Here is a 57,671-nt window from a genome sequence, read left to right as displayed (position 1 = left end):
TTGACTTGGATCAGCCACGCATGGAGATCATCTTTTTGGCGTTGGGATAAAACATCCCACGTTTTTTCTTTGTTTAATAGTAAAAAAGTACTTAGCGAAGCCATTTCCACGATTCGTTGGTCGAAGTCTTCCACAACACCCCAATAATCGGGACTCTCTGGATCTGTACCCGCAATAATTCCTGAGAGATAGGTTTCCATGAATGAATCTTCTTGCTGGGTTAGATAAGGCGCGAGTCCCCAAAGTGGTCGCAAGAACGCTTCAAGTTCCTGTACCTCTTTCTCATAGACAGTCCCATGGCTGCCTAAAGCCAAGTATCCGGGACGACTGCTTGCAAAAGCGGGTTTGAGTTGATCCATGATCGTTTTGAAGCCGGCTGCTACATCTTCATAACTTTCAAATTTATTCTTTTTCAATTGCTGCAGCTTCTGTGATTGCATCCGCATCCTTCCTTTCAATCAATGTCGCTTTAATAAACCCATAATATTCTCCGTAGATCGTCACCACTTCTTGTAGTTTCAATTGCTGACTTTGTTCATTGAATACTTGGTACTGTCCAGCCGCTGTTTCTAAAATAAATCGATCCCCTTTCTCAATGTCTGCTGTTTTCGCATCACTCTTCACGATGGTGCCAGATAGCTTCACGAATTCATGCAACTGGACGACACCTTGCGAAAAATCTTCGTCAGAATAACAAAGCGCTCGTTCTTTTAATTGCTTTTCGCTGCTTTGGGAAAATGCTTGCGTCTGCGTTGCTTCATTTGGAGAACAAGCAGTCAACCCCATAAGTAGACCCAGGATAAATAACGAATTAATCCACTTCATTCATGCCACCCTCATTTTTTAAAACGCTTTCTTCATTTCAAATCATACTTTTTTTTAGGAAAATAATCAATAGTTTTTCCTAAAAAAAGTAAAATTTTTACTTGAGGGCAATTTCTCTCTTGGTTTTTTTACTAAAAAGAAATATACTGAAGAGGAGAAGCATTGGAGGAGGGATTCTATGGCTACGATTACCGACATAGCGACCATAGCTGAGGTATCAATATCAACCGTATCACGGGTTCTGAACTACGATCCTAGTCTTTCAGTGACCGAAGAAACCAAACGAAAGATTTTCGAGGCAGCTGAAAAACTAAATTATACGAAATACAAAAACAAGCAAAAGCAGCGTGAACTACCAGTGGATGTACCAAAAAAACACAACAAATCGATCGGGATCGTTCAGTGGCGGATGGATGATGAAGAATTGGAAGACATTTACTATATGTCGATTCGTTTAGGTGTGGAAAAACGCGCCGCCGAACTGGGTTGTGATCTGTTAAAAATCTCCAACCTTGATGAGTCAGTGATCCAGTCCGTCGACGGCTTACTGGCGATCGGCAAGTTTACAGAAGAGCGGGTCAAGAAGCTCCATGAGCTACACCCCAACCTCTGTGTGATCGGCAGTAACTTTCCGCTGGATGACTACGATTCTGTCAATACCGATTTTACGCAAGCAACCGAGTTGGCTCTTTCTCACTTGATGGGACTTGGTCATCAAAAAATCGCCTTTATCGGCGCCGAGGAAAGTCAAAATATGTATGGGTATCGGCGGTACAAAACGCCAACGGTCAACACCTATGTCGATATGATGCAGCATTATCAGCTGTTTGATGAGGATTATTTCATCGTGAAAGAAAATAGTCGTTTGGATGTCCAAACGGGGGAAGAATTAACGGAGCAGGCATTGGCTTTGTGGCAGGATCACTTGCCGACTGCGATTTTGGCAGCCAATGATGCCTTTGCGATCGGGGTCATTCATACGCTAACGGCTCATGGAATCAAGATTCCTGAAGACATCAGTGTTATGGGCATCAACGATATTTCGGTGTCACGTTATGTCTCTCCACCCCTTTCTTCGGTCCAAGCATTTACTGAAGAGATGGGTGAAACGGGGTTAGAGCTACTCTATAACCGCATCGAAAATCCTGGGATCGCCAGACGAATCTTTTTAAGTACCCAGCTGGTGATTCGTCAATCTACCGCAAAACCAAAAGAAGGGTGAGAAGCTGCGGTGTCTTCTTGCATTGATCAACGTCATTGCAAGGAAGCACCGCATCCTTCTCACCCTTTTTTTATTTTAATGGTCGTTTTGATTTCCCCTGTCTGCTCAAGCGCGTATTCGGCTTGGATCAAATACACTTGTGCCTGTACACCATGGTGGTCTTGATAAGTGACTGGCTGTATTTGGATCTTATCACTGGTAAAACGAAGAACACAGCGTGCTTTTTTTGTCATTAGTTGAACGGTCTTATTTTGCACCATTGGTGGTATGTTCGTGATGAAGTTTTCTACCACTAGATTCTTTGGTTGGTGCTCGGCAAAGACAAAATGGTCTTCGATCGTTACTTGTTGTTGCGAGACAATGAAGCGCCGCTGGCATTCAGTAACCGCTGCTTTCGGATAGAACGCACTGAGGTCTAAGTCAAATTGCTGGTCATTGACCTGCAGCACCGTTGCTTCCTCGGCTGTTGCGCGTTGGGTATGCTGATTGATGATCGGCAGCGAATGACTGATTGCGGCTGCGGGAAAGTAGTGATAGCGCGTGTTGTCATCAAAATACTCTTTCGTGTATTCCCCTGCACCAAGGTCCGTCAGAAACAACTCCTCCGTCGTTCCTAAGACAAAATGACCGACATCGAGATGATTGTGGCTTTCTTGATTGCTCCCCCCTTTGGCAGCAAAAAAGAGATCCTGCTGCACATCTTTTGCCATGAACCACTGCGCTTGTTCAAAATAGTGATGAAACGAGGCATTCGTTTCTCGTGTGATCGCTTCGTTATGCCAATACAAATTTCGATAGCTATGGGCAAACCGGTAGCAAGGATCAAAATCTAACGGACTGACCCCCGATAATTGGGGAACCGCCACGCCCAAATGCTCGTAGCAATAACTGACCAAACCACTAGGCAGTTCGATCGCCGAATAATCAGAAAAAGGAATGTAATGCCCTGGAGAAATCATCGTGTAATAAGGAAAAGCGGCAATTTTTCTGATTTTAGGCTGCTTTAGGTAGGTGTCTTCTTGCAATACTTCTGCTAACAATTGCGCATAATACAGAAAATAACCAAACCCATACGCCCAGTATCCAACACCTTCTACACAAGCACCATCTTCGCCAAAGCTGTTAAGATAGCTTTGCATTGCGGTATCCAATCGTTTGATCATCCGCAATTGTCGCTCACTTTTTTTCGGCAATACATAGAGCGCCGTCATTCCAAGACAGCCACCAATGACCGCGGACCAATTGTTCTCTTTTGTCTCCCACTCCCAGGTTTGCTCCTCGAAGGGTAAAAAAAGCCGTTGATCGATCTCATACAACACTCGTTCTGTGATGACTGGTGAAAGGTCTCCCCCAATCAGCATCAACAATTCCGCTAAGGATTGCCCAGTTTCAGCTGCAAAAAGATCGACTGTGTGGCGCGCTTGCGAAGAAAACTGGCCATCGACAATCGGCAGATGCGCTGGCAGACACCATGTATATTCATTGCAGATTTCCCAAATCACTTGCTCCAGCAGCACTTTGATCGCTGCCTTACGCTCCATTTCATAAGCAAGTCCTAAAACCACCAACATCCGTCGGCGGGCAAAATAATGGGATTCGAAGACAACACGATTCCCCGATTCGAGATACTCTTGATAGCCTTGATAAGGCAAATAGGGAATCTCACCAGTGTCAAGATAAGCCTGTGCCGCCTGTAAAATTTCTTCTTTTACCTCTGCTGGATTCACGCGTTTTCCTCCTGAATAGAGCGTCCGAAGACTTCGATTTGGGTCAACGCTGGAAATGGTGAGGGATCGTCATTTTGGATCAGTTCATGCAATTTTACCCAAGTGACCGTTCGCGGCTGGAAAGAAAACCGTTGAGGCTGGCTGCTTTTGACCGTATGCAAGATTTCTTGACTCCCATCGGAAAACGCCAACGTGACTTGTTGCCAATAGCTATCATGGGGAAAATCCGCCCGTAACGTAAGCGCACATTGGTCGATGCTGACCTCATGACCAAAGTCGATCGTCAAAGCGGCATCTGCTTGTTGATTGATCCCCCATGAGCCATAGGGATAATTGCCATGAGACGTATTGGCAAAAATGCCATCAATAGCGTTACAAGCGAAAAACGTCGCATCATCTCTTGTTTCAACATTGGCATGGGCATGCGGATAGGCACCCAAGAATTCTTTTTGATCATGAGGGTTTAAGGCGACGTTGCGGTAAGCCGCTAGTTCTTCTTTTGTTGCTACCCGCACACTCAAATAGTGACTTTTCCCAGCAAAACGGCCTTCTGGCGCAGCTTCTTTGGCATTTTTACTAAGATTTACGGGGTAGATCCACTCGTTGCCTTTGATGTACACCAAAGTAGTCGCCAGCGTTTCATCGAGTGTGACCCACACAAATTGTCCGCTGCGTGAGAGCGAAACAACGATTTTATCTCCGTCCTCGTAACAACACTCTTGGGATGCCAACGTGACAAAGTCTTCCGCCGTCGCTTGCAGAAGGGTAGATTCACTTTCAGGTGCTCGTTTGCCTTGTTTTACTTGATGCTTTTGGTCATAAATCGTTAAGGAAATCTGGGTCATTGCATGTAGCTCCTCTCGTATTTTCTCCATTATAGCGATGTCGACAAAAAAATGTAACTGTTTCCAGCGATTTTTTACTATTTTTTTACTTAAAACCGAGAAATGCAACAGTTTCCATTTCTTTATTTTACTAAATAAAGTAAAATAACAACTAAAAGGAGCTGTTTGCATGAGAAACTTCCAAGAAGCATTAAGTAAGAACCCTCTTCGAACCAAAACCGATCTAGAAGAGGCCCTTGTTGATCTGGTCACTCCCATATACGAATGTATGGCACAACAAGGAACTCCCGGGAGGGTCCACCTAGGAAATTCAGGAGCGGTGTACACTCAGGAAAAGAGTGACATCGAAGGCTTTTTACGGACACTCTGGGGATTGGGCCCATTGTTCAGCCAAGAAGAAGCGTGTCTTCGTTTCCCAAAACTTTTTCAACAAGCCAATGCCGGGATCGTTGCAGGCACCACCCCGACCTCTCAGGAGTACTGGGGAAAATTGCATGACTATGACCAATTGTTTGTGGAAATGGGTGCCCTTGCTAGCTATTTGATTTTTACCAAACCGATCTTTTGGGATCGCCTCACACCAAGAGAGCAAACGAATCTCTTTGATTGGCTCAACCAGATCAATCAGCACACGATCCCTAAAACCAATTGGCTCTTCTTTCGGATTTTAGTCAATACCTTCTTTGAAATGGCAGCATTGCCTTTTGTAGAAACCACCCTTTTGGCTGATCAAGAAGAGATCGAGAGGTATTACTTAGCAGACGGCTGGTATTTTGATGGCTATGAAAATCAAATCGACTATTATATTCCTTTTGGGATGCAATACTACGGACTCCTTTACAGTGTTCTTACCTGTCGTTCCCAATGCCCTTATCAGTTTAACTACCGTCAAAGAGCCGCTACGTTTGCTCAATCCTTTAAGCAGTGGTTCACAAAAACCGGTGCGGCATTACCTTTTGGCCGTAGTCTAACGTATCGGTTTGCGCAATCAAGTTTCTTTGCCGTCGGTGCTTTCGCCGATATAGAATATGAAGGCTTCACAAAAAATGAAGGAAAATATTTACTGTTACAAAACATGCGTTACTGGTTTCGCCAACCAATCTTTACGCAAGAAGGCTTTTTAAGTATTGGCTATGCCTACCCCAACCTAAATATGGCTGAAGGCTATAACGCACCAGGATCGCCTTATTGGGCTTTCAAAAATTTCTGTGTATTGGCAATCCCAGCGGATGCTGAATTTTGGACGCTTGAGGAGCAGGTGCCAACCTTTGCCACACAGGTGCGCAATCTTCATAGTCGGATGCTCTTGGTGCATAACCAAGAAGGCACAGAATTGCAAGCTTTCACGGTGGGGCAGCATTCCCACGAACATGCTCACGGCAATGCCAAATACGAAAAGTTTGTCTATTCGACAACGTTTGGGTTTAGCGTACCGAAAGCAACCGTTTTATTGAAACAAGGTGCTTATGATAATACATTGGCGATCTCAGAAGGGCAGACGGATTTTAAAACGGCTTTTGGTTATGAAGCCTTTGCGATTGAAGATGACTACGTCTATAGTCGCTGGCGTCCCTACGAACAGGTCATCATCGAAACCTTTGTGATTCCGATGTATCCTTGGCATCTGCGTTACCATCGGATTCAAACGGATCGAAGGTTGCAACTGGTCAATGGCAGCTTTGCAGCACCGGCTGATGGTACTGCGTTTTCTAGCAAAGAAGGCACCTTTTATCAAAGCTCGGTTGGCTGTGTTGGTATCAAAACCTTCGCGACGCATCAAGAGGGTACCCTCTTGATGCCAGAACCCAACACGAATCTACTTTATAGTCGAACAGTCATCCCTCAAGTAAGCAAAACCGTTCTCGCCGGACAACAGGAATGGCTCGTTGCGTGTTTAGGCAATGCCTTTTCTGATCAGATCCCACCCTTTGATGTCACTATCACAGCGGACAAAATAACAATGAGCAAAGGGAATCAGAGAAAAACTATTCAGCTTAACTACTAGCAAAAAATTATTGGCAAATGCTAGTAGAAAAGCTACCGAAAACACCTTTCTGATTTACGGGATTGAAGAATGCCCCCCCCAGAAGTTCGATTTCAGTCTAAGGTTTCAGCGTCGGTACCTTCTGATCTCTACGTTTCTATTGGCAAAGAGCAAAAAAATACTTGTACCACAAAACGGTTCTTCACGCATTGTGAAGCGCCGTTTTTTTTTTGGTACAAGTGATTCATGTTTTGATTGACGATCAGTGCTTATTTCCCGAAAAGCTTTTGGAGAAACCCTTTTTTCTCAGGGACTTCCTTTGTCTCAGTCACCTGAAGCGGTCCAGTTTCCTTCACGACTTGCTGAAAACCACGATTGTCTTGCAGCAACAGACCGTTTAGTTCCAAAATCCCAGTCAGACTGCCAATCATCCGCCGCACCTCTCCCGCACTTTTGCCAAAAAAGCGCTGGTCGTCGTTTGCTTCGGCTTCTTCCAAAATGACCAGCAGCTGCTGGATGCTTTGATTTTGTTCACCTAAGACGTACGACAACTGGTCAACTTCCACTGTTGTAGTTGCCGCTGACGGTACTAAATCCGTTACGAGCTTTAAGCTATCTAAATAATCCTTTAAGTCAAAAATGAACGTTTGTGCTGCTTCATTATTCATTAATTGGCTTTGACCCAATTCCCTTTGTAGCGCTTCCAATTCGCTTGAACGTTTAGAAAGTTCGCTTACGATCGTTTCTGTATCCATACGCCACCTCCTAATGACATTGTCCCGTTTTCTCTTGCATCCGTCAAGAATTCGTCGGATTTTTTTCAGCGTTTTTACCGATCAGACCTGCCTATTGCTCCTGTTGGTACTTTGTCGGTGCACAGCCATAGCGCTTCGCAAAGAGCCGATTAAAATGGTTGATATTTTGGAACCCAGATTGAAACGCCGCCTCTCGAATCGTTAGTGTTTCGTTGCTGCGTAAATAAAAAAACTTTTGAAACCGAGCTTGCAATAAATCTTCTTTGGGCGTTGTATGAAAAAACTGTTGATAGAGCTTATAGAATTGGCTTTTACCGATGGAAAGCTCTCGGCTAAACTGGGAAAAATCCCATTGCTGCTCACAATTGACTAACATTTTCAACCGCATCGCTTGAAACAGTTGATAGTGTTCGTGTTGTGGTTGCGGGATGCTTTCTTCAAAACTGCGTTCAAGTAAGACCAATAGATTTGTCATATACGCCGCGATCAATTCTTCCGTGTGCCGTTGCGGCAACAAGGATTCATGATTGATCTTTTGGATCAATTTGTTGATTTGTTGAATGTTTTTCGGCTGGAACAGTTGGTTGCAAGGGATCGCATAGGTTTCTTCGATCACCTGATCCGTTTGAAACTCAACAAAGCTATTAAAAAAATCTTCTTTGCCACGATAATCTTGATAGACGGTTGGAGGAAAAAGAATGCAGCTACCTTTTTCACTAGTTTCTTGATGACCATCTTCAAAAGTGAAAACCATTGGAGACAACGTCAACACGAAAAGATAATGCTTTAAGCCAGAGGGTCGATAAATATGATCGGAAACAGCATTGTGCATTTGAAATCCTGAATAGGTTACGTTCAACTTCTCACTCCTTCCTACTTGCCTTTAGTATAAAGAAAACGGACAAAACGTCAATAGAATAAGACAGAATGTAGTGTTTATTTTCATGGACTATCGCTACAATGAAAGAAAAGAGAGGGGTTGCAAAATTGAAGAAAACTACGATGTATTTAGACAAACACTTTATTTTGGCACCAGTCGACGAACGGATCTACGGCTCTTTTGTGGAGCACTTAGGGCGCTGTGTGTACGAAGGGATCTATCAACCAGAAAGTCCTTTTGCCGATGAGCAAGGCTTTCGTCAAGATGTCGTTACCTTGATCAAGCAGTTGAATGTGCCGATCGTCCGTTACCCAGGAGGCAACTTCGTCTCTGGGTATAAATGGGAAGATAGCGTCGGACCTAAAGAGCAACGGCCAGCAAAAATCGATTTGGCCTGGCGGGTGATCGAGAGCAATCAGTTCGGCTTAAACGAATTTATGGATTGGACCAAAGAAGTCAATACGGCACCGATGATGGCGATCAATCTTGGGACACGAGGAATCGAAGCAGCGAAAAACTTGATTGAATACACCAATTTAAAAGGCGGCAGCTATTATAGTGATCTCCGTCGTACCCATGGGGTGGCCGATCCTCATGACATCAAACTTTGGTGTCTAGGCAATGAAATGGACGGCCCTTGGCAAGAAGGACATAAGACAGCCGATGAATACGGCCGTCTCGCAGAAGAAGCTGGCAAAGCGATGCGTCTGGTGGACCCAACGATCGAAACCGTCGCTTGTGGTAGTTCTTCTCTCACGATGCCGACCTTTGGCATGTGGGAAGATACAGTATTAAGTCATTGTTACGACCAAGTCGACTACATCTCCATGCACCAATATTATGGCAACCGTAACGGCGATAGCCAAGATTATCTAGCAAGCAATGTCGCAATGGATCAGTTCATCAGTCAAGTCGCAGCGATCTGTGATGCGGTGAAAGCCAAACGCCGAAGCAAGAAGACGATCAATATTTCCTTCGACGAATGGAACGTCTGGTATCACTCAAATGAACAGGATCAAAAAATTGAACCTTGGAGTCAACACCCACCACAATTAGAAGACGTCTATCACTTTGAAGATGCGTTACTCGTCGCAAGCATGATGATCACGATGCTTCATCACGCAGATCGCGTTAAAATCGCCTGCATGGCACAGCTGGTCAACGTGATCGCACCGATCATGACTTCCGATACTGCCGCTTGGAAACAAACGATTTTTTATCCCTATGAAATGATCAGCAACTATGGTCGCGGTCACGTGTTGCATAGCATCCTTCGAGGAGCTGATTTCGATAGCAGCCACGGAAAAGCTTCTTATGTGGATGCCATTGCGATCGAAAACGAAGATGACTATTTGACCTTTTTCTTGGTAAATAAGGATTTGCAGGATGCCAACGAATTCACTTGCGACTTGCGTCAATATGATTCATTGCAAATCGCTACCCATCAAGTGTTGCACCACCCAGACTTGCATGCCGTCAATACCGAAGCAACCCCGAACAACGTTGTACCCGTCAATGGAAAAACAGCGGAATTGAATGACGGCATTTTGCGTGTCGTCTTGGAAAAACAAAGCTTCCAGATGCTACGCTTGAAGAAAAACGGCAGCAAGTAACGAGCCTATCTGTTTGAGCAAAAAAGCAGCCGCCTTGGCGATACCCTGAAAAAATGAGACTTTTACGGAGTGGAGACATCCACTCCTTTTTTATGATCCCCCCCTGTTCGATTGCTGTTTTTCGCATTCTTAACTGATCTGGGCAAGGAAGCGGCAACTGCCAGCTTGCTTTCTCAAAAAAAATGAAACGACAAAAGAACACCCTGCGGCAGCTAAGATACCGCAGGGTGTTCTTGATTCATTGTTTAGCCGTTATAGGCATCAACGATGATTTGTTTCAATTCAGAGATTAGTGGTTCTTTTGGATTTGCTGTTGTACATTGGTCTTCGTAAGCCAATTCAGCCATGCGATCGACTGTTGTATCTAGTGTTTGTTGAGTGACGCCTTGCGCCTTCAAGCTCATGTCGATACCCACAGATTGTCCTAATTCGTAAACAGCTGTTGCCAATGCTTCAACCAATTCAGCCGTTGTTTTGCCTTTAAGGCCTAAGAATTTCGCAATGTCTGCGTAATCTGTATCGGCACGGAAGAAATCATATTTAGGGAACATTGCATGTTTTTGCGGGTCTTTGGCATTGTAACGGATGATGTGCGGTAAAAGAATCGCATTTGTACGTCCGTGAGGAATACCATATTCACCACCGATTTTGTGGGCTACTGAGTGACAAATACCTAGGAATGCATTGGCGAAGGCCATACCTGCCATTGTTGAAGCATTATGCATTTTTTCGCGAGATTCCATATCAGGTGTTTTCACTGATTTTTCTAAGTAGTCAAAGACTAACTTGATTGCTTGTAAGCTCAATCCACGAGTGTAATCAGATGCCATTACTGACACATAAGATTCGATCGCATGAGTCAAAACGTCCATTCCAGTGTCTGCTGTAACAGAAGCAGGTACTGACATTACGAATTGAGGGTCAACGATTGCAACATCTGGTGTCAATGCGTAATCAGCTAATGGGTACTTCACGTGTGTTTCACTGTCAGTGATAACCGCAAATGGGGTTACTTCAGAACCAGTACCAGACGTTGTTGGGATACAAACGAATTGCGTTTTTTCTGGTTTGTCGATCTTGTAGGTCCGTTTACGGATATCTAAGAATTTTTGTTTCGCGCCGAAGAATGAAGTATCTGGGTGCTCATAGAACATCCACATGCCTTTGGCAGCATCCATTGCTGATCCACCACCAAGAGCGATCACTGTATCTGGTTTGAAATCAACCATCATTTTTGTTCCAGCGTAAACGGTGTTTGTTGATGGGTTTGGTTCTACATCAGAGAAGACTTCGATTTTCACGTCATTTTTACGACGAGCAAGTACTTCACGGACCGTATCGCAATAGCCGAATTGAACCATACCAGGGTCACAAACGATCATGACACGTTCAACGTTTTCCATTTTCTCCAAGTACATTAGAGAGTTCTTTTCAAAGAAGATTTTTGGTGGCAATTTAAACCATTGCATATTATTTCTCCGTTTCGCTACAGTTTTCACGTTGATCAAGTTCACGGCAGAAACATTTCGTGATACAGAGTTTTTCCCGTATGAACCACAACCAAGTGTCAATGATGGAATCATTTCGTTGTAGATATTTCCGATACCACCTTCTGCAGATGGTGTGTTAACTAAGATACGGCAAGCTTTCATGCGTAGGCCGAAGGCTAATTGCAAGTCTTCGTTTTCAGTGTGGATCACCGCTGTATGGCCTAATCCGCCTAAATCAAGCATTGCTTCACATTTTTCGAACGCGTCTTCTGTGTTGTTTGCTTTGATCATTGCTAAAACTGGAGAAAGTTTTTCTCTTGATAGTGGGTAATCAGCACCGACACCGTCAAGTTCAGCGATCAATAATTTTGTTCCTTCTGGTACGTTGATGCCTGCTAATTTCGCGATTTCCATTGCTGAATGTCCAACGATTGCTGGATTTACGGCATATTTTCCTTCGTTCATCACGGCATCTTCAAGTTTTTGTAATTCTTTTGCTTTTACAACATATACTTGATGTGCTTCAAATTCTGCTTTCACAGAGGCATAGACTTCTTTATCAACGATCACTGCTTGTTCAGAGGCACAGATCATTCCGTTATCAAAGGTTTTTGATACGATCAAGTCATTGACTGCTCGTTTCACTTTCGCTGTTTTTTCGATATAGGCAGGTACGTTCCCTGGTCCAACACCTAATGCAGGTTTACCAGTTGAGTATGCTGCTTTGACCATGCCAGCGCCACCAGTTGCTAATACGATCGCAATTCCTGGGTGGTTCATCAATAAGCCAGTCGCTTCGATTGATGGATGTTCGATCCATTGCACACAGTTTTCAGGTGCCCCAGCAGCGATGGCCGCATCACGAACGATACGTGCAGCTTCTGCTGAACATTTTTGTGCAGATGGGTGGAAAGCAAAAACGATCGGGTTACGTGTTTTCAAAGCGATCATTGCTTTAAAGATCGTTGTAGATGTTGGGTTGGTTGTTGGTGTTACCCCACAAACGACACCAACTGGTTCAGCGATTTCGATCAAGCCTTTTTGTTTGTCTTCATTGATCACGCCGACTGTTTTGTCATGTTTGATACTGTTCCAAATATATTCTGAAGCGTACATGTTTTTGATCGCTTTATCTTCATAGATACCACGGCCAGTTTCTTCTACTGCCATTTTAGCTAAAGGCATGTGTTTGTCTAATGCTGCCATTGCCATTTCATGAACAATGTGGTCCACTTTTTCTTGATCAAAGCTTTCCATTTCTTTTAACGCCACATTTGCCTTCGTTGCTAAATCGTCGATCATTGCTTGTACGTCGATTGTCACTTCTTTTTCCAATGTCTTAGCCATTGTATGTCCTCCTAGTTTTTAAACATGTTTTGTTTGTTAACTACTTCACATACAGATCATACAACATCTTTTTTCGTTTGTAAATAGTTTTTGTGATTTTTTTCACAGTTTTATTAAACTCCCTTTAAATTAAGCGTTTTCAAGAGCTTTTAAGGAAAAGAAGTGGACAAAAGTTTCGGTTTTTATTAAGAAAAATGTCATGTGCTAAGTTGAACAATGGAGGGATTTACGAAAACACCTTATCCCTACTAAATATGATCATCTGCTCTTTTCACTTTTTCTGTCAAACGTCATATGATCTGAAAGGATTATTCATAAGAAGGGTCCTCTAATACATCCCATTTCATTAGGCGTTGGCTTCTTGCCGTAAATGCCTTCTGTTTAAACACCTCACAAGCTTTTATTACAAGAGGTGATGCATTTTGTTCATTTAGCTGCTCGATGGGGAAAAAAACTGCTCCCAATGAATCTTGGCCTGTAAATTGAGGAACATTCTTCTCAAGACTTCCAACGGTTGTTTGAATCTCATAAAAGACACAGATGTGATTATTCATAGATGTTCCTTGATAGTGCCAGGGGTAAAGAAAATTAATTGCCCCTAATTGATGATAGCTAGTAACGGTTATGACGGTTTCTTCTTTAAATTCTCGGCACAGTGTGTCTTCCAGCAACTCACCTGCTTCCATGCTGCCGCCCGGCAAATCATAGCGGTTTTGATAAGGTCCCGCCTTCTTTTTGATGACGGCTAAGCAATTACCTTGAAACAAAATTCCATATACTCCAAATGCGGTATGGTACAATCGAATCCCTCCTAACATGTATCTATTCTACGTAAATAAAAAAAAATCATCAACAGGCTTAGTCGATTTATGTCTTACATCGAACATGTTTGGCTTGATTCACACAAAAAAACGACCAGCCAACGCTGATCGTCTTTCTCTTTAAAACAAATCCTCTTGGTCTACTTCTGTTAGAGGCTTCCCGTGGGCAAGCTGGGAAACAACGTGCGCCATCTTTTTGTAGGAATCATTCAATCCAATCCCGCCTTTTTTCGGCATCTTCAAAATATAGATGTCTTTGGCATAGATTGCCACTGCTGGGTTTTCCTCTGACATCGCTGCAGCCCCTGGAATTCCTTGCGCATTGAATACTTTCGTCAATCCTGCTGCCATTTCGCCAAAATTAGGATAATGCATCGCAGGTCCGCAAAGAACGGCATCTGCTTCAAATTTTTTGGCAAACCCCACAAATTTTTTATTCACTTCTTCTTGATGCTCGTGATAATATTGGTCACCACAATAAAGCGTTGCAACGATTTGTGCGTCTTGCTCTTGAAAAAGTGGATTCAAGGTTCGACCTGGACCAAGGGCAGCTTTTTTGCCGCTTGGCGGCAACTGAGCATTTTCATCACTTCCCATCCCTGCAGTGACATGATTGAGAATCAAAATTATTTTTTTCATGAGCGGCGCCTCTTTTCTTATAGATCATCAAAATCGAAATCGTCAAAATTGATTTCCTCTTCTTCTTGTTCAACGGCATCCGCTTCTTCTTTTAGATATTGATTATCTAAGACTTTGATAAACGGATAATAAATAGCCATTCCTAAGAGGATCAACAAGACTTGTAAAACAGACGCTTGCCAACCACTGACTAAGAAACCAGAAATAATCGGCGGCGTGGTCCAGGGCAGTTGAATTCCATTGGTATAGTTGACTAACCCAAGATCCATACAGAAGTAAGAGATAATAATATTGATCGTTGGCACTAAAGCAAAAGGAATCAGCAGAACTGGATTCAAGACGATCGGTAACCCAAAGATGATTGGTTCATTGATCCCAAAGATACCTGGTATCAACGATAACTGTGATAGTTTTTTGACCCTTTGGCTTTTACAGACTAAGATCATGACTAAAATCAAAGACAATGTCGAACCGCCCCCGCCAAAGGTCGCGAACATGTCTTGAAATTGACCGGTGATGATGTTAGGAATTTCTGCGCCATTCTTAAAAGCATCTAAGTTTTCAATAGATAATGCCCGTAAGATAGGGTTGAAGACAGCGCCGACCACACTGGAACCATTGATCCCAAAGAACCAGAAAAAATGCAAAAATAGGTAGGCTATGATCATGGCACCTAAAGTATTTCCTAAACTTAACAACGGTGTCTGTAAGAACTTAAAGAGGATCTCTTGCAGATTGCCATAAGACGTCAAGTTGGCTAACCAGTTGGCGATCATAAAAACCGTCACGATCACAAAGCTGGGAATCAATGCCTCAAAGGATTTCACCACGGTTGGGGGAACACCGTCAGGCATTTTGATCGTCCACCCTTTGCGTAATAACGCAACGAACATTCTGGTGGAAATCAAGGCAACGACCATCCCTAAGAACAAACCGCTAGAACCCATCCATCGTAATGGCAGGCTGCCAACTTCATATACTTCCGTAGAGCCTTCTGGTGTGAAAACGGTCGTAAATGGTGTCACGATAAAAAAAGAAACGAGTGAAATAATGGCTGCTTGCATGGCATCAACTTTAAACTGTTTTGCCAAACTATACCCGATCCCACCAACGGCTAAAATCGTCATAATGTCAAAGCTGGCTGTTGCTGGCATATTCAACATCGTTGCCCAGTTGTCTCCCAGCAAACCGCTCATCATCTCGTTCCAATTTGGAATCGGAAAATTGGTCAAGACTAAAAAGAGTGAACCCACGATCAACAACGGTGTGGATAATAAGAAACCATCGCGAATCGCAATCAAGTATTTGTTTTCACCAATCGTCTTTGCCATCGGTGTTAACACTTTTTCTAACCAGTTTAAAAATTTCTGCATTTTTCTTCCTCCCATCTGCGTGCTATCTGGCAGATAACACGTAGTCCCCTGTTACTCCAACACTTTTATTACTTTGCTTTGGCTTTTTTGATCAAGCTCAAGGCATCTTTCAATGCTCGTTCGCCATCCATCATGCCGTATGCTTCTGTCGCGATCGTGCCGACTGGAATCCCCATTGGCTCGAAAGTTGCTTTCATTTTGCTATCTAAGTGTCGTACTTGTGGACCTAACAAAATAGCGACTGGTTTTTCTTGTTCGACTTTTTCTTCTGCGTGGATCGCAGGGAATGCTTCGATCGTCAAAGGCATGTTGTGCTTTTTGACGACTTCCATCATTTTATTGACCATGATACTCGTTGACATTCCAGCTTCACAAAACAAATAGATTTTTTTCGTTGCCATATCCATTCCTCCAATGTTTGTTTTTCTCAATCGCGGTTGTTAGACCGGCGCTTTGATTCGTTTTTCATAAGCCTCCAACCATTCTTGCGTGATGGGTTCGATCACGGTTGTCTGCTGAGGTCCTGGTGTTGCCATAAAAATAGCAGGCGCTTGATTGGTGGTTGCGACACTAAAGGTAAATTCTACATTGGTTGCCACCCCCCAGCGACCCTGTTTATCTAAGGCGATCAGCGAGAAGGCGCCGGCTTTGCCGTAGCGCTTCTTCAATCGCGCTTCAAAGTCGTAAACGGCTTGATCACATGCTTCTTGCGGTGCTAGCCCTTCTCCCATCAAACGAACGATTTCGTAGGAAAGGCAGCCTTTCATCAAGTCTTCCCCTAACCCTGTGGCAGCGGCACCGCCGATTTCACTATCCACATAAAAACCAGATCCAGACAAAGGTGAATCGCCAACACGACCGCTTTTTTTCATAAATAAACCAGAACTAGAGGTTCCTGCTGCCATGCTTTGGTGTTCATCCAGCGCAACTACTCCCACTGTATCGTGGCCGTCATAGGGATCGAGGTTGTTGGCAGCGATCTCTGCTTTGCGCTTTTCCCAAATGGTTTTGGCTCGCGGTGTCAGCATCTCTTTGGGCTGGAATCCTTCGGCAAGCGCATAAGCGACCGCTCCTTGGCCGATTCGAAAACTATTGAATTTTTCCTCACTTAGGCGGCGTGCCACGGAAATAGGATTTTCCACATCGACGATCCCAGCGACGGCACCAATTTTGAAGGTATCACCATCCATGAAGGCAGCGTCCATTTCCAACACGCCTTCTTCGTTGGGCAGCCCGCCATACCCCACCGATTTATAAAATGGATAATCTTCCACTGCTTTAATGGCTGTTTCTACTGCATCTTGGCAGGAGCCTTGTTGCTCTAATAGTGCTTTAGCAGCGAGCACGCCATCGTGTGCCATCCGCCATGTAGCAATCATTCCCCACATAAATATCCCTCCATTTTTCATAGCGCTTTCAAGTATATTCTATACGGTATATACTACTATGTCTATACTAAAAAAGAGTTTCTCAAAAAAAATGGAAAAACTCTTCTTCGTTCGTGTCTTCGCTTATTTTGTCAGTGCTTGTAAACTGCGCAAATAAATTTCAAGATTCATCCGCAGATCGGCAACCGCCATGTACTCATCTTGGTTATGAGCGATCCCTTTTTGCCCTGGAAAAGACGGACCAAAAGCAAGGATGTTTGGCATTTTGCGGGCGTAGGTTGCTCCTGTAGTCGTCACGGGGGTTGGATCATTGCCCGTTACTTGGTGATAGATCGTCGATAGCGTTTGGATTTCGGGGGCATCTTTTGATCGGCAGAACCCCGGAATGCTGCGAAGGATCGTAAGACTTGCCCCTTTTGGCAATGCCTTTTGCACCCCAGCGAGTACTTGTTCCTCCGTTACCGATACCGGATAGCGAAAGGCCACTTCTAACGCTAGTCCACTGGCGGATTTTTGGAGAACCACAGGGGTCAAGATCAACTTTCCTGAATCAGCATCTTCTAGTACCAAATCAATGCCTTCGCCATAGTGCTGCTGGTGAAAACTTTGGGCGATCCACTGCAAAGCTGCTTGCAAGGATGGTGTCGCTGCTAGTTGCGGTGCTGCTTGCTGGGCAAGCTTTGTAATGGCATTGTCCCCTAGCTCAGGGGCATTGCTAGGGGAACGTTTGCCTAGTGCTTCAAAGGACTGGCTGCCTACGGTTACCGATAGGTGGTCTGGTACATGATCGCGGAATTGATCGCCAGAAAACGCCGCTAACAGCTGCTGTTCTTGGGCGGGCAATGGAAAATCAAGTTGCACATTGACGACACCTCGTTCGCCGTAAACCACTGGATACTTGCAGTCTGGCGTAAAACCAAAACGCGGTGGCTGCTCAACCGCTAGATAATGCGGGATATCCGACATGCCGCTTTCTTCATCTGTACCGAAAATGATCCGCAGCGGTAATTGCGGTTGATGACCAAGGTCTTTCAATAATTTCATGGCAAACAAACAGCTGATGATCGGGCCTTTGTTATCTAAGATCCCTCGGCCATAAAAGTTGCCGTCTTTTTCAGTTAGTGCAAAGGGTGGGTAGCTCCAGCCAGAACCTGCCGAGACGACATCCAAGTGTCCTAACACACCGATATAGTCGGTATCCGTTGGTCCCCAATGGGCATAGCCGATCGCATCATCAATGACCGTTGTTTGAAACCCGTATGCTACGCTTTTTTCCATGATGTATGCTAACACTTCTCGTGGTCCCTTGCCATAAGGCGCATGGGGCCCCGGCTCACCTTTGACGCTTGCGATCTGCATCACTTCGTCCAAAAGTGTGAGAAATTCTGACCAATTGGCTTCAATACTTGCTGTGAGTGGATCCATTGTCTTCACCTCTAAAGGATTGATTTTATTTTTGACGCACTAATGTATTTTTGAAGGTATATTTGTCTGCTCGGTAATAGGATGTATCGTATAAGATCGGTTTGGCTGATGCGGAATAGGTCATCGAATGGACCAAAAGCATCGGTTCCTCTTGAGGCACCTGCAAAAGTTTCGCAATATCGGCAGGACTTTTCACAGCTTCCACCTCTTGATGGGAATAACCAATCTCGATGTTGGCTTCAATGACTTGATACAAAGACGACTCTAATTGAGCTTTCGTGAGTTCTGCGGTGTCTTCTTGCAGATAGCGTTTCAGTACGTAAAGATTTTCCACCGTCATCGGCTCATCATCAAAGTAACGCAAGCGCACCAAATAAACGATCGGTTCCTTGCCATAATCGCCAAACAGCTGCCCAATCTCTATCGGGAGCTCTTTGACGGTTTCGATATGCAAAACTTCCGTACGGGTCTTTTTCCCTTGGATCTTTGCAGTTTCAGTAAAACTTTGGAGCCCGCCAGAGCCGCTTTGGATCTTGGGCTGTTTCATGACATAGGTTCCTTTGCCTTTTTCTTTCACTAACAAATTCTGGCCAATCAATAGATCGATGGCTTTGCGCACCGTTAAACGGCTGCACTGAAATTCCTCTGCTAAATCATAATCGGAAGGAAGCTTTTGGCTCGTCACGTACGTACCTTCATGAACCCGTTGCGCAATCTGCTGGGCAACTTCTTGAAATACTGCTTGTTTTTTCAACGTCTCTCCTACTTTCTTTCACTTTGCTACCATTCATAAAACGATCGATTGGCACTGACGCCAGAAGAAACACTGACAAACGCTTGTTCATCGATTCCTTGGATCATGCCTTCGACGGTCTTGAGTTCTCTATGGGAAATAACCAGTAATAATAGTTTTTTCTGTTGATGATCAAATCCACCTTCGACATCGTTGATGACCGTGATGCCTCGCTGCAAAGCACATTGCAACGTCGTAATGACGGGTTCTGCTTTTTCTGTAACGACCAGCAGCTGCACACGCCGCTGTTTCAGGTTGACGTAGTCGACCATCCGCCCACTGATGAAGAAGGAAATGGCACTATAAAAAGCATAGGGCCAGCCAAAGATCAGCCCGGCTGCTAGCTGCAAACTGACATTGAAGCCGATAAAGAAACTGCCGATACTTCTACCAGTGGCTTTTTTCACTAAAATCCCTAAAATATCAAGCCCACCCGTTGAAAAATCGTCGTTCAATGTCAAGCCCACCGACACCCCGTGCAGCAATCCGCCGAACACGGCACAGATCACCGGATCGGTCGTTAAAGCAATGACCGGTACCACCTTCATCATAACAGAAGACAGGACGACGGTACAAACCGTCATGATGGTAAATTCTCGATCGATTTTGACCCAAGCAACCGCTAACAATGGCGCATTAAAAAAAAGCACCAAAAGCGGGATCGAAAGCTGCAGATTCAACTGCTCGTCTAAAAGCTGCGACAACAATTGCGACAAACCAGTGATCCCACTCGCATAAATATTTCCCGGCAGCCAAAAGAGATTTAAAGCAATCGACGACAACAATGCATAGATCAAAGCAACAAGCATTCGTTTTCTATAACGTGCCATGTTTTTCCTCCTCCACTTCGCTTTTAGTATATATCATTAAGTATATACTGTCACGCGAAAAAAGCAGGAGAAATGAAGGCAGAAATGGAAACAAAGCAATGTAAAAAAACGCCAAAATCAAGGAGTAAAACGTTGGTATAAAAGGTTTTTTAAGATTTTTTTAAAGCGAGTAAATCACTTGAAATTCGCTAAAAAATGAATAAAATAAAAAGTGTAAAAACAAAAGAATAAAGAAAGGATGATTCTTATGACACATGAGATTGTGCCACGCCGCTCAGATTCATACAGTATGACACCTTTTGATTTCTTTGAAGATTTTGGCCGCAGTTTTTTTGATGGGTTTCCATCGAACCTGATCAAAACCGATATTCACGAGAATGACAAGGAATTTCTCGTTGAAGCAGAACTGCCTGGCATCCCTAAGGAAAATATTCAAGTAACCTATGAGAATGGGGTTTTAACGATTACGGGACAACACCAGACGGATCATGCGACCGAAGATGAAAAAGGACGTCTGGTTCGCAGCGAGCGCAGCTTGACAAGCGTTCGGCGACAATACCTGTTAGAAAACGTCAAAGAGGATGAAATCAAAGCCTCTTACGCTGAAGGAATTTTGAAATTGACGTTGCCAAAAGATCAAGGCAAACAAGCGTCAAAGAAACTGATTCCGATCGAGTAGCGAAGGCAATCAAAACACTGCAGCAAAACGAGCGATCTCTGTTTTGCTGCGGTGCTTGTTTTATTTTAGAAACTGTCCGACTACTAAAAAAACGCACCATCGCTTCTGAGAAAGCGACGGTGCGTTTGTGCTTATTCTTTGGTTTCGTCTTGGATGCTCGTTGCGTCTTCGACATCAGCTGGTTCGATTTGTGTCTCAACGGATGCAACAGTTCCAGGTTTCACTGTGCGGATCGCTGAACGATCAAACTCTAAGAAAATTCCTTCACAGTCGATGATCACGGTGCTTTTTTCTGTGTTGACTTCAGAAAGAACGCCGTGGAGTCCGCCGATGGTTACGACTTCATCGCCAGCTTTCATATTTTCTAAAAGATTTTTACGCTCTTGCTGTTGTTTCTTTTGTGAACGACTCATAAAGAACCACATTGCCACTAAAGCAACCAGCATAAAGAGCATTGGTAAAGATTGTGCCATTTTTTTCACCTCGATTTATTTTCTTTCTATAAGATACTTTATCAGAATTCCTCTATTATTCCCACCATTTTAGTAGAGAATGTTAGAAATTCCTCGCATTTTCCTTGTTGAACCCATACTCTTCAATAAAATGCTCACGGAACTCCAACAAGTTGTCGTCCATGATGGCTTGACGGACATTTTTCATCAGATTCAATAAGAAGTAGACATTGTGGTAAGACGTCAAACGCATACCAAAGGTTTCATCACATTTGATCAAGTGGCGGATGTACGCACGAGAATAGTTTTTACATGTATAGCAATCACACTTCTCGTCAATTGGTCGAAAGTCACGGGCATATTGCGCATTTTTCACGACTAAACGACCTTTTGAAGTCATACAGGTACCGTTTCTTGCGATCCGTGTTGGTAAAACGCAGTCGAACATATCGACACCGCGAATCACGCCATCGATCAAGGAGTCGGCTGCCCCAACGCCCATTAGGTAACGTGGTTTATTTTCTGGAATCCAAGGGGTCGTAAATTCCAACACGCGATTCATTTCCGCTTTTGGTTCGCCAACTGACAGGCCGCCGATAGAATACCCTGGGAAGTCCATACTAATCAAGTCTTGGGCACTTTGCTTGCGCAAGTCGTCAAAGCCTGCACCTTGAATGATCCCAAACAAGCCTTGACGATCTGGATTGGCATGAGCTTTCAAGCCACGTTCTGCCCAGCGAGACGTCCGTTCCACCGATTTTTTGACGTAGTCATAGCTTTCATCAAATGGCGGACACTCATCAAAACTCATCATGATATCTGATCCTAATTTGTTTTGGATATCAATCGCTTTTTCAGGAGATAAAAACATTTTCGACCCATTCAAATGGTTTTTGAAATGGACACCTTCTTCGACGATGTTGCGCATTTCGGCTAATGAAAAGACTTGGAAACCACCTGAATCTGTTAAGATCGGTTGATCCCAATTCATAAATTTATGTAAGCCGCCTGCTTCTGCAACAATGTCTTCTCCTGGACGCAACCACAAGTGATAGGTATTGCTTAAAATGACGCCTGCACCCATTTCTTTCAACTCTTCAGGGGCAAGGGTTTTAACCGTTGCTAATGTGCCGACTGGCATGAACATTGGCGTTGGAAAGGTTCCGTGAGGCGTGATCAGTTCGCCTAAACGGGCACCGGTATGCTTTTCTTTCTTTATCAGACGATAACGAATGGCTGGTTCCGTCATTCATTTCCCTACTTTCTCTCTAAACTCAATTAACTGTGCAACGCTATCTATGATAAGGGTTGCCCTTACATTTTGCAAGGAAGTTTAAAGAAACTAAGAGTATTTTCTCCTAGTTATGCGAAACATCTATTACTTTTTTTTGAAGATTTAGCGAAAGTTTGCTATCATGTTATTTATATTGAAGGGAGGTTTTTTGAAATGAAATCAAATAGAGAACTAAAAGCAGAAGCAAAAGCAATCCTGAGAGGCCGCTGGAAAGACAGTGTTTTGATGTGTATTGTACCGACTTTGATCTCGATCGCTATCGCACTCGTCATTATCGTTCTTGCTGTTATTCCATTGTATCAAAGCGGTATGTTTAATGATCTTGGTTCCACTGACGCAGTCAATTCCGCAGGAGGAAGTGGCAGCGGCAGTGGTGGCGGTTTGATCAGCGGTCTATTTTCTGCCTTATTCGGTGCTGGGATCTCTTGGACTTTCCTTGACATTTTACGCGGTAAGAAGCAATCGATCCAGCCTTTTTCTGATGTCTTTCGCGGCTTCAGTGGCGCTTTCGTGTTAGGGATCATCGTCATCTATATTCTGTCGACTATTTTCACGACGTTGTGGACGTTCCTGTTTATCATTCCTGGGATCATTAAAGCTTATTCTTATTCTCAAGCATATTTTGTCTTTTATGATACCTATGAAGAAACGGGCATGCGGCCAGATTTTCTCAGCTGCATCACAGGTAGCCGTCATTTAATGAAAGGCTACAAAGGTCAACTGTTCATCCTTGATCTGAGCTTCATCGGCTGGCACATTTTGGCCATCATGACAGCAGGAATTGGCTACTTATGGTTGACGCCATACATCAGTGCAACCAAAGCAGCATTCTATGACAATCTGCCTAAACGAGCACTTGCTTAAAAGATCGGTTCGCCGGTCTTTTTTTTTGAAGAAAAGAATCGTTTTCTTTTGCAAACGCTTCCGTTTCGTGTTATAGTATAAGTGTAAGGAAGGTAGCAACTCTGTTGGTGGTTTTCGTAAATATCGCAAACTCAATCTACTAAAAGTTGTTGAACGTACAAGTTTCACCTAGTACCAAACGTGTAAAGTAACAAGAAGAAAAACGTAACAAGGATCGAACATTTCCATATCGAAAAATGATACGTCTCATTTTGTATCGGAATACACGAAACATGTGTAAGTTTGTAAATGAAAACAAATTTTCGAGAAACATTGCTTTGCATGGACCACAAAAAGCGACCACCACTTATACCTTCCTCTAGTAGTAAGCTGGGCGACAAAAAAAGCAGTTCTAAAAGTTGAGAAATTGATTCAACTTAAAGAGCCGCTTACGTCGCTCAGTTTTTTTGTTTATTTTAAGAACATCGCATCGCCAAAGCTAAAGAAGCGATATCGCTCATCGATGGCATGCTGGTAGGCAGAAAGTGTTAGGTCGCGTCCTGCAAAGGCACTGACTAACATCACTAAGGTTGATTTTGGTAGGTGGAAGTTGGTAGAAAAAGCTTCCACGATTTTAAACTGATAGCCTGGCGTGATAAAAATACTCGTCCACCCACTATCGGCTTTGATTTGCCCATCAAACTTGGTCCCAATGGTTTCTAATGTACGGATCGAAGTCGTTCCGACTGCAACGATCTTGCCACCATTTGCCCGAACCTCGTTCAATTGTGCGGCAGCTTCTTCTGTCAAACGGTAAAATTCGCTGTGCATCTCATGATCAGCGATATTATCGACACTGACTGGACGAAACGTTCCTAAACCAACGTGCAAAGTCAGATAAACCAGCTTGACGCCTTTCGCTGCAATCTGCTCTAGCAATTCTGGGGTAAAATGCAAGCCGGCAGTTGGTGCGGCCGCTGAGCCGTTTTCTTTGGCATAAACCGTTTGATAGCGGTCTGGGTCTTCTAGCCGTTCTTTGATGTAAGGCGGTAACGGCATTTCGCCAAGCGATTCCAGAATCTCTAAAAAGATTCCTTTGTATTGAAAACGAATGATCCGGCCGCCGTGATCGAGCTCTTCTTCCACCACTGCCTCTAATCGTCCGTCGCCGAAGGTGATCTTCGTGCCGACTTTGGCTCTTTTGGCTGGCTTGATCAAGGTTTCCCACGTATCCCCTTCAATATTGTTCAGTAAAAGGATTTCCAGATGGGCACCTGTTTCTTGTTTTTCGCCATAGATACGAGCTGGTAATACCCGCGTATCATTCATCACCAAGGCATCCCCTGGTTCCAATTCATCAATGATGTTATAGAAGTGCTTGTCCTCAAATTTGCCAGTCTCGCGGTCAACCACTAATAAACGGGAACTTGAGCGATCACTTAATGGCGTTTGAGCGATCAGTTCTTCCGGTAAGTCAAAATCAAAATCTTCAGTTGTAAGCATGTTGTTCCTCTCTTTCCCTAAATTCTTCTCTATTCTAGCATGTTTTTATAAAAATTGAAAAAACAGCTTTTAATTCTGCCCTTTCTTAGAAAAAAATAAAGAGACTGCTGCTAAGGCCTTCAGCAAAAAAGCACCCCTTTTCCCAATGAAAAATAACGACATATTTTCGCTGCTTCTTTTCTCTATGCATCGCTCCTTAATTTGGACTTGCTTATGGCGCTATTTTCGTTTTTGTCTATACAATTATGAAAAAAATGGGCAGATTATTTGAATAACACGTGACTTTTCGGCATACTTAGTACAGATTATAAGCCATTATTCAGATTGCTTAAATAAAAATAGAGGTGACATCATGATTGAGTTTCAGCAGGTATCCAAAATTTACAAAGGTGGTAAAGTCGCTGTTGAAGATGTGAATCTTTCCTTTGAAAAAGGCGAATTCATTTGCTTCATCGGGACAAGTGGTAGCGGAAAGACGACTTGTATGCGGATGATCAACCGTATGACGGATCCTTCTAAAGGAAAAATCTTGATCAATGGAAAAAGCGTTACAGAGATCAACCCAGTGGAGTTACGCCGTCAAATCGGCTATGTGATCCAAAGCATCGGTTTGATGCCTCACATGACGATTCGGGAAAACATCACATTGGTTCAAAAATTGTTAAAAGTCAGCCAAGAAGAACGCAACAAAACTGCCGAGCGCATGATCGACTTAGTGGAATTGCCACGAGAAATGCTCGACCGTTACCCCAACGAATTGTCTGGAGGGCAACAGCAACGGATCGGTGTTGTCCGTGCCTTGGCAGCTGACCAAGATGTCATTTTAATGGATGAGCCTTTTGGCGCACTAGACCCAATCACTCGTGACTCCTTACAAGATTTGGTTAAAGACTTGCAAGAACGGCTTGGAAAAACCGTCGTCTTCGTTACCCATGATATGGACGAAGCATTGAAGCTTGCTAGCCGTATCGTGATCATGAGTGAAGGAAAAGTCATTCAATTTGATACACCAGAAAATATTCTGCAACACCCAGCAACACCGTTTGTGGAAGAATTGATCGGTGAAGACCGCTTGTTACAAGCAAAACCTGACACGACGCCAGTCAAAGACGTAATGTTAAATACCCCGATCGCTATCACACCAGAAAAATCCATACAAGAAGCGATTCACTTGATGCGGGAAAAACGGGTCGATACCTTGCTTGTTACCGACAATAGCAACGTGCTAAAAGGCTACATCGATGTCGAATCCATCGACCGCAACCGTGGCAAAGTTACTAGTGTCGGCGATATCTTGAACAAAGATGTCTTTTTCGTTCGCGAAACCGCCTTGTTGCGGGATACCTTGCAACGCATCTTAAAACGCGGCTTAAAATATGTCCCAGTAGTAGATGCCGACAAACATTTAGTTGGGATTTTGACCCGTGCTTCCTTAGTTGATATCGTTTATGACGTGATTTGGGGCGATGAGCCATCGATCATGGAAGCCATTGAGTCGGCGAAACCTGAAGAAACTGAGGAGGTCTAGCGCATGCAAAGCTTCTTTAATGAATATGGCGGCCAATTGGTCACCAAAAGTCTTGAACATTTGTATATTTCCTTTGCGGCTTTGCTCTTAGGGATTCTTGTTGCCGTACCGATCGGTGTGATCTTGACCCGTTTCCCCAAAGCAGCAACGATCGTGATCGGCATCACCAGTGCGTTGCAAACCGTGCCTTCTTTGGCACTATTGGCATTGATGATCCCGATTTTAGGTGTCGGAAAAGTCCCTGCTATCGTCGCTCTTTTCATTTATTCCTTGTTGCCGATTTTGCGAAATACCTACATTGGAATGAAAAAAGTCGATTGGAATTACCGCGATGTTGCCAAAGGGATGGGGATGACCAACTTGCAGTCGATCATCAGTGTGGAATTACCTCTAGCGATCCCAACGATCATGGCAGGGATCCGCTTATCGGCCGTGTATGTTTTAGCCTGGGCTACCTTGGCTTCTTACATCGGTGCCGGTGGACTTGGTGATTTGATCTTTAGCGGACTAAACAACTACCAACCGCCTTTGATTTTTGCTGGGACGATTCCAGTGACGATCTTTGCTTTATTAGCTGACTGGTTACTGGGTTTGTTAGAAAACAAACTGACACCAGCTGCCTTAAGGGGGGATGCGTAATGAAAAAAACTTCAAAATTAGCGCTGTTGTTTTCCTTAAGTGTCGCTTTACTGTCTGGCTGTTCCTTTCCCGGTTTAGCATCGACTTCTGATGAGAATACCGTGGCGATCACAGGCGGGATCACTTCCGAAGCCCAAATTCTTGGCGCGGTGGTTGCCGGTATGGTCGAACACTATACGGATAAAAACACAACCGTCATTAACAACTTAGCAACAACGACCATCAATCACCAAGCGATGATGAATGGCGATGCGTCGATCTCAGCTGCCCGCTACACAGGAACTGACTTGACCACTACGTTAGGGTTGGAACCAGAATCTGATCCGCAAGCCGCCTTTGACAAAGTCAAATCAGAATTTGAGAAACGATACCAACAGACTTGGTTCCCATCTTACGGCTTTGATAACACATATGTCTTTCTTGTCAGGAAAGACACTGCTGAAAAATACGGATTGGAAAAAGTCAGTGACTTGAAAGATGTCGCAGATCAATTGGTCGCAGGGGTCGATACCGCGTGGATCACACGGGTCGGCGATGGGTACGATGGCTTCCAGGAAGCCTATGGATTCTCTTTCCAAAATATCCTACCGATGCAGATCGGTCTCGTCTATGATGCTGTTGATAACGGAAAAATGGATATCGTTTTAGGGTACTCAACCGACGGCCGGATCGGCAGTTACGATCTCGTGATGCTAGAAGATGATCTAAACTTCTTCCCGCCTTATGATGCCGCACCGATCGTCGATGACAAATTATTGAAAGAAACACCTGAAATCGGCGATGCCCTGAACAAATTAGCAGGCAAAATTGATACCGAAAAAATGCAAGAATTGAATTACCAAGTGGATAATGACCTTCTAGAACCAACGGTAGTTGCCGAACGTTTCTTAGAAGAAAATAATTACTTCGAAGGAGAGTGACGAAATGGCAGACATGAATTTATTCCAACAATTTCTTTTCTATTTTCAAGAAAATGGCGGCTATGTTTTTGCCCAGTTCATTCGTCACTTCTTGATTTCAATCTACGGGGTACTTTTTGCCTCAATCGTCGGGATTCCAATCGGGATCTTGATTTCTAAAAAAATGCGTTTGGCAGATTGGGTGATTCGTTTCGCCAATATCATCCAGACGATTCCATCTTTAGCGATGATCTCGATTTTAATGATCGGCATGGGCTTAGGTGTGAATGTCGTGATTTTAACGATTTTCCTTTATTCTTTGTTACCGATCATCAAAAATACCTATACCGGCATGCGCCAAGTCGACCGCAATACGTTAGATGTCGGCAAAGGGATGGGGATGACTAGCTGGCAACGATTGTATATGATCGAATTGCCATTGTCTGTTTCGGTGATCATGGCAGGGATTCGAAACGCCTTAGTCGTGGCGATCGGTATCACCGCTATTGGGGCTTTCGTTGGTGCTGGTGGACTGGGGGACATCATCATCCGTGGAACCAATGCGACGGATGGTGCATCGATCATCTTAGCCGGTGCTTTACCAACTGCCTTGATGGCGATCATTACGGATCTTGGATTGAGCTTTATTGAACGCCGCTTAGATCCAGCCAGCCGTACGTCACGCTAAACTTATTTGCAAAAAGCAAAAGCCGTTGTGACCATTTATTGGTCGCAACGGCTTTTTGGGTTTGGTCATTTTTCAGAAAAGCATGCTTCAGACGCTTCCCTTCTTAGGTTTAACGCCCTGCTCTTTTTCGCTATTTATCCATTCCGTATACTTCGACTTCATAGATTCGGGCTGCCGAATCTGCTCCTTGTGTTGGTTTATCGATACTGATTTTTACATATTGCACCTTCTGGACGGCAAACGTATTGGTGCTATTGCCGGCTTCATTTTTCAACGTTCGTGAAACTGGCTCATAGTCTTTGCCATCTTCACTGACGAGCACCGTATACGCCCGCGTATTCATGTCTGGACCTTCTCCACCAGCCTCCGCATGAGCGAGGCGTACTTCACTGACCGTTTGTGGCCGACCGAGATCGATCATCAACTCATGAGGCGCATTGCCTGTCGCACACCACTTCGTACTCAAATCACCATCGAGGGCAAAAGCCGGTGCTTCGGCATCATTGACAAACGATGAAGCAGTTGCTTCGGCATCTTTTGAAAGCAGCAGCAACTCTTTCGGCGCATCAGCAGAAATCGTGATCAATCCCGCCATTTCCAGAGGGGTCTCTCCTGCTTCGTTTTTGGCAACAAGCGTGACTTTGTAGGTACCTGGTTCCGAATAGGTCACTTGGGGATTTTCTTCTGTACTGCTCGTGATATCGCCGCCTTCAAACGTCCATTCGAATGCTTCAGCATTCGCAGATGAGGTATTCGTGAAGGTAATCGTTTCCCCCGGTGCTGCCAAGGTTCTAGAGGCTGTAAAGGCCGCTTTTGGCAGCTGATTGTTCGGCCAAGTGATCTCCACCGTATCTGATAGCTTGCCACGATTGCCATAGCGATCCACTGCCACCACCGCGAACTTGGTTTTCGTCCCTTTTGGACGTTCAACGGCATTCAAATAGTGGTTGGTTGCTGGCGTAGCTGCTAAGAAAGAGCGTGAGCCGTCATCGTTCAATTGGTAGATCTCATAAACCGCAGCTGTCTTGTCCTTGGCAGCTTCCCACGTTAAACGGACACCCGCATAGTTGCCCTCTTCCTCATCAAAGAGCACATCCTCAACCGTCAATGCTTCGGCAGCGAATTTCTCCGCTTTCTGATCTCCGATCGTTAATTGCCCTAAATTCAATTCATAGACATCACTGGTTTCTTTCGTGGTTATGTCATAACCGATCGCTGTCACTTCTCCTTTGATGTCTTTCAATGAGTAGGTGATCGTCGTCCAGTCTGTTGCGACCTCTTTGTCTCCTTTGATTGTTTGTGTCGAACCATCGGCTAAGGTCACGACCAAATCAAGAGTTGTCGGTACCGTTGCTTTGACAGTCGTTGTTAGCTTCGTCTTTTTCGTCACAGGAAATGCTGTCTGATACAATGCCATGTGACTGGTACTGCCTTTTGTCATCTGTCCACGTAGTTTCAGTGCATTTCCGCCATTGTAGGCATCCGCATAATTGATTGATACAGCCAAATCATTATCTTTTCCATGATCAAAGACCCAACGATAGGTCGGCAAAACAGCTTGCAAGCTTCGGTTGTTCCAATTGCGGCTGGACACTTTTTCTCCGTCGATAAAATAGTTGTAGCCATTACCCAGACTAAAATTCGTCACAAAAGGCAGCTCTGTGATAGCGGTCTGTTCCAGGGCATACGTGGAGATTCCAGGCCACTCTGTCGCTTCTGGCAGCTGGCTTTCCCGAGGATCGCCCGTGTTATTGACCCAAAAAGCATTCTCTTTGCTTTGGAAATCATCCGGCGTACTAGCAGAAGAATAGGTCCAGCTAGGCACATACAGGCCCAATGAGGTATAAGGAACGCCTTTTTCATCCGTAAACAGATCCCAGCGCACAGGCGTTGCATAGCCATTTTCTTGTACATCGATCCCAGCAAAAAGATCGTAAGGATCGACACCGATTTCACGGGCTTTTTCATTGGAGGCCTTCAACAGCTCTTTGTCCGCCAATTTGTCAGTGGTCCACCAGAAATTCAAGAACATACTATCTGCCAATGGGTTCATCTCTGCATCCACTAAATAGGCTTTGTTCTTATCCGTCAACGCGTTTTGCCAATCCATTTTCCCATCACTCGTCATGGAATCATACCACATGATCTCTAAATGCTCGTCGGCTTGTTCTTTGAATTGGGCGATCAGTTCTTGCATCGCTTTGGCGTGGCTTTCATTTAGTCCTTTACCATCAGCCCCCGATTGTTCGACACCTTCCGCTGCATCATCAAAACTAGTGACCGCCGTATCGGTTTCTTGATTGATGAACCAGCCATCAAAGCCATACGTATTGGCAACTTCGATCATTTTTTCTACGATCGGAAAATTGCCGTCCTCATCCTTAGCTAAAAACGTATCTAGCCATTCCAACTTCCCACCATGGGCAGTTTGTGGAAAGAAGATCGTTCCTAAAACCGGCACGCCATTCCTATGAGCAGCATCCGTTACATCAGGACTTGGTGGTACGATAATCCCTTCGCCAGAAGAGCCGCCCCAATAAACCAATTGATCGATGTATTGCCAATAAGAAAAGACATTGGCATCAAAGGTATTGATCCCTCGTGGTGCATTGCCGCTCGTACTGCTATTCATGATCGAAAGCGCTACGACTTTGGTTTCTGCCGTTTGCGTGTCATTCATCTTCGGCAACGTCTCTTTAGCTGCCCGCTGCGCTAATGGAACAACGCTGGTATTATATTTCGCATCTGGATCTTTTTCAAAAGACCATGCCAACAAATCCTCTGGGAACCAATAAGACGACTCCGGTTGATTGTCCATCGCTTTTTCCAACGTACTTTTGGCTGTTTCTTGGTAAACGACTTTTCCAGTTGTCTTCGCCTCACTTTGGGTGCAGCCACCGATTGCCGTTGCCGCTGCCAATACCAACAAAGATACGCCAACTTTACTGATTTTCCTTGTCACACTTCTTCCTCCTTGTTTTACATAAACCCGCCAACATTCCTACACTAAAACGATAACGCTTTCAAAGATAGGAATATAGGAACAAATTAAAGAAATCATGCAACAAATCCAAGAAGGTTGAGTTTAGAAAAAAAAGAGCCTCCTTTTGGGGAAGCTCTTTGGCCCTGCTTACTTCTTACTCCTTTCCAACGAGCGGCAGCCAAACGCGCATTTCGCCTATGCCCCGATTGCCCCATAAATGGTATGGGATCAGTTGCCACGTACGAGGTATGACCGTTTCCGCTCGTTCTTCGTAAAGGGTTGTTCCCGACCATTCTTCGCTTTGGTAGCCTTTGATCGCCAAACGTAAAGTAGTTGGCAACAACGTATCCTCTTTCGCAAAGGTCGCCTCCAGCGCCTGTGGGTCGATGCGGCAACGCCAGAGTGCTTGACCATTGTCGGCTTCTTCTATGCAATACACGAAGGGGCCACGTTGCAATACGACTTGATTGATGTCTTGAATAACTTGAGGATTCGCACGCAAGATTTGCAATGGTTGTTCAAAACGGATATTGGCCGTCACGTTTTCGACTGCCTCAAAGATGATTGCCTCGTTCGTCTCCTGCCATTCGTGTTCACTATCGATTTGAAACTTACTTAGTCCGTTAGGTTTGTGGATGATGAGCGTCTTTGGAATGCCTTGATAGCGAATCGTGAGGTCCTCTGTAAAAGGAAACCCGCCCGTTTGTTCAAACGTAAATTGATCAGGTTCTTCTAAACGGCTTGCTACAAATAAATTCACGTAAAGCTTCTCTTGATCGCAAGTGTAAACCAAGCGCTGCAGCGATGCGACCATCCGTGCAAAATTGGGCGGACAACACGCACAACCGAGCCAATCGGGTCGTTGGGCTTTGACGTGACCTTTGCCAGGATTTTCTTGATCTCGTTGGGGATTGACCTCCAAAGGATTCACGTAGAAAAAGTGTTTGCCGTCAATTGCCGCACCAGAAAGGACGCTATTATACAACGCTCGTTCCATCGTCGCTAAATATTTTGGTTCATTGGTTAGTTTGAACAGCTCAAAAGAAAATTGGACCAATGCAATGGCTGCACAGGTTTCACAATACATCGTATCATTTGGCAAATCATAGGGACCGACAAAGGCTTCCCCGTGAACGGTTGAGCCGACGCCACCGGTCACATACATTTTCTTACAGGCGATGTCTTCCCAAATCGCTTCACAAGCGTCGATTAATGCTTGATCTTGGGTATGCTGGGCGACTTTTGCCATCCCGCTTGCCATATACAGCATTCGTACCGCATGACCTTTGGCTTCATGCTGCTTTTTAGGTTGATCGTAGGCTTGTAAATAGGTGAGGTCTACCCTTGGCGTTTCATCCGATAAGCCATCCGCTTGGTTTTTCAAGATTTCTTTTTCGTAAAAGGCAGGATCTTCCCCACGTACTTCAAGAAAGAAATCAGCGAATGTCAAATAGGTTTGTTTACCGGTGTATTCATACAAACGCACCAGAGCCAATTCGATCTCTTGATGGCCATCAGCACCTTGAATTTTTCCAGGCTCCCGCCCAAAATACGTGCAAATATTGGCGATATTTTTCTCTGCCACGGTCAGTAATTTATCCTTACCTGTTGCTTGATCATAAGCGATAGCCGCTTCGACTAGATGCCCCGCACAATAAAGTTCATGACTGAAATACAACTGACGGTATTTTAACTTCGGTCGAGTCAATTGAAAGAAGGTATTTAAGTAGCCATCCGCTTCTTGCGCCGCAGCAACTAAGTCAATCACTTCATCTACTGTCTTTTCCAATTGCGGATCGCTGGTATTCAACAAGCTATACCCAGCCGACTCGATCCATTTGTAGACATCGCTATCTTGGAAAAACCAGCCAAAATGTTCTCCTTCCATTTGCCCTGCAGCGATGCGAAAATTCGCCAAGGCATGGCTTTTCCCAGCTGGCAAATTAGGATCTTCCCGTTCTGCTTGAACATCTACATCGATTTCATCATTTAGGACTTGGTATTGGTAAGGAATCGTTTCTTTGCGAACAAGCTCTTGGTACCCTTGCCAAAACTCGTCCGTGAGCTGGATCTTGTTTAATGCGAATTCTTTCATTTCGTTCTCCTATTCTTTTATTTTGAGATTTTATGGTAAATGTACGAGCTTAGACAGTCGTATGCTTTTTTTCAGGTAAAAAGACATACGCATCTTTTTGTTTAAACAAATTAAGTTGAAAATAAACCAGCGGTGTAACACCAAATACGAAGAATAAACCCGGTAGTAGGTAGTAGCAACAGCTGATCCCGACCATAAGGACGAAAATTTGACCGGTCAATCCAGGTTTGCCAAGCATTAGAATCAAACTTTTTTTAAGCATGGGTTTCCAAGCTCGTTCGTGTTGAAAAAACCAAAAGAGATTGGCTAAAAAAAGGAGACTAATCACTATCAGAAGTTGGATCAACAAATAAACGGTTGTATCGGCTTCGGTAAAGACATAGTGTCTCATTAGCATCAAGTCAATCGAAAAAAGGGCTGTTAAAGGAAGTATAAAGAGTCCTAATCGATTCATTCTCCAAAAGTTTTTTCGAAAGCTTTTTGCAAAGGACTGAAACAATTTTATCGCATTTGCTTCTTGATATTTTTCATCATTGCAAAGTTCGTAAACCGCATTGGTTGCTGGCAATAGTCCGAAAAGAACTAAGCCGAATAAGGTAAACAGCAGCCAATAGCAATGCAACAGAAATAACAGTAAGCCTTTTTTCCCAATGCTCACATGTAAATCGACTAGCTTATTCATGTACTCACCCTTTCATTGCACCAATCATGACTCCTTTATCAAAGTATTTCTGTAGGAAAGGATAGATCACCAAAATCGGTAAGGTCGAAACAATGATGGCGCCATATTTGATCTGATCTGCATATTGTTGTCCGTAGCCATCACCCAAAGCGCCCGCACCACCTGCAGATGCTTGATTTGATAGTAAAATATCTCGCAGAACGATCTGTAAAGGTTGTTTTTCGTAGTCGCGAATAAATACGAGTCCTGTAAAGAAATCGTTCCAATGTTGGACCAAATAGTAAAGACCCACCACAGAAATGACTGCTTTGGATAGCGGTAGTGCTACAGTAACAAAAAATTTTGCATAGGAGCAACCATCTAGAGCGGCTGCTTCATAGAGACTATCCGGAATGCTTGTCTCAAAAAAGCTTCTTGCAATGATCAAATTATAGACATTGACTGCCGAGGGAATAATAAAGACCCACATACTATCGATCAACCCCACATCTCGATAAAGTAAATACGTAGGGATCAAGCCACCATTGAAAAACATCGTAAAGGTAAAGAGAAACATCAAAAGTTTTCGAGGTTTAAATTCCTTTCTTGATAAGGCAAAAGCTGCGGGTAAAGTAAAAATTAAATTGACCGCCGTTCCTCCTAACGTATAAATCAAGGTATTGCGATAGCCCGTCCAGATCCTAGCATCTTGTAAAATTTTTTCAAAACCAAAAAAGCTGATATTCCTAGGAAAGAGCGTGACTAATCCTTTAGAAACCATGTTGGAATCACTAATTGAAGCGATGACGACAAAAAAGAGCGGATAGACGACAATCAAAAAGATACTCAAGCAAAGTATGATGATCGCTAGGTTAAAAAGAAGATCTGATTTAGGTTTGTTTGTTAGTGATAGATTCATATAGCCACCCCTTTACCATAAACTACGGTTCGTGTATTTTTTCGAAAGACCATTTGCTAAAACTAAAAAGAGAAAATTAATGATGTTATTGAATAGCCCGATCGCTGTTGAATAACTAAATTGACTGTTTAAGATCCCAATTTTATACACATACGTAGAAATGACTTCTGAGACGCTCAAATTCAAACTATTTTGCATCAGGAAAATCTTCTCAAAGCCAGCATTTAAAACCCCACCCATATTCATAATCAACAAAATAACCATCGTTGGCACTAATGCTGGTATATCAACATGGAGGATTTTTTGAAAACGATTGGCGCCATCGATATCTGCTGATTCATAGAGTTGCGTATCGATACTCGAAAGTGCCGCTAAGTAAATAATGCTGTTCCAGCCACAGTGCTGCCAAACCTCAGAAATGACATAGACGGGCACGAACGTACTGTCGCTCCCCATTAAGTTGACAGAAGAATCCAAGTTCAAGAGGTTGACTAAAACACCTGTTTCTGGTGAAAGAAAGACTTGCAATATCCCTACCATCACGACCGTAGAAATGAAGTGAGGTAAATAAACCGCAGTTTGCATGACTTTTTTTCTTTTAGGGTTTCTGATTTGATTGATGATCAATGCCAATAAAATGGGAGCAATGAACCCAAAAATCAGCGTTGTCACACTGATCCGCAACGTATTGACTATCACGGTTTGGAACATCGGGCTTTCGAAAAATTGTTGGAAATACTTGAAACCGACAAATTCGCCACCAGTGAGTCCCTTCGTAAAATCGAATTCCCGAAATGCTAGTTGGATACCATACATTGGTATGTAATTAAAAACCAAAATGATCGCTAATGCCGGTAAAACCATCAACCATAGCTGCCATTGTCGACTGAAATGAGAAAGTAACCGATTATTTTTTTTCACGAGAACTGTGTCCATGATCTTCACTCCTTTGATAGATTTAGGTAAATGGCTGGTCTTTGTTATTCAAGCATGAACTTGCGATTGCTTTACTCAACTCTGACCAGCCTCACCACTCACTTAATTCCCGTAATATTGATCAAATCCTTTTTGAACGATCTCGATATTTTGATCTAAGCCGCTATTTTGCAAGGTTGTGACATATTGCTCCCACTCATCTTCAATGCCACCTTTTGTCACCCATTTAGCAAATTTTGTCATTGCTTCATTGAGGATCGTTGTATTGTTGTTTGCTAGTGTTGTGGCATCCTCATTACTAAATTTCAAGAGATTGAATGGTACTACTTGTTCTTCAGGAACGATTTTATCCACGTAAGGATGCAACACTTCATCTTGGACCTCATTCGCTTTCATATCTGCGCCAAGTTCGACATCAAGAGCGTCTGAAATATACATTGGACTATTGTCCGCCCAAGTTGTTGTCCACTTCCATGTCCCTGGATCGACATTTTCATCCGCAGGTGGCAAGACGCGGTAAGTGTCCCCCTCTTTTTCGATGTTAGTGCCCAATGACCCAAACAATGCTTGGATTCCGATTTCTGGATCGTATAGCGCATTGACGAATTTTAAGGCTCCGTCCATATTTTTGGTTTGAGAGGAAACAACGGCAAAGTTTACCCCATAATTAAGCGAGGTTTCATAGCTCCATGTCGGTTCCACTCCAGCTTTTTGAATCAATGGTGCCATTGATGTATATTGATCTGCTAACTGATTACCAAATCGGTCTGAAGCTTCCCAGCCCCAAGTAAAACCGACTTTTGCCGTCTCGCCTTCTCCTCTACCAGTGGACTGATAGGCACTATAATCTTGAGAAAAAGCCTTAGGATTAATCAAGCCAGCTTCCCAGCACTTGTTCAAAAATTCCACTGTTTCTTTGTAACGCTCATCAACAAAGAAGTTGCCTACCTGTCCATTTTCAGCAAAGTAGCCGGTATTTCCTCCTTCTGAAACAACGATACCCGTACTTGCTAAAAGCTGCATTGGTTGGAAATAGCCAAAACCGCCGGTTCCAACTGGACTCCAATCCATTGGAATTTCATCGCTAGCATCCCCATCTCCATTCGCATCGTTTTCTTTGAATGCGACCAACACTTCGAATAGTTCATCCCATGTTTCAGGTACGTCTAACCCAAGATTGTCCAGCCACGTTTGATTGATATATTGACGAGAAGCAGATTTAGGCCAAAAACGCTGGTATTTTGGTAAGCCATAGATCTCTCCATTCAGTTGAGTAGCAAGTGCTTTTGTTTCTGGTTTTTCTTCAAACATCTTTTGAACATTTGGCAGGGCATCTAAGTGATCAGATAAATCGGTGAACAAGCCAGGAAACTTCGCAAATTCCGCATCCGTCACAACATTTGGTCCCAGAATCAAATCGGGAATATCTCCAGAAGCCAACATTGGGGCTTTTTTCTGATCCCAATCAGCGGAAACTTCCTCCCACTTTATGGTCAGCTCAAGTTCTTCTTCTAGTTTGTTCAACCACTCAATATCTTTGTTCTTTTGCGTCAAGCCATGCTTTACCACTAACACATTTAACTGGTTGCTTGACGACTCTCCATCTCCCTCACTTGAAGATCCTCCCCCGCATCCAGAGAGCAATCCGATCAATGCTGCGGAACAAAACACCAAACCTAATTTTTTCATTTTCTCATCCCTTTCACTCTTGTTACACTAAGTATAACGTCGAAAATGAAAACGCTTTTATTAACAATTTTTACTTCTACTCTCTTTTTTTTACTCGCCAACCATTTTTACATGATTCGCTTCATTCATAGTCCATAATGTTGCGGTTAAACTGATATGGAGAGATTCCTACACGTTCTTTAAAAACACGGAAAAAATAATTATAGTTCGCAAATCCGCTTTGCCTTGCGACTTCATTGACACTACAAGACGAGATACTCAACAATAATTTTGCATAATCGATCCGCAACTCAGACAAGTATTTTGAAAAAGACTGTCCCCATTGCTGCTTAAACACCCTACTTAAATAGGAATAATTTAAATCAATCGCTTCGGCGCAGGTCTGCAAGCTGATCGGTTCTTTGAAGTGTTGATGAAGATAAAGAATACATTTTTTTACCGGCTCGTCAACAGGCTTAAAGACTTCTTTTTGGAAATTTTTTACACTTAATGAAATGGCTTCAAAAAAATCTGCTTCGATTCTTAGTAACGTATCGAACTGTTGATAATAATTGATTTGAATCATCGTTTCCATCGGCTGTCTAAAGCTATTACTCATCGCTAAACTGATTTGAAAATCAATTTGTGCAATTAGCTCTAAGGCCAGCGAACGTGCGACCCGTTTTTCTCTTATATACTCAAACAGTTTTTTACTATAATATTCGATGTTTTCTGGTTCGATGTATTTGGTATAAAAATAGATTTTTTTCAGATACAAAGCGATCTCATGCTGTTGAAAGACGTTTTTACTGCATTCTTGGCTTGAAAAATGCAGCAACTCATTCGGACGTGAAAAAAAGAGTAAATCTGAGATTCGTTCATCGCTCTTAAATAGTTCTAATACCTCCGACAGTTGATTGCTTACTGGGGATCGCAGGAGAAAAAGTTCAACATCTAGTAAGCGCTTAGCAGCATGGTAGCACTTGGTTTTGATCGTTTCCAAGTAATCATTGATCGCTTTATAGGATTTGATTTTTGCAAACGAGTAAAGCATAAAAAGCTTCCCATCATCAGTCACGAAAGAGAGCATTTCTATGGTTTCTTTCTTTGTGTCTAAAATCAATTGCTCTAAAACAGCGCTCACTTTTCGTTTATACTTTTCTTTGTCCCAAACATTTTTGCTGATAGAGATAGGTATCATAACAAGTCCTACCATTTTTTCAGTTACAAAATGCGGATACTGTTGCATCAAGAAGCTTGTATTTCCATGAAAAAAGTCTCGTAGAGAGGGTGTCTCGTAAGCAGGCGCAGCCATTGGCTCGTCTGTAAAAAAATTGATTTTTTTCAGCGCTTCCGAAATCACTTCCTCGCTCAATTCATGTTTCAAAAGATAGTCAACGACCCCATATTTCATGCTACCACTCGCATAATTAAAGTCGGCGTAGCCACTCATCACGATCACTTTAGTCGTGCGATCGATCAGTTCCAATTGTTCTAAAAAGGCTAAGCCATTCATAATTGGCATATTCATGTCTAAAAAAATGAGATCTACAGAATAAATCTCCAAATAATTTAACAACTCGTAAGGATTTGCCGTACTGAGTACAATTTCAAATTGAGGGAAATTTTGTAAAATAGTACTTATTTTGTTGCGTGAAATCAACTCATCATCTAAGAGGGCTATTTTCTTCATCGTCTTTTTCTCCAATCATAGGAAGCTCAATAATGACTCGGGTGTAAACCCCTAACTCTGTTTCATATGTGATCCCATAGTCTGGACCATAGTAGAGCTTGATTCGTTTATCGATATTATGGATACCAATTTTCGAATAGTGTTTTCCATTGCTTTTTTCTCGCTCGTTTATCTGTTTTATCGCTTCTTCTGTTAGTCCATTGCCATTATCTTCAACCATTAAACAAAGCTTATCTCCCTTTTTTTCTCCACTTATTTTTATTTGCCCTTTTTCGCTATTCGTTCCAACAAAATTGTGCAAAATGCTATTTTCAACAATGGGTTGCAAAATAAATCGAAGGATACGGCAAGATAAAATCGCTGGATCAAGCGCCCAATGAACATCAAAGCTATCAATATAGGCAACTTTTTGGATGGACACATAGCTTTTGACATGGGCTACTTCTTCAGACAAAGGAATCAAGTCTTGTCCCTTATACATCGTGGCATGCAACAATGATACAAGTGATTTCGAAAGATGGGCAATATTGTTAGCCTGTTGTAATTCAGCCATCCAGGTAATCGAGTTTAGCGTATTGGACAGAAAATGGGGGTTGATTTGAGCTTGTAGAAAGTCGATTTCAATTTCTTTTTTCTCTTTTTCTCTGGCTTTATTTTCTTCCATTAAAGTATTGATATTGGCAACCATCGAATTAAAGACTATACTCATTTGTTTTAATTCGTCATTTCCTTGAATCTCAACAGTGGTCGATAAGTCCTTATTCTTGACCCGCTCCATTGCTTGGTTTAATTGATCGATTCGTTTCGACAGTTTTAATATAATCAGCGTAGCCACAAAAATACTCATGCTGACGATCACGATACACAGGAAAATCATCAGTCGCAAATTCTGTGTCAACGGTCCCAAAAATGGTTTTTTGGGGAGATGGAGATGAAACCACGCTTCGACTTCTTCACTATAGAATGATTTCTCATACAAATTGGCTTGGTCTTCATCAATGGTGCCAACTTCAGCAAGCACCGTTTGCTTTTGATCTAACAAGGCGATCTGCGTCCCAGCTGGGAGGTTTTCTAATTGATCATTAAGAAACTCGCTTGTATGAAGAAATCCCACCAAGTGCCCTAGGACTACTTGCCCGACTTTGATTTCATTTTTGATATAAACAGTCGAATCATCAATTTCTCTTGCATAAGCGGCCTCATTGGTGTAACCAATCAACGTTTCTTCAACAACTGGATCAACTAACCCAAACGACATCAACCGATTTTCTTTGGAATAAATCGCCATTCCCAGCAAATAAGGTTGAAATTGATACAATGGTTCCACGATCTCCTTCAATTCCATGGTCAGTTTGATGCTCTCAAAGGTGTCTCTCGTAATCCGTGGTTGTTCACTGGCCTCTTTCAACGTGTCGTAGCCATCCATAATCAATTTATAATTGATATGATTAAGATCCGTACTGATCGTATGGATATTACGTAAAATAGAGACCTCGATCTCTTTCGCTTGGATCTCCATATTTTTATCAATGATCTTATTCGCGGTATTAGAAAAAAAGAGAATGATCAGTGACGAAGTAACGACATTCGCAATAATGATCGTTACCATAAGTTTCATTTTTATCTTCAATCGCTTCACACTTTCTAACTATCTGTCTTTACTTCATTCTTAAAAAAGCTGTATGTTCCCCTAATATATGTTGTCCTGCTTCTTCTTTGATTTGATGGGTGTAGATTTGACGATAAACTTTAGGACTCATGCCTTTTTTCTGTTTAAAGGTATTGGTAAAGTGCTGCCTACTGTTGAATCCTGCTTGAGCGGCAATTTCGACGATTGGCAGCTGACTATTGCTTAGTAAAAATGCTGCCTGCTTCAGACGCTCACTGGTGAGAAAATGGTTGACCGTCACTCCCAGTTGCTCATGAAAGAGTTTATGCAAGTAGGCTTTCGTAATCCCCACAGCCGCTGCGATTTGGGAGACTTGAATATCTTCATCAAAATGCTGTTGAATATAGTTGACCGCAGCGTTCACATAGCAATTGCCCCGTTTGGTTTCTTTCGTACGTAATGAAAAGGCTAATTCCATCAACATCCGCTTAAACAAGAGCTCGATCGTAAATTGCCGTTCAGCAGACGGTTGCTCTTGAGTATCATCGATCATTAGCAGCTGCAGCAATGACTTGATCGCTTGTCCAAATTGGCGGACATCGCGACTTTTCGCGTAAGGCTCATTCAATTGTACATTTCCTTTGATGTATGCAAAAACATCACGAACACAAAGGCCGGACGGTGTCTCACTCAGAAGAAATTCAATATTCAGTAAGGTGCAGGAATCTCCTTCAACGAGTAAGGCGTGTTCCACAAACGCGTTTATGAAAACGAAATCATTTCTTTCCAGAACAATTACTTGATCTTGCACCTTTATCTTACACTTCCCTTTGGTCACAAACATGATCTCACACGCTGGGTGTTGATGTGGATCCATGGAAAAACGCTCAAGGGCAACACTATAGTATGCTGTAATCTTCGCATAGTTTGTTTCTTGTGGAAACACCATTGATCAACTCCTTTTTCATTCGTTGACGATTTCTTTCTTTTTTATTTCTAGTAGACAAAACTTTCCCTCTCTTTTTTATTGCTTACTATACTATAAGAAAAACGTACTAGGAGGAAATCGATGTCTTTTTTACATTTTGCACAAACACCCCCAATGGGATGGAATTCTTGGGACTGCTATGGCGCTTCTGTGACCGAAGCAGAAGTGATCGCCCATGCCGATTTTATGGCAGAGCATTTGAAAGCTTATGGTTGGGAGTATGTCGTCGTGGATATTCAATGGAGCGAACCAGAAGCAAAGTCTACAAGGTACAATGATTTTTATCCGTTGTGTATGGACGACTATTCTCGCTTGATTCCTGCTGAGAACCGTTTCCCTTCAGCAAAAGATGGCGCTGGTTTCAAAAAACTTGGTGACTATCTGCATCAAAAAGGGCTGAAGTTTGGTATCCATATCATGCGCGGCATTCCACGACAAGCAGTTCATCAAAATACGCCGATCAAAGGAACGGATAAACGGGCACGGGACATTGCTATGAATTCAATCTGCCCTTGGAATTCCGATATGTATGGGGTCGATGTTTCATTGCCTGAAGGACAGCTTTATTATGATTCTTTGCTCGAATTATATGCTTCTTGGGGTGTTGACTTTATAAAGGTGGATGATATCGGCGATTCGAAAATTTACGGTGATGCCCATAAAGCAGAAATCAAAGCGATTCGCCGTGCAATCGATCGATCCGGTCGAGAGATCGTCCTTTCTTTGTCTCCCGGACCAGCTGCCCTCAAAAATGGTAGTTTCTTTCAAAATCATGCCAATATGTGGCGCTTGACGGATGACTTTTGGGATCATTGGGACGCCCTTTACGCCATGTTTGACCGAGCAGCAGAGTGGGCACCTTTCGTTCGTCCAGGTAACTGGCCTGACTGTGATATGCTACCGTTGGGTCATATCGGCATTCGAGCAGTTGATGGAGGCGGTGGTGACAGCTGGACACGTTTTACGGAAGACGAGCAATACTTATTGATGAGTTTATGGACGATCTTCCAATCTCCATTGATGTTTGGTGGTACTTTACCAGACATCGATCTCTTTACCTTACGTTTATTGACGAATACTGAAGTCTTAGAAATGTATCGAAGAATTTATACGAAAAAAGAGTTCTATCGTGATCAAGAGTGGATCATTTGGGAGGCGTTGAGCGACACAGCAGTCTACTATGCCATTTTCAATGTTTCTGATCAAACGCAAACCATCCCAAAATCGATCGCTGCTTTACTACCAATTAAAAGCGGCACTGAGTTATGGCAACAAAAAGAACAAACAATTGCCGATGCTGAGGTTCCTACTCATGGTGTCTTGTTACTCAAAAGCCCATTACAATAGTCCTCTCAATGAAAGCAACACAATGTGCCGAGCACATTGTGTTGCTTTTCTATTCATATTGTTCTTACCCTCTCAACAAGGTACCTACCAGTCTTACAAACAACTGACCGTAACCATTTCCAGCCTATACTTCATGAATCAAGTAACTCTGTTTTCCCTCTCGCAAAAAGATTGGTAAGGAATCAATTTGTGCCTGTGCGACAATCCATTGTCCACCTTCATAGATAGTTCCATCTCGAGCATCGGTCCATTTTGCTCCTGTTGGCAAATATACCTCACGCTCAGTAGCATGCGCTACAACGATGGGCGCTACTAGAATATCAGAACCATAGAGATACTGTGTTGTCAGTTCCCATGCCTGGTGATCCTCTGGAAATTCATAAAAAGTTGGGCGAATGACTGGCGTTCCTTTTTCATGAGCTGCGCGCATCAATTCACGCGAGTAGTCCCGCATCAATTCACGAATTCCAATAAATTTTTTCATAATCTCATAGTTCTTTTCCCCAAACGCCCATATTTCGTTAGCTGCTCCGGTTTGCTCTGTTTCTTCACCATCTGCCTTGAAGATTTTTTTATGGGGAGTACGTGAACCATGCAATCGCATGACTGGACAAAAAGTCCCATATTGAAACCAGCGGATCAATAAATCTTGAAAATCTAGACTTGTCACAGAACCACCATGAAATCCGCCGATGTCACTTGTCCACCACGGGATGCCTGCTAACCCCATTTGCATGCCAGCAACGATTTGGTTGCGAAAGTCTTGGTAAGTCGAATGAATATCGCCGGACCAAACCAATGCCCCATATCGTTGGCTGCCCGCCCAAGCACAACGAACCAATTTGATTGAATGTTCTTTTTGTGAGGAGGCTTCTCCCTCATCAAAACCACGAACATACTCACGGGGGTAAATATTGCCTTTTTGCAGCACACTCCCTACATAATAACGATAGGAATCATAGTCATACGTACCAAATTCTGGTTCAGCCTCATCCAACCAAAACAAGCGAATGCCGTTATTGACATAATTTTTTGATACTTTCTCCCAGACATAGTTTCGAGCTTTAGGATTTGTTGGATCATAAAAAATGTTATTCCCATGAAACAACATCTGCACATCAATGCCGCGATCCGTTTTGACTAATAAGCCTTTTTCTTTCATCTCTTGAAAATTCTCACTACGCGTGTCGATTTGGGGCCAGATCGATACCATTAGCTCGATTCCATATTTATCTCGTACTTCTTCTGCCATCGCCTTGGGGTCTGGAAAGAAATTTTCATCAAAGCGAAAATCACCACAGCGCGGCCAATGATAATAATCGATCACTAGTACATCAACAGGAATGTTCCGCTCTTTGTGTTCCCTAGCGATCGCCACTACTTCCGCTTGTGTCGCATAGCGAAGTTTACATTGCCAAAATCCTAGACCATATTCGGGCATCATAGGTGCCCGTCCTGTCACTTGGCTAAATTGTTCTTCGATTTGAGCTGGTGTCTCTCCAGCAGTGATCCAGTAATCCAATTGCTTCGTACTTTCGGCACGCCATTCGGTCGTATTTTTACCAAAAGAGACCGAACCGATTGCTGGATTGTGCCAAAAAAAGCCGTATCCTTTGTTTGATAAATAAAAGGGGATCGAAGCTTGTGAATTTCGATGCGCTAATTCTAAATTACACCCTTTTAGATCAAAAATATCCTGTTGATATTGCCCCATACCATAGATTTTCTCCTCATGATTGGCTTCGAAAGTAGCTTTTAGTTGAAAATCTCCTCCAATAATCGACTTGAAAAACCGCGCCTTTTTCAAGAGCGCACCGCCAGATGCTGCTTCTTTCAAAATCACTCCACCTTTTTGATTGTAAAAAGTGATCTTGCCATAGTTGTTCCAGCCTGACTCTTTGGTGACTACTGCGTGGATTTTTCCATTACCGATAGCTCCTACATCCCCCTCAATCGCAACCTCGGCCTTAGAATCTTGTGTTAATAATGCACAGCAGGATAAATCTAGTTCACCAGACGGTGCACTCACCACCCGCAAACTGTTCGTGCCCCAAGCAATAATGCGCACGACTTCATTTCCATTTTGAAATTCGAGGTAATTCTCACCTATTGAAAAAAACGACATTTTTGAACCCTCCTTTTTTTCAGTATAGCTGGATTACAGAGGGCTATCCTTCAATTTTATGGCGTGTTCTATCGTAATCATGTCATTTTTCCGATATTGTGTAGGGGTCTCACCAAACATCTTTTTGAAGCACACAGAAAAATGATTACTATTACAAAAACCGACAGCTTGAGCGATCGCCACCATGGTCAAATCAGTCTCTCGCAACAATTCTGCCGATCGGATCAAGCGATAATGATTTAGATAAGCCATTGGGGAAGTTCGAAATGATTGTTTAAAAAATCGTGTAAATTGCTCTTTACTTAAGGAAACAGAATCGGCCAAATCTTGTAATTGGATCATTTCATGATAATTACTATGAATATAAGATAAAACTATTTTTTCCCGTTTTTCTTGGAGGCGCTCGCTTGATTTTTTTGCTGGCTGGTCGGTCCCAACTTCTAATAGATATGACAAGAGTTGGATAACAATCCCTTTCAGACGTAATTCACGATAGGACGATTTCCCCATAAAGCATTGATCAAATAGTTGAAACAAGGTGAGACTTTGTTGACTTTTATCTGGAAAATCCACATAAGAAGTAACACATTCTTGTATCAAAAAAGGATCGATTTGTTGGCTTTGAATTCTATCTGATTGCCGACTCGTAATTAATTTTTCAGAAAAAACGATACATGAAAAACGGCAGCTTTGTTGTGCGATTCGATAGGCAGTGTGTAAAGTATTGGGAGGAATCAGTACGATCGTATTTGCTTTAATCTTGCGTGAGACTCCATTAACGACTAATTCTAGCTGTCCTTGATGGACACATAAAATTTCGATTTCTTTATGCCAATGTGGCACAAAAAAGAATTCTCGCCAAACACTCACTAAATTAGGATAATATGCTAATGGGAAATCTTCCGTGCCATGATTCGCAGCTTCATAATAAGTAAGCGCTGCGGGTTGATTTATTTTCATTGAATCACTCGCTCACTTTCCACTTTATTAACATTGTTTTTCGTTTTATCATAGCGTATCTACAACGTTTATGTAAGCGTAATCGAAAAAATATTTTATCTGTTGATCCTTCTGACCAATTGAAACAAACAGGACAGCTACTTGACGAGCTGTCCTGTTTGTTCCCACATTCCTGCAGGACAGTTTTTCTTAGCTAAATTTGCGCGAAACTGATAAAAGCAGCCGCATTTTGTACAGGTATGATTCAATCGCAGTGGACAGATCTCACAAACAGCGATTCTCCTACTGACGATCTCCGGCGAAGCCAAGTCGCTTTCTAAAGAAAGTTGTTCTGCAATCAAGGATTCAATGTCTTCCTGTGCTGCTGCCGCAGCATCTTTCACTTCGCATCCTTTACAAGTCATGGGTTCAGACTGTCAATGAGATCGTGAGAACACTCATTGCTGGCACCCGCAAGCTGACTTTGTTCTCTTCAACATCGTAAGCGGTGAAGTCTTGGATCACCACATCTTCAGGATGATCAAAATCATTGTGTGCGTTCATTTTGTCCCCCACGATATAACGAGCTTCTTTCACTTCATTGACCGCTGTTTCAAGGGAGAAAGATAATTCTTCCGTGCCTTGGGTAGCAAAATTACAAACCGATAGATGGATCGTATCTTCTTTTTTCGAAATCGTATACGTAATGGTATCGCTGCTGGTTCCATGGCTATCAATGGTTTCAGCATCTTGATGGACTTTGTACAAATCAAAGACATGATAGCTTGGGGTTTTCACCATTTGTTCGCCATCTGTCAAAATCATCGCTTGCAGGACATTGACGGTTTGTGCGATATTTGCCATATGCACTCGCTTAGCATGTTTATGGAAAATATTCAAGGTGATCGCTGCGACCATGGCATCACGGATCGTATTTTGTTGGTATAAGAAGCCTGGATTGGTCCCAGGTTCCGCTGAGAACCAAGTGCCCCATTCATCAACAATGATTCCCACACGCTGTTCTGGGTCATACTGGTCCATGATCGCGCTGTGGCGGGTCAATAATTCATCCATGTAGGCTGCTTTTTCACAGGTCACTTGCCACTCTGCCTCATCAAATTCCAAGGCGCTACCTTTTTCTTCCCAGCCCTGCGGATGAACGTAGTAGTGCAAGCTTAGGCCGTCCATCAACCAATGGGCGTTTTTCATCAGCGTTTCTGTCCAATGATAGTCTGCGACATTCGCTCCGCCGGCGACTTTGTAGATTTTTTTGTCGCCGTATTGGCGGACATAGGTTTGATAGCGGCGATACAGATCCGCATAATACTCTGGCCGCATATTGCCGCCGCAGCCCCAGTTTTCGTTTCCTACGCCAAAAAATTTCATTTCCCACGCTTCTTCATGGCCATTTTCTCTGCGAAGATCAGCCATCGGAGAAATGCCATCCATCGTGATGTATTCCACCCATTCCGACATTTCTTGCACCGTTCCGCTGCCGACATTGCCGTTGACATACGCATCACATTCCAGCTGCTTGATCAATTCAAAAAATTCATGGGTCCCGAAATGATTGTTTTCAGTCACGCCGCCCCAGTGGGTGTTGACCATCGTTTTGCGGTTTTCTTTAGGACCAATCCCGTCTTTCCAATGGTATTCATCGGCGAAGCAGCCGCCTGGCCAACGTAGCACAGGGATTTGAATGTTTTTCAGTGCTTCAACCACATCAATCCGCATCCCATTTTTATTTGGGATCGGCGAATCTTCTCCAACGTATAATCCTTCATAGATACAACGGCCTAGATGCTCTGCAAAATGACCGTAGATATATTTACTGATCGTTGTTCCTGATTTTGTGTTTTGAATGTTAATCGTCATTGTTATACTCCTATTCTTTGATTCCCCAAATGGATTCATTATTATCGCCAATCGTTGAAAACGTTAATTTTTGCTGCTCAAATTCTGTTATTTCCTGACTTAATAAGATACCTTTGAAGGTGGCTTCTTCAAAAGTCAATGCCAAGTATCCCGCATCGTACGTCCAAGTTCCGGTCAAGTCACCAGTAATGCTTCCATCTTTTTGAAGCTCGATTGTCTGCGTTTTTAGCATGGTCGTTCCATTATCGGTACCATGGTTAATGATTTCATAGCGCCCGATAATGTCATCTTCTGACAAAGCATCTGCTACTTGTTCATTGCCTCGATACTCGTAGGGTGCTGGAACTGGCCAGCCCTCCTCATTCATATACATTCTGTTGACCCGTACTTCATGGGCTTCGGTTCCATTGTTAAAGCGCGTATGGTACACCAAGGACCACTGACCATTCTCATCGATGATCGCCGAATTGTGTCCCGCTGCTCGATACCCCATTTGTTGAAACGAGAATTGGTAGTTGCCAATCAATTTGATGCCGTAGTTTGAATTTTGGTCCCCTTGTTCGAAGATTGGGCTATTTCCTTGGGCATCAAGGTAAGGTCCTTCTGGTTTTTCAGCGCGAAATAGTCGCATATTGTAACCACCTTTTGCTGCTAAACCACCATAAGTGACGAACAGGTAATAATAATCGGTTTCCTCATCATAAACAATATAGGGACCTTCTCCTGATTGATGATAGCCGCCAAAAAGCTTGATCCCGAAATAGCGATCAATGATACGCCCATCTTCCGTCGTGCTATCTTCCCCAGGATACATTGGTTTTCCAGTGGCTGGATCAACTTCTAATAAAAAGATACCGCCAGACCAAGAACCATAGGTCATCCATAGTTTCCCTTCTTCATCATAAAACAACGCTGGATCAATGGCGTTTGGCGCATAATCGGTGTTATACGTCAGACCATCTTCGATCGCCCAGTTTTCACTGAACCCACTGATTTTCCCCTCTTTGATCAATTTCGCCAAATGGGTATTTTGATAGTTGGTATTGCGTTCACTACCATCTGTCGAATCTTTTTCTGTAAAGCCAGAATAGACCACGGTATCCGCATAGCTATAGGGTCCTTCGATTGTTTTAGCTACGGCCAATCCAATCGCTGAACGCCGCCACGTAGAACTAGCTGAGTAGTAGAGCATATAGGCTCCTTTGTCTCCATTTGTCCATTCATAATCAGCATTCCAAATGACATCTGGTGCCCAAAGGCTGTAACCACCTTTTGAATCGGCATCATCGTAGCCTGCCCATTCAAAAGTCTCAGCTAGATTTTCTTTTGTGTTACCATAGATCATATTGTCTTCCATTGATTCATATTCGTGAGTGAAAGGTACTTCCCAAGTTTGTAAATCTTCTGTTTTCGCTTGGGCGAGATGCGAACCAAATACGTAAAACAGCTCTTGGTCACCAACATGAATAGAAGTAATCGATGGGTCATGAATCGACACTCGATTTTTTGTCGTTGTTTCCCACTCCTTTTGTGAAAGTTGCTCAGCAGCATCTCCTGTTTGACAGCCAGCAAGAAATAAACTAGTAAAAAAAACGGACATGGTTAAACAGAGCATTTTTCTTTTTGTATTCATTTTTTCCCTCTCTTTTATCTATCCTTTGACTACACCGGGTTCGCCAAAATCAGGCAATCCATTTTTCTTCCAAGTAAACGGTTGGACGTACGCATGTCGATTGGGATTTTCTAAAGGATTACTGTAATCATTTTTTTCTGGTCTTGCATGATACACTAAGATATCTTGTTTCCCTTCCTCATCGACTGTAAAGGAGTTATGTCCTGGTCCGTATAGGGAATTTTGTTCAGAACTTGAAAAGACTGGTTCCTTCAACTTATGCCAAGAATACCCATTCAATAGATCACTATCCTCATCTGCCCACAACAGTCCCATCGCGTAGTTTTCATCCGTCGCACTGGCTGAATAAGTAATGATCACTTTTCCATTTCTAATCAAAGCAGCTGGAGCTTCGTTCACTTTGAAGCCGATTTTTTCCCATTCATAATAAGGAATGCTCAGCAGAATCTGCTTTCCTTGCAATGTCCAAGGATTTTCCATCTCTGATAAATAAAGATTGGAATTGCCTGGAATGTTTGGATCTGCTTGTGCCCAGACATAATACAATCGGTTCCTGTGTTCAAATACCGTAGCATCTAAACTGAAACTCTCAAATTGCGTCTCGATCTGTCCTTTTTCTACCCACTCGCCTGCAAAGGGATCTTCATTCGCATTTTCGATCGCAAACATCCGATGATGATGCTGATCATTTCTGACTTCTCCATGATCTGCAGCAGCAAAATAGATGTACCATTTTCCTTGAATAAAATGAATCTCTGGTGCCCAGATCAGCTCACTCATGGGGCCTTCGGCATGAGCCGTCCAGATGACTTTCACTTCATTGTCAGCCAGACCTTTCAAGGTTTTCGCACGCCTTAATTCGATTTCCTGATACCCTGGTTTTGATCCAGTGAAGTAATAATATCCATCGGTATGCTTGTATATCCATGGGTCTGCACGTTCTAATACAATCGGTTCCAAATAATTTTCTGCCATAAATTCTACACCTTCTTAAAAAATTCCATTTTCCGTTTTTAGTATTTTTATTGCTTTGTTTTTAGACATATACATCGTCGTAGCTAGTAAATAGAGGACGACACCGATCACATCATAGATGATCAAATGGATGATGACACAGGCGATCATCCAACGTATCGTTCCTTTGTTTATTTGTTTGTCTCGCATATTCTTCGCGTTGATCCAACTGATAACGCCCATCAAAATCGTCGCTAACGCAACGATCATAACTACCTTCGATATCATTCCTACCAGACTTGACTGCAAGTATTCATACTGATTTTGATTTTGAAATGCTGCGATCCCTTGTTCTTCAAACCAAGGATAATACCCAAACATCGTTACGAGACCAATACAGACATCCCAGACCGCACTGGCACGTAGTAAATTTCTTTCCAATTTTCGATTCATGATCTTCACTATCCTTTTATTCCTGCATTTAAGTTCATAGATTCAATGAAGTATTTTTGAGCAAATAGAAACAGCATGACGGTTGGAATGATCGCAATCAATGCCGAGCCCATCAATTGACCAATCATTCGGTAGTTGCCATAAATGTCTTGTAGTAATAGCAAACCGGCTGTAATCGGCATCTTACTAACATCCGTATACACGATCACTGGCCACAAGAAATCATTCCATGAGCCTGTGAAAGAAAAGAGGCCTGCAACGATCAACACAGGTTTGATCAAAGGAACGATGATCTCTGCAAAAATTGTAAATTCATCTGCACCATCCATTCGTGCTGACTCGTCAAATTCAAGCGGGATACCTTTCATAAACTGTCGCACAAGAAAGATATTTCCCATCCCTGCTAAGCCTGGAATGATCATAGCAAGAGAAGAGTTGACCCAGCCGAAGGTTTCAATGATTTTGTAAGACGGGATCAAATTCACTACACCGGGAAACATCGAGATCCCCATCAAAAGATAAAAGATACGATCACGGTATTTAAACCGCATTCTGCCATAGCCATAAGCGGTCACTGAAACAACGATCACAACTAAAACAGTGTGCGTGACTGCGATAAACATTGAATTCCATAACCACTGCATAATTGGTGCAGTAGACGTATTAGTCAAAATCGCTACATAGTTATCTAATATCCAGTTTACGGGTAATAAACGAAACCCAGTAGAGACGATTTCGGTTTGAGAACGAAAAGAAGTGGCGAAGCTAAAAATCAGTGGAATAACCCAGATGATACATAAAACGATCAGAAACAAATATGCGATGACCATACTAGGTATATGTTTCTTTTGTGTATTCATTTTTTTGCCCCCTTAAGTATTGCTTCTATCTAAAAGAAAATATTGAAATACGGACACACACATAATGATCAATCCTAAGATGACTGCCATTGCCGAAGCCATTCCGGCAATTGATTCTCCTTGACTAAAAGCCAGTGAGCGGATATACATCATCAATACAGTCGTGCTTTGGTTTGGACCTCCACCTGTCATCATCAAAGGCTGTGCAAAGACATTAAATGCTCCAGCAGTTGTCATCACGATCGTATATAACAGTGGAAAGCGAATAGATGGCAAGGTCACATTCAAGAATTTTTGGAATGCTCCAGCTCCGTCGATCTCTGCCGCTTCATAAAGGTCTTCATTGACACCCGCTAAAGCTGAGCGATAAATGATCATGTTACCACCGATCGCTCCCCAAATGCTGACAACAAAAATCAAGATCCATGCATAGGGTTGTCGCGAAGCCCAAGAGAAATCGAACCCAAAAATATTATTGATGGCACCTAATCGAGAGTGGAAAATCAATGACCAGATCAAAGAACCTGCTGAAACAGAGATAAGACCTGGAATATATAGAATTGCTTGAAAAAGTCCTTTCAGCTTCACTTTTTTATGTTGCAATGCAGCTGCAATCATCAGTGGAATGATGATTTGTAACGGCACCATGATCAAAACGAAAATAAAGGTATTTTTCAAACCATTCCAAAATTGGGTATAGAATGTCGAGGAACTATCAAATAATAATGTTTTATAGTTGTTAAAACCGACCCAGACTGGATCAGAGATCAAATTCCATTGCGTAAATGAAGCATAAATACCATAGATCGTTGGAATACATACAAAAATAATAAAGAGTACCATGTGTGGTCCAATGAATGCGATCGATGCCCAGTTAATGCTCTTTTTTTTCATTCCTTTCATTCCCTTCTAAAAATTGGAAAAGGGGATAGAATTATCCCCCCCTTCACTTATCTAGCTACTTCTGCAATCTTATCTTCGACATATTGTTGCATCGTTGCTAATCCTTCATCCATATCTAATTCACCGTAAGCGATATCTGTACTATAAACATCTAATGCTTCTAAGACATAAGAGAAATAAACGTAGTCAAAGATGTAAAGTGTTTCTTCTTCCTCTGGTGTAGAAGTAAAGAATGATTGTGGGTATTGTTGGTAATCATCACTTTCTAAAATATCTTTACTTGCAACGATTTGACCGGCTTTTGCCCATTCGATCGAGTTTGTACGAACGAATTCTAAAAATTGTGCGATTACTTCTTCTTTTTCTTCTGTTCTGCTTTCACTCTTCAACATGCCAAACATATGAGAAGCTGCTCGGTTAGTTGCGATGTCATCTGAAGTCGAATAAATATTTGTTACGCCCCAATTCAAGCCCTCAACCGCATCATGAGCGGTGGAAGTCCAAGTACCATCTGTTGATAAGAGTACGTTTCCGCCTTGGAACATCAAATACCCATCTTCTCCATAAGGTGTCATCAAACCTGCATCTGTTAACGCTTTAATTTTTTCTAACGCTTCTTTCATTTCTGGCGTATTCACCGTCGGGTTCCCAGCATCGTCAGAAATTGCGCCACCTAAGTTACGGATTTGCGCTAAGATAACCCAAGAAAGTAACGCATTATTTACGACATAATCGCCTTCTTCCATCTGCCCTGCTAATGACATCATTTCATCAAACGTCACGATGTTATCGTCTAGCCAAGAAGTGACATTGTATTTTTCTAAAAGATCTTGATTGTAATACATGGCACTGGCATGGATATCTAATGGGATCGTATATTGAGTATCGCCGATTTTTCCTGCATTCCACGCTGTATCTAAATAATTGCTTTCTTCTAACTCAGGTTGATAAGAAACCAGACGATCAACCGGATCAATAATATCGGAATTGACAAATTCCTCTACTTTATAAGAATGCATCAAAGTCAAATCTGGAATCCCACTTTTAGAACTAACAACCGTACTTAATTTAGTATACATATCAGACGTGATCACATGATTGATTGTATAATCGGAACCTGATTGTTCATTGAATTCATTTACGATCTGATCCATATAAGCGCCATCATCACCAGTAAGGGGTGACCAAAAATTAATCGTGTATTTTTCTTTTTCCGCTGCCTGATAACGATTAAAACCAATAAGGGCAACTGCAACGACTGCAACTAAAGCACCAATAATAATAAGTTTCTTCTTCATGTTTTTCCCTCTTTCATAGAAATTGAATTTTGGTCTTTGAAGCCGAACACACGCCTATCCTCCTTCTCTTATTTGCTATCCCAGCATTTATAATTGCATTATTCATTTCTAGCGTTTGCAAACACTTTCAATTTACAAATAAATCATAACTTGATTTGTAATCGCTGTCAACAATATTTTGATTAATTTATCAAGGATAATATCTATATTAATTAATAAATATATTAATAACTAGCGAAATAAACAACGCTATTTACACAAATTAGCAAATATGTTAACATTCAAGTAAATCAAACAGTTTAAGCGGAGGTGACACGATGCAATTAGAAATCAATCAAGAAGCATTGCCTGTCTATGAGGCACTTGCCAGTAACGTGCGAATCAAAATCATTCAATTGCTGGCTAAAAACAAGATGAATGTCAAAGAGTTGGCACAAGAGTTAGGCTTAAGCAGCGCTATCATTACGATGCATATCAAAAAATTAGAAGAAGCCAAAATCATCAAAACAGAGCGTGTAGGGCAAAAAAAGATTTCCAGTTTGAGAGTGGATCATATCGATATCAACTTTCCTGAGAAAATCTTTAATGCCTTTGATACGAAAGAAACGGCGATACCGATCGGTCATTATACAAATTATTCGGTAGAACCAACGTGCGGGCTTGCTACTTCAGCTGATTTTGTGGGAATGGTAGATGAACCGAAGTTTTTCATGGATCCCCGACGAATGGATGCCCGCATCTTGTGGTTTACGAAAGGATTTGTCGAATACCAATCGCCAAACTTCTTAGCAAAAGAAGAAAAACTCGAAATGATGGAGATTTCAATGGAAGTTTCGTCTGAATTTCCTTTTTCCAATAACAACTGGCCTTCAGACATCACCTTCAGCTTAAATGGCGTGGAGCTTGGTACATGGACTAGCCCAGGGGATTTTGCAGACATTCGTGGAAAGTATACACCGGATTGGTATCCAGACAATCTTAATCAGTACGGGTTATTGAAGACGATCCGCATCATGGATCATGGAACCTACATGGAAGGTGTTCCTCTTTCCGACATTACGATCAAGGATATACCTGCCTACGAAGATACGTGGCATTTAAAAGTGGAAGTCAAAGAAGATGCCGAGCATGTCGGCGGTTGTACCCTCTTTGGCAAGGGGTTTGGGAATTACGATCAAGATATCAAACTAAAAATGTTTTATAGCTAAAAAAAACGCTAGTCTTAGCGGCTGACCTAAACATTTCTTTTGGGAATCAGGTCGCTAAACTAGCGTTTTTGTTATTTTTTCAAATGGTAACTGTACGTACTTACAATGATGTTTTCACGCCAAGAGAGTCTGAAACGCAAGCGCAGGCTTGTTTGGTTGTGCAAAATATTTTGCCAGCGACGTCTTGGGACAAACTGTGGAATGATGACGGTCGTTGTGTAATTGTGTTTGGCTGCATTGCGGCTGACTAGATCCACATAACGTAAGATGGGATTTTCAATCGAACGATAAGAAGAATGAACGACGGAGAAACGCACGTCTGGGAATTTTTGCTTAAATTCTTGTTCGATTTCTTTTTCTTTCTTCACATCTTCATCCAACGATACGTGCATCGCTACGACATAATCACCAATCGATTGGGCATAGTTCAATGCGCCGATATTTACTCGGGTAACATTTCCGACTAAAACGATCACAGTATTTCCTTCATAAACATGTAGTGCTTCTTGTTTTTCCAACCGCAGCTGTTCTGCGACTTTCTTATAATGATCATGGATCTTGTAAAAGATATACAAGAGGATCGGCATGATAATAAAGAATGGCCAAATATCGCCTAAGCGATACACGAACAAGATGGCAATGATCGCAAAGGAAATCAAAGCCCCAACGATGTTGGCGATCGATTTAAAGAACCAGCCTTTGCCTTCTTTTCTCCATTTGATCACCATTCCGCTTTGGGACAAGGCAAAAGGAATAAATACCCCAATGGAATACAAAGGAATCAAACGCTCGGTCGATCCTTGGAAGATAAACAATAATACGATGGAACCAGCAGCCAAGGTGATGATTCCGTTCGAATAGCCAAGACGGTCCCCACGGTCTTGATACATATGCGGCATATATTTGTCTTTCGCTAGGTTATACGCCAACACGGGGAAAGCTGAAAATCCGGTATTTGCGGCAACTGCTAAAATCAGTGCCGTAGCAAATTGCAAAACGTAGTACATAAACCCATGACCAAAAACGGCAGAACCGATTTGAGATAGGACGGTCACTTCTGTTTCTGGTACGATACCATACCAATAGTTGATAAAAGTGATGCCGACAAAGAAGAATCCTAAAATCGACGCCATGATTGTCAAGGTCGCAGCTGCATTTTTCGCCCGTGGTTTTTTGAAAAACGGCACCGCGTTACTGATCGCTTCGACCCCTGTCAAAGAAGAGGAACCTGATGAGAAAGCCCGTAAAATCAAGGCCACGGATACCCCAGGTACGACCGCTCCCGGTAGTGCGGTTGCATTTAACGGTTGCGCACCCGTTACGATATTGTACAAACCGACCACGATCAAGACTGTGATCACTGCGATAAAGGTGTAGACAGGAATCATCAAGAAGCTAGCTGATTCTCGCAACCCTCGCAGATTCATCATCATGATCAAGATTACGATCACGACAGAAATGGCCACTTGATGACCGAACAACGCCGGCACAGCTGAAGTGATAGCTTCTGCCCCTGCTGAGACGGATACTGCCACTGTCAGCATATAATCGATCAATAGAGAGCCGCCGGCAATCAGGCCCGCATTTTTCCCTAAATTTTCACTACTTACTACATATGCCCCACCGCCGTGAGGGTAAGCATGAATGATCTGGCGGTAAGACAAGGTCAATGAAATCAAAAGAATAATAACAAAAGCAGCGATCGGCAATGAATACCAGATAGCAGCAGCGGAAAGTGCCACTAATACGACAACGATCTGCTCTGTCCCATAAGCAATCGAAGACAAAGCATCAGAAGATAGCAACGCAAGGGCCGCCGTCCGGCTCAGTTTTTGTTCATCATTCTCTGCGGATTTCAATGGACGTCCGACCAACAAACGTTTCAAATACTCCACTTTTTCTACACTCCTTTTCATGAAAAAATCCTTCGTTAAACTTGTAACGATATCCTCACAAATATTGAATTATCAAGACTGTATGCTACTCTTGTAACCGCGAAAAGTCAATGAAAATCAGATGAAAAAACGACCCTTTTTCCCTCT

At 42.8% G+C, this 57,671-nt stretch carries 49 protein-coding genes (1 of these 49 only partly in view); 11 read left to right on the top strand and 38 right to left on the bottom strand.

The window, feature by feature from the left end:
• Both IGJ17_RS02415 and IGJ17_RS02410 read right to left on the bottom strand, forming a co-directional pair.
• A protein-coding gene (locus tag IGJ17_RS02415) for a DUF2264 domain-containing protein (protein WP_429947024.1) crosses the window boundary here: on the bottom strand, positions 1-440 show its 5' portion. The gene continues 1,402 nt to the left of window position 1, outside the view; 440 of the gene's 1,842 nt are visible here — the first part of the coding sequence; it begins with the start codon at positions 438-440; its stop codon lies beyond the left edge, outside the window.
• Positions 403-825 carry a hypothetical protein gene (locus tag IGJ17_RS02410; protein WP_086332977.1) on the bottom strand — a complete coding sequence of 141 codons (423 nt, stop codon included), beginning with the start codon at positions 823-825 and terminating at the stop codon, positions 403-405. The genes IGJ17_RS02415 and IGJ17_RS02410 overlap by 38 nt, the downstream gene beginning before the upstream one ends.
• Positions 826-1,003: 178 nt before the next feature.
• On the opposite strand from IGJ17_RS02410, the gene IGJ17_RS02405 reads away from it, so the two are divergent.
• A complete protein-coding gene (locus tag IGJ17_RS02405) occupies positions 1,004-2,047 on the top strand; it encodes a LacI family DNA-binding transcriptional regulator (RefSeq protein ID WP_275626403.1) in 1,044 nt (347 codons plus the stop codon).
• 59 nt (positions 2,048-2,106) lie between these two features.
• On the opposite strand, the gene IGJ17_RS02400 is transcribed toward IGJ17_RS02405, so the two are convergent.
• Together IGJ17_RS02400 and IGJ17_RS02395 are read right to left on the bottom strand one after the other, a co-directional pair.
• A complete protein-coding gene (locus IGJ17_RS02400) occupies positions 2,107-3,774 on the bottom strand; it encodes a heparinase II/III family protein (RefSeq protein WP_275626404.1) in 1,668 nt (555 codons plus the stop codon).
• Entirely contained in the window at positions 3,771-4,619 is an 849-nt protein-coding gene (locus IGJ17_RS02395) for a hypothetical protein (protein WP_034878078.1), read from the bottom strand. The genes IGJ17_RS02400 and IGJ17_RS02395 overlap by 4 nt, the downstream gene beginning before the upstream one ends.
• A gap of 169 nt (positions 4,620-4,788) precedes the next feature.
• On the opposite strand from IGJ17_RS02395, the gene IGJ17_RS02390 reads away from it, so the two are divergent.
• Positions 4,789-6,624, top strand: coding sequence for a DUF2264 domain-containing protein (locus IGJ17_RS02390; RefSeq protein ID WP_429947023.1), 1,836 nt, complete (start codon positions 4,789-4,791; stop codon positions 6,622-6,624).
• 248 nt (positions 6,625-6,872) lie between these two features.
• Here the strand turns inward: IGJ17_RS02390 and IGJ17_RS02385 are convergent, their stop codons facing one another.
• Together IGJ17_RS02385 and IGJ17_RS02380 are read right to left on the bottom strand one after the other, a co-directional pair.
• Positions 6,873-7,358 (bottom strand): hypothetical protein, encoded by a 486-nt coding sequence (locus tag IGJ17_RS02385; protein WP_429947022.1) that lies wholly within the window; start codon positions 7,356-7,358, stop codon positions 6,873-6,875.
• 91 nt (positions 7,359-7,449) lie between these two features.
• Complete coding sequence (locus IGJ17_RS02380; RefSeq protein WP_034878082.1) at positions 7,450-8,217, bottom strand: AraC family transcriptional regulator; 768 nt, start codon at positions 8,215-8,217, stop codon at positions 7,450-7,452.
• 101 nt (positions 8,218-8,318) lie between these two features.
• Here IGJ17_RS02380 and IGJ17_RS02375 point away from each other — a divergent pair, with 101 nt between their 5' ends.
• On the top strand, positions 8,319-9,851 hold the full coding sequence (locus IGJ17_RS02375) for an alpha-N-arabinofuranosidase (RefSeq protein WP_429947021.1): 1,533 nt from the start codon (positions 8,319-8,321) through the stop codon (positions 9,849-9,851).
• A 245-nt stretch (positions 9,852-10,096) separates the two neighbouring features.
• Here the strand turns inward: IGJ17_RS02375 and adhE are convergent, their stop codons facing one another.
• The 9 genes from adhE to IGJ17_RS02330 all read right to left on the bottom strand — a co-directional run bounded on the left by adhE (position 10,097) and on the right by IGJ17_RS02330 (position 19,957).
• Entirely contained in the window at positions 10,097-12,688 is a 2,592-nt protein-coding gene (gene adhE, locus IGJ17_RS02370) for a bifunctional acetaldehyde-CoA/alcohol dehydrogenase (protein ID WP_010748754.1), read from the bottom strand.
• Positions 12,689-12,996: 308 nt separating this feature from the next.
• A complete protein-coding gene (locus tag IGJ17_RS02365) occupies positions 12,997-13,488 on the bottom strand; it encodes an NUDIX hydrolase (protein WP_052533141.1) in 492 nt (163 codons plus the stop codon).
• A gap of 141 nt (positions 13,489-13,629) precedes the next feature.
• Positions 13,630-14,148, bottom strand: coding sequence for a GrdB-related putative oxidoreductase (locus IGJ17_RS02360; RefSeq protein WP_008376052.1), 519 nt, complete (start codon positions 14,146-14,148; stop codon positions 13,630-13,632).
• A gap of 17 nt (positions 14,149-14,165) precedes the next feature.
• Positions 14,166-15,521 (bottom strand): PTS cellobiose transporter subunit IIC, encoded by a 1,356-nt coding sequence (celB, locus tag IGJ17_RS02355; protein ID WP_008376054.1) that lies wholly within the window; start codon positions 15,519-15,521, stop codon positions 14,166-14,168.
• A gap of 68 nt (positions 15,522-15,589) precedes the next feature.
• Positions 15,590-15,922, bottom strand: coding sequence for a PTS sugar transporter subunit IIB (locus tag IGJ17_RS02350; protein WP_005227348.1), 333 nt, complete (start codon positions 15,920-15,922; stop codon positions 15,590-15,592).
• A gap of 39 nt (positions 15,923-15,961) precedes the next feature.
• Positions 15,962-16,909 carry a N(4)-(beta-N-acetylglucosaminyl)-L-asparaginase gene (locus tag IGJ17_RS02345; RefSeq protein ID WP_429947020.1) on the bottom strand — a complete coding sequence of 316 codons (948 nt, stop codon included), beginning with the start codon at positions 16,907-16,909 and terminating at the stop codon, positions 15,962-15,964.
• Positions 16,910-17,032: 123 nt separating this feature from the next.
• Positions 17,033-18,334 (bottom strand): Sapep family Mn(2+)-dependent dipeptidase, encoded by a 1,302-nt coding sequence (locus tag IGJ17_RS02340; RefSeq protein WP_429961052.1) that lies wholly within the window; start codon positions 18,332-18,334, stop codon positions 17,033-17,035.
• Between the two features lie 25 nt (positions 18,335-18,359).
• Complete coding sequence (locus tag IGJ17_RS02335) at positions 18,360-19,088, bottom strand: GntR family transcriptional regulator, LSA1692 subfamily (RefSeq protein WP_429947018.1); 729 nt, start codon at positions 19,086-19,088, stop codon at positions 18,360-18,362.
• 26 nt (positions 19,089-19,114) lie between these two features.
• Positions 19,115-19,957 (bottom strand): YitT family protein, encoded by an 843-nt coding sequence (locus IGJ17_RS02330; protein ID WP_005227341.1) that lies wholly within the window; start codon positions 19,955-19,957, stop codon positions 19,115-19,117.
• Positions 19,958-20,204: 247 nt separating this feature from the next.
• Here IGJ17_RS02330 and IGJ17_RS02325 point away from each other — a divergent pair, with 247 nt between their 5' ends.
• Positions 20,205-20,636 (top strand): Hsp20/alpha crystallin family protein, encoded by a 432-nt coding sequence (locus IGJ17_RS02325; protein WP_005227339.1) that lies wholly within the window; start codon positions 20,205-20,207, stop codon positions 20,634-20,636.
• Positions 20,637-20,767: 131 nt separating this feature from the next.
• Here IGJ17_RS02325 and yajC read toward each other — a convergent pair whose 3' ends face one another.
• Complete coding sequence (yajC, locus tag IGJ17_RS02320) at positions 20,768-21,109, bottom strand: preprotein translocase subunit YajC (RefSeq protein WP_005232170.1); 342 nt, start codon at positions 21,107-21,109, stop codon at positions 20,768-20,770.
• Positions 21,110-21,191: 82 nt separating this feature from the next.
• Entirely contained in the window at positions 21,192-22,337 is a 1,146-nt protein-coding gene (tgt, locus tag IGJ17_RS02315) for a tRNA guanosine(34) transglycosylase Tgt (RefSeq protein WP_429947017.1), read from the bottom strand.
• A gap of 198 nt (positions 22,338-22,535) precedes the next feature.
• On the opposite strand from tgt, the gene IGJ17_RS02310 reads away from it, so the two are divergent.
• On the top strand, positions 22,536-23,246 hold the full coding sequence (locus tag IGJ17_RS02310) for a DUF975 family protein (RefSeq protein ID WP_005227331.1): 711 nt from the start codon (positions 22,536-22,538) through the stop codon (positions 23,244-23,246).
• A 450-nt stretch (positions 23,247-23,696) separates the two neighbouring features.
• Here IGJ17_RS02310 and queA read toward each other — a convergent pair whose 3' ends face one another.
• Positions 23,697-24,728, bottom strand: a complete 1,032-nt coding sequence (gene queA / locus IGJ17_RS02305) for a tRNA preQ1(34) S-adenosylmethionine ribosyltransferase-isomerase QueA (protein WP_008376077.1) — start codon at positions 24,726-24,728, stop codon at positions 23,697-23,699.
• Between the two features lie 352 nt (positions 24,729-25,080).
• Here queA and IGJ17_RS02300 point away from each other — a divergent pair, with 352 nt between their 5' ends.
• From IGJ17_RS02300 to IGJ17_RS02285, 4 genes are read left to right on the top strand one after another with little or no spacing between them, the layout of a single operon-like run.
• On the top strand, positions 25,081-26,256 hold the full coding sequence (locus IGJ17_RS02300; RefSeq protein WP_008376079.1) for a betaine/proline/choline family ABC transporter ATP-binding protein: 1,176 nt from the start codon (positions 25,081-25,083) through the stop codon (positions 26,254-26,256).
• Positions 26,257-26,259: 3 nt separating this feature from the next.
• Positions 26,260-26,895 (top strand): ABC transporter permease, encoded by a 636-nt coding sequence (locus IGJ17_RS02295; RefSeq protein WP_005227319.1) that lies wholly within the window; start codon positions 26,260-26,262, stop codon positions 26,893-26,895.
• Entirely contained in the window at positions 26,895-27,815 is a 921-nt protein-coding gene (locus IGJ17_RS02290) for an osmoprotectant ABC transporter substrate-binding protein (RefSeq protein WP_008376082.1), read from the top strand. The genes IGJ17_RS02295 and IGJ17_RS02290 overlap by 1 nt, the downstream gene beginning before the upstream one ends.
• A 4-nt stretch (positions 27,816-27,819) precedes the next feature.
• Positions 27,820-28,482, top strand: coding sequence for an ABC transporter permease (locus tag IGJ17_RS02285; protein WP_005227316.1), 663 nt, complete (start codon positions 27,820-27,822; stop codon positions 28,480-28,482).
• A gap of 130 nt (positions 28,483-28,612) precedes the next feature.
• Here the strand turns inward: IGJ17_RS02285 and IGJ17_RS02280 are convergent, their stop codons facing one another.
• The 9 genes from IGJ17_RS02280 to IGJ17_RS02240 all read right to left on the bottom strand — a co-directional run bounded on the left by IGJ17_RS02280 (position 28,613) and on the right by IGJ17_RS02240 (position 41,995).
• Positions 28,613-31,444, bottom strand: a complete 2,832-nt coding sequence (locus IGJ17_RS02280; protein ID WP_086299058.1) for an endo-beta-N-acetylglucosaminidase — start codon at positions 31,442-31,444, stop codon at positions 28,613-28,615.
• Between the two features lie 175 nt (positions 31,445-31,619).
• On the bottom strand, positions 31,620-33,560 hold the full coding sequence (locus IGJ17_RS02275; protein WP_086299057.1) for a glycoside hydrolase family 127 protein: 1,941 nt from the start codon (positions 33,558-33,560) through the stop codon (positions 31,620-31,622).
• Positions 33,561-33,609: 49 nt separating this feature from the next.
• The gene (locus tag IGJ17_RS02270; RefSeq protein ID WP_086299056.1) at positions 33,610-34,242 is read right to left on the bottom strand and encodes a DUF624 domain-containing protein; all 633 of its coding nucleotides are present in this window, start codon (positions 34,240-34,242) and stop codon (positions 33,610-33,612) included.
• 4 nt (positions 34,243-34,246) lie between these two features.
• The gene (locus IGJ17_RS02265) at positions 34,247-35,140 is read right to left on the bottom strand and encodes a carbohydrate ABC transporter permease (RefSeq protein WP_016609627.1); all 894 of its coding nucleotides are present in this window, start codon (positions 35,138-35,140) and stop codon (positions 34,247-34,249) included.
• Positions 35,141-35,152: 12 nt separating this feature from the next.
• Complete coding sequence (locus tag IGJ17_RS02260) at positions 35,153-36,076, bottom strand: ABC transporter permease (protein WP_016609626.1); 924 nt, start codon at positions 36,074-36,076, stop codon at positions 35,153-35,155.
• Between the two features lie 102 nt (positions 36,077-36,178).
• Entirely contained in the window at positions 36,179-37,765 is a 1,587-nt protein-coding gene (locus IGJ17_RS02255; RefSeq protein WP_086299055.1) for an extracellular solute-binding protein, read from the bottom strand.
• Between the two features lie 121 nt (positions 37,766-37,886).
• On the bottom strand, positions 37,887-39,437 hold the full coding sequence (locus IGJ17_RS02250) for a response regulator transcription factor (protein ID WP_086299054.1): 1,551 nt from the start codon (positions 39,435-39,437) through the stop codon (positions 37,887-37,889).
• A complete protein-coding gene (locus IGJ17_RS02245) occupies positions 39,412-41,055 on the bottom strand; it encodes a sensor histidine kinase (protein ID WP_086294500.1) in 1,644 nt (547 codons plus the stop codon). Before IGJ17_RS02245 ends, IGJ17_RS02250 begins: the two co-directional genes overlap by 26 nt.
• Before the next feature lie 40 nt (positions 41,056-41,095).
• Entirely contained in the window at positions 41,096-41,995 is a 900-nt protein-coding gene (locus IGJ17_RS02240; protein ID WP_060792630.1) for a helix-turn-helix domain-containing protein, read from the bottom strand.
• A gap of 120 nt (positions 41,996-42,115) precedes the next feature.
• On the opposite strand from IGJ17_RS02240, the gene IGJ17_RS02235 reads away from it, so the two are divergent.
• Positions 42,116-43,381: an alpha-galactosidase gene (locus IGJ17_RS02235; protein WP_429947016.1), complete on the top strand. Its 1,266-nt coding sequence runs from the start codon at positions 42,116-42,118 to the stop codon at positions 43,379-43,381.
• A 124-nt stretch (positions 43,382-43,505) separates the two neighbouring features.
• Here the strand turns inward: IGJ17_RS02235 and IGJ17_RS02230 are convergent, their stop codons facing one another.
• The 10 genes from IGJ17_RS02230 to IGJ17_RS02185 all read right to left on the bottom strand — a co-directional run bounded on the left by IGJ17_RS02230 (position 43,506) and on the right by IGJ17_RS02185 (position 54,421).
• Positions 43,506-45,506: a glycoside hydrolase family 31 protein gene (locus tag IGJ17_RS02230; RefSeq protein ID WP_429961051.1), complete on the bottom strand. Its 2,001-nt coding sequence runs from the start codon at positions 45,504-45,506 to the stop codon at positions 43,506-43,508.
• A gap of 33 nt (positions 45,507-45,539) precedes the next feature.
• Positions 45,540-46,466: a helix-turn-helix domain-containing protein gene (locus IGJ17_RS02225; protein WP_429961050.1), complete on the bottom strand. Its 927-nt coding sequence runs from the start codon at positions 46,464-46,466 to the stop codon at positions 45,540-45,542.
• 137 nt (positions 46,467-46,603) lie between these two features.
• Entirely contained in the window at positions 46,604-46,870 is a 267-nt protein-coding gene (locus IGJ17_RS02220) for a DUF6171 family protein (RefSeq protein ID WP_429947013.1), read from the bottom strand.
• Between the two features lie 4 nt (positions 46,871-46,874).
• Positions 46,875-48,320: an alpha-N-arabinofuranosidase gene (locus IGJ17_RS02215; RefSeq protein ID WP_429947012.1), complete on the bottom strand. Its 1,446-nt coding sequence runs from the start codon at positions 48,318-48,320 to the stop codon at positions 46,875-46,877.
• A gap of 10 nt (positions 48,321-48,330) precedes the next feature.
• Entirely contained in the window at positions 48,331-49,953 is a 1,623-nt protein-coding gene (locus IGJ17_RS02210) for a glycoside hydrolase family 43 protein (RefSeq protein ID WP_429947011.1), read from the bottom strand.
• A gap of 18 nt (positions 49,954-49,971) precedes the next feature.
• Positions 49,972-50,928: a glycoside hydrolase family 43 protein gene (locus tag IGJ17_RS02205; RefSeq protein ID WP_429947010.1), complete on the bottom strand. Its 957-nt coding sequence runs from the start codon at positions 50,926-50,928 to the stop codon at positions 49,972-49,974.
• A 15-nt stretch (positions 50,929-50,943) separates the two neighbouring features.
• Positions 50,944-51,360, bottom strand: coding sequence for a hypothetical protein (locus IGJ17_RS02200; protein WP_008376104.1), 417 nt, complete (start codon positions 51,358-51,360; stop codon positions 50,944-50,946).
• A gap of 8 nt (positions 51,361-51,368) precedes the next feature.
• Positions 51,369-52,220: a carbohydrate ABC transporter permease gene (locus IGJ17_RS02195; protein WP_005227285.1), complete on the bottom strand. Its 852-nt coding sequence runs from the start codon at positions 52,218-52,220 to the stop codon at positions 51,369-51,371.
• A 12-nt stretch (positions 52,221-52,232) separates the two neighbouring features.
• Positions 52,233-53,123 carry a carbohydrate ABC transporter permease gene (locus tag IGJ17_RS02190; protein ID WP_176257025.1) on the bottom strand — a complete coding sequence of 297 codons (891 nt, stop codon included), beginning with the start codon at positions 53,121-53,123 and terminating at the stop codon, positions 52,233-52,235.
• Between the two features lie 47 nt (positions 53,124-53,170).
• Complete coding sequence (locus IGJ17_RS02185; protein ID WP_008376109.1) at positions 53,171-54,421, bottom strand: extracellular solute-binding protein; 1,251 nt, start codon at positions 54,419-54,421, stop codon at positions 53,171-53,173.
• A gap of 317 nt (positions 54,422-54,738) precedes the next feature.
• Between IGJ17_RS02185 and IGJ17_RS02180 the strand changes: the two genes are divergently transcribed.
• A complete protein-coding gene (locus IGJ17_RS02180) occupies positions 54,739-55,629 on the top strand; it encodes an ArsR/SmtB family transcription factor (RefSeq protein ID WP_008376111.1) in 891 nt (296 codons plus the stop codon).
• A gap of 71 nt (positions 55,630-55,700) precedes the next feature.
• On the opposite strand, the gene IGJ17_RS02175 is transcribed toward IGJ17_RS02180, so the two are convergent.
• Positions 55,701-57,524, bottom strand: coding sequence for an APC family permease (locus tag IGJ17_RS02175; RefSeq protein ID WP_034872061.1), 1,824 nt, complete (start codon positions 57,522-57,524; stop codon positions 55,701-55,703).
• Positions 57,525-57,671 lie beyond the last annotated feature (147 nt).

It is taken from the genome of Enterococcus sp. DIV1096b (assembly GCF_050498765.1).
In the GTDB taxonomy this organism is placed as follows: Bacteria; Bacillota; Bacilli; order Lactobacillales; family Enterococcaceae; genus Enterococcus_D; species Enterococcus_D entomosocium.
This window is presented reverse-complemented; position numbering and strand designations above follow the sequence as displayed.

Coding starts and splice junctions, on each gene's coding strand:
- IGJ17_RS02235 (WP_429947016.1), top strand. CDS start 42,116: ATGTCTTTTTTACATTTTGCACAAACACCCCCAATGGGATGGAATTCT.
- IGJ17_RS02210 (WP_429947011.1), bottom strand. CDS start 49,953: ATGAATACAAAAAGAAAAATGCTCTGTTTAACCATGTCCGTTTTTTTT.
- IGJ17_RS02395 (WP_034878078.1), bottom strand. CDS start 4,619: ATGACCCAGATTTCCTTAACGATTTATGACCAAAAGCATCAAGTAAAA.
- IGJ17_RS02265 (WP_016609627.1), bottom strand. CDS start 35,140: ATGAATCTATCACTAACAAACAAACCTAAATCAGATCTTCTTTTTAAC.
- IGJ17_RS02185 (WP_008376109.1), bottom strand. CDS start 54,421: ATGAAGAAGAAACTTATTATTATTGGTGCTTTAGTTGCAGTCGTTGCA.
- IGJ17_RS02250 (WP_086299054.1), bottom strand. CDS start 39,437: ATGAAGAAAATAGCCCTCTTAGATGATGAGTTGATTTCACGCAACAAA.
- IGJ17_RS02225 (WP_429961050.1), bottom strand. CDS start 46,466: ATGAAAATAAATCAACCCGCAGCGCTTACTTATTATGAAGCTGCGAAT.
- IGJ17_RS02405 (WP_275626403.1), top strand. CDS start 1,004: ATGGCTACGATTACCGACATAGCGACCATAGCTGAGGTATCAATATCA.
- IGJ17_RS02330 (WP_005227341.1), bottom strand. CDS start 19,957: ATGGCACGTTATAGAAAACGAATGCTTGTTGCTTTGATCTATGCATTG.
- queA (WP_008376077.1), bottom strand. CDS start 24,728: ATGCTTACAACTGAAGATTTTGATTTTGACTTACCGGAAGAACTGATC.
- IGJ17_RS02195 (WP_005227285.1), bottom strand. CDS start 52,220: ATGAATACACAAAAGAAACATATACCTAGTATGGTCATCGCATATTTG.
- IGJ17_RS02300 (WP_008376079.1), top strand. CDS start 25,081: ATGATTGAGTTTCAGCAGGTATCCAAAATTTACAAAGGTGGTAAAGTC.
- IGJ17_RS02215 (WP_429947012.1), bottom strand. CDS start 48,320: ATGACGATTAACATTCAAAACACAAAATCAGGAACAACGATCAGTAAA.
- IGJ17_RS02325 (WP_005227339.1), top strand. CDS start 20,205: ATGACACATGAGATTGTGCCACGCCGCTCAGATTCATACAGTATGACA.
- IGJ17_RS02345 (WP_429947020.1), bottom strand. CDS start 16,909: ATGTGGGGAATGATTGCTACATGGCGGATGGCACACGATGGCGTGCTC.
- IGJ17_RS02270 (WP_086299056.1), bottom strand. CDS start 34,242: ATGAATAAGCTAGTCGATTTACATGTGAGCATTGGGAAAAAAGGCTTA.
- IGJ17_RS02245 (WP_086294500.1), bottom strand. CDS start 41,055: ATGAAACTTATGGTAACGATCATTATTGCGAATGTCGTTACTTCGTCA.
- IGJ17_RS02230 (WP_429961051.1), bottom strand. CDS start 45,506: ATGTCGTTTTTTTCAATAGGTGAGAATTACCTCGAATTTCAAAATGGA.
- IGJ17_RS02255 (WP_086299055.1), bottom strand. CDS start 37,765: ATGAAAAAATTAGGTTTGGTGTTTTGTTCCGCAGCATTGATCGGATTG.
- IGJ17_RS02200 (WP_008376104.1), bottom strand. CDS start 51,360: ATGAATCGAAAATTGGAAAGAAATTTACTACGTGCCAGTGCGGTCTGG.
- IGJ17_RS02340 (WP_429961052.1), bottom strand. CDS start 18,334: ATGGATCCACTCACAGCAAGTATTGAAGCCAATTGGTCAGAATTTCTC.
- IGJ17_RS02260 (WP_016609626.1), bottom strand. CDS start 36,076: ATGGACACAGTTCTCGTGAAAAAAAATAATCGGTTACTTTCTCATTTC.
- IGJ17_RS02290 (WP_008376082.1), top strand. CDS start 26,895: ATGAAAAAAACTTCAAAATTAGCGCTGTTGTTTTCCTTAAGTGTCGCT.
- adhE (WP_010748754.1), bottom strand. CDS start 12,688: ATGGCTAAGACATTGGAAAAAGAAGTGACAATCGACGTACAAGCAATG.
- yajC (WP_005232170.1), bottom strand. CDS start 21,109: ATGGCACAATCTTTACCAATGCTCTTTATGCTGGTTGCTTTAGTGGCA.
- IGJ17_RS02180 (WP_008376111.1), top strand. CDS start 54,739: ATGCAATTAGAAATCAATCAAGAAGCATTGCCTGTCTATGAGGCACTT.
- tgt (WP_429947017.1), bottom strand. CDS start 22,337: ATGACGGAACCAGCCATTCGTTATCGTCTGATAAAGAAAGAAAAGCAT.
- IGJ17_RS02390 (WP_429947023.1), top strand. CDS start 4,789: ATGAGAAACTTCCAAGAAGCATTAAGTAAGAACCCTCTTCGAACCAAA.
- IGJ17_RS02360 (WP_008376052.1), bottom strand. CDS start 14,148: ATGAAAAAAATAATTTTGATTCTCAATCATGTCACTGCAGGGATGGGA.
- IGJ17_RS02310 (WP_005227331.1), top strand. CDS start 22,536: ATGAAATCAAATAGAGAACTAAAAGCAGAAGCAAAAGCAATCCTGAGA.
- IGJ17_RS02275 (WP_086299057.1), bottom strand. CDS start 33,560: ATGAAAGAATTCGCATTAAACAAGATCCAGCTCACGGACGAGTTTTGG.
- IGJ17_RS02375 (WP_429947021.1), top strand. CDS start 8,319: ATGAAAGAAAAGAGAGGGGTTGCAAAATTGAAGAAAACTACGATGTAT.
- IGJ17_RS02220 (WP_429947013.1), bottom strand. CDS start 46,870: ATGACTTGTAAAGGATGCGAAGTGAAAGATGCTGCGGCAGCAGCACAG.
- IGJ17_RS02190 (WP_176257025.1), bottom strand. CDS start 53,123: ATGAAAGGAATGAAAAAAAAGAGCATTAACTGGGCATCGATCGCATTC.
- IGJ17_RS02205 (WP_429947010.1), bottom strand. CDS start 50,928: ATGGCAGAAAATTATTTGGAACCGATTGTATTAGAACGTGCAGACCCA.
- IGJ17_RS02410 (WP_086332977.1), bottom strand. CDS start 825: ATGAAGTGGATTAATTCGTTATTTATCCTGGGTCTACTTATGGGGTTG.
- celB (WP_008376054.1), bottom strand. CDS start 15,521: ATGCAGAAATTTTTAAACTGGTTAGAAAAAGTGTTAACACCGATGGCA.
- IGJ17_RS02240 (WP_060792630.1), bottom strand. CDS start 41,995: ATGGTGTTTCCACAAGAAACAAACTATGCGAAGATTACAGCATACTAT.
- IGJ17_RS02350 (WP_005227348.1), bottom strand. CDS start 15,922: ATGGCAACGAAAAAAATCTATTTGTTTTGTGAAGCTGGAATGTCAACG.
- IGJ17_RS02285 (WP_005227316.1), top strand. CDS start 27,820: ATGGCAGACATGAATTTATTCCAACAATTTCTTTTCTATTTTCAAGAA.
- IGJ17_RS02385 (WP_429947022.1), bottom strand. CDS start 7,358: ATGGATACAGAAACGATCGTAAGCGAACTTTCTAAACGTTCAAGCGAA.
- IGJ17_RS02295 (WP_005227319.1), top strand. CDS start 26,260: ATGCAAAGCTTCTTTAATGAATATGGCGGCCAATTGGTCACCAAAAGT.